The organism is Streptomyces sp. NPDC017890, from assembly GCF_044328675.1.
Taxonomy (GTDB): Bacteria; Actinomycetota; Actinomycetes; order Streptomycetales; family Streptomycetaceae; genus Streptomyces.
Genome location: NZ_JBIRHU010000015.1, coordinates 1 through 57,671, shown reverse-complemented (window position 1 = coordinate 57,671; position 57,671 = coordinate 1). Strand labels below are relative to the sequence as shown.

General features: G+C 71.6%; 43 protein-coding genes, 9 tRNA genes, 2 pseudogenes and 1 riboswitch (1 of these 55 running past the window's edge). Of the genes and pseudogenes, 28 read left to right on the top strand and 26 right to left on the bottom strand.

The features are described from left to right. The 3 genes from ACH4F2_RS20625 to ACH4F2_RS20615 all read left to right on the top strand — a co-directional run. On the top strand, positions 1–1,325 hold the 3' portion of the coding sequence (locus tag ACH4F2_RS20625) for a hypothetical protein (RefSeq protein WP_398134149.1). The gene continues 934 nt to the left of window position 1, outside the view; 1,325 of the gene's 2,259 nt are visible here — the last part of the coding sequence; its start codon lies beyond the left edge, outside the window; its stop codon occupies positions 1,323–1,325. Positions 1,326–1,597: 272 nt separating this feature from the next. After that, positions 1,598–3,100, top strand: a complete 1,503-nt coding sequence (locus ACH4F2_RS20620) for a N,N-dimethylformamidase beta subunit family domain-containing protein (protein WP_398134148.1) — start codon at positions 1,598–1,600, stop codon at positions 3,098–3,100. Positions 3,101–3,245: 145 nt separating this feature from the next. Beyond that, on the top strand, positions 3,246–4,154 hold the full coding sequence (locus ACH4F2_RS20615) for a phosphoribosylaminoimidazolesuccinocarboxamide synthase (RefSeq protein WP_398134147.1): 909 nt from the start codon (positions 3,246–3,248) through the stop codon (positions 4,152–4,154). A gap of 58 nt (positions 4,155–4,212) precedes the next feature. On the opposite strand, the gene ACH4F2_RS20610 is transcribed toward ACH4F2_RS20615, so the two are convergent. The 8 genes from ACH4F2_RS20610 to ACH4F2_RS20575 all read right to left on the bottom strand — a co-directional run bounded on the left by ACH4F2_RS20610 (position 4,213) and on the right by ACH4F2_RS20575 (position 9,032). After that, a tRNA-Gly gene (locus ACH4F2_RS20610) sits at positions 4,213–4,288 on the bottom strand. A gap of 58 nt (positions 4,289–4,346) precedes the next feature. Next, positions 4,347–4,961: a response regulator gene (locus tag ACH4F2_RS20605; RefSeq protein ID WP_398134146.1), complete on the bottom strand. Its 615-nt coding sequence runs from the start codon at positions 4,959–4,961 to the stop codon at positions 4,347–4,349. After that, the gene (locus ACH4F2_RS20600) at positions 4,958–6,244 is read right to left on the bottom strand and encodes a sensor histidine kinase (protein ID WP_398134145.1); all 1,287 of its coding nucleotides are present in this window, start codon (positions 6,242–6,244) and stop codon (positions 4,958–4,960) included. The genes ACH4F2_RS20605 and ACH4F2_RS20600 overlap by 4 nt, the downstream gene beginning before the upstream one ends. An 86-nt stretch (positions 6,245–6,330) precedes the next feature. Continuing rightward, entirely contained in the window at positions 6,331–7,146 is an 816-nt protein-coding gene (locus tag ACH4F2_RS20595) for an ABC transporter permease (RefSeq protein WP_398134144.1), read from the bottom strand. A 29-nt stretch (positions 7,147–7,175) separates the two neighbouring features. Beyond that, a complete protein-coding gene (locus tag ACH4F2_RS20590) occupies positions 7,176–8,147 on the bottom strand; it encodes an ABC transporter ATP-binding protein (RefSeq protein ID WP_398134143.1) in 972 nt (323 codons plus the stop codon). Between the two features lie 154 nt (positions 8,148–8,301). After that, positions 8,302–8,374 (bottom strand) — tRNA-Gly (locus tag ACH4F2_RS20585). Positions 8,375–8,454: 80 nt separating this feature from the next. Next, positions 8,455–8,526: transfer RNA gene (locus ACH4F2_RS20580), tRNA-Gly, on the bottom strand. Positions 8,527–8,714: 188 nt separating this feature from the next. Then, a complete protein-coding gene (locus ACH4F2_RS20575) occupies positions 8,715–9,032 on the bottom strand; it encodes an Lsr2 family protein (RefSeq protein ID WP_398134142.1) in 318 nt (105 codons plus the stop codon). 395 nt (positions 9,033–9,427) lie between these two features. Between ACH4F2_RS20575 and purS the strand changes: the two genes are divergently transcribed. Genes purS through purL form a run of 3 tightly spaced genes read left to right on the top strand, consistent with a single transcriptional unit; the run spans position 9,428 to position 12,632 of the window. Then, positions 9,428–9,700 (top strand): phosphoribosylformylglycinamidine synthase subunit PurS, encoded by a 273-nt coding sequence (purS, locus tag ACH4F2_RS20570; RefSeq protein WP_398134141.1) that lies wholly within the window; start codon positions 9,428–9,430, stop codon positions 9,698–9,700. Then, positions 9,697–10,377, top strand: coding sequence for a phosphoribosylformylglycinamidine synthase subunit PurQ (purQ, locus tag ACH4F2_RS20565; RefSeq protein WP_398134140.1), 681 nt, complete (start codon positions 9,697–9,699; stop codon positions 10,375–10,377). Before purS ends, purQ begins: the two co-directional genes overlap by 4 nt. Continuing rightward, positions 10,374–12,632, top strand: coding sequence for a phosphoribosylformylglycinamidine synthase subunit PurL (gene purL, locus ACH4F2_RS20560; RefSeq protein ID WP_398134139.1), 2,259 nt, complete (start codon positions 10,374–10,376; stop codon positions 12,630–12,632). The genes purQ and purL overlap by 4 nt, the downstream gene beginning before the upstream one ends. A 67-nt stretch (positions 12,633–12,699) precedes the next feature. On the opposite strand, the pseudogene ACH4F2_RS20555 reads toward purL, so the two are convergent. Beyond that, positions 12,700–13,295: pseudogene (locus ACH4F2_RS20555) on the bottom strand (Uma2 family endonuclease). A gap of 134 nt (positions 13,296–13,429) precedes the next feature. Here ACH4F2_RS20555 and ACH4F2_RS20550 point away from each other — a divergent pair. The 6 genes from ACH4F2_RS20550 to purM all read left to right on the top strand — a co-directional run bounded on the left by ACH4F2_RS20550 (position 13,430) and on the right by purM (position 19,202). Continuing rightward, positions 13,430–13,933 carry an ArsR/SmtB family transcription factor gene (locus tag ACH4F2_RS20550; protein ID WP_398134138.1) on the top strand — a complete coding sequence of 168 codons (504 nt, stop codon included), beginning with the start codon at positions 13,430–13,432 and terminating at the stop codon, positions 13,931–13,933. Between the two features lie 65 nt (positions 13,934–13,998). Continuing rightward, the gene (locus tag ACH4F2_RS20545) at positions 13,999–14,835 is read left to right on the top strand and encodes a M23 family metallopeptidase (protein ID WP_398134137.1); all 837 of its coding nucleotides are present in this window, start codon (positions 13,999–14,001) and stop codon (positions 14,833–14,835) included. 9 nt (positions 14,836–14,844) lie between these two features. Further along, complete coding sequence (locus ACH4F2_RS20540) at positions 14,845–15,642, top strand: sterol carrier family protein (RefSeq protein ID WP_398134136.1); 798 nt, start codon at positions 14,845–14,847, stop codon at positions 15,640–15,642. Positions 15,643–15,678: 36 nt separating this feature from the next. Further along, positions 15,679–16,494, top strand: a complete 816-nt coding sequence (locus ACH4F2_RS20535) for an META domain-containing protein (RefSeq protein ID WP_398134135.1) — start codon at positions 15,679–15,681, stop codon at positions 16,492–16,494. Positions 16,495–16,556: 62 nt separating this feature from the next. Beyond that, positions 16,557–18,083 carry an amidophosphoribosyltransferase gene (purF, locus tag ACH4F2_RS20530; protein WP_398134134.1) on the top strand — a complete coding sequence of 509 codons (1,527 nt, stop codon included), beginning with the start codon at positions 16,557–16,559 and terminating at the stop codon, positions 18,081–18,083. 51 nt (positions 18,084–18,134) lie between these two features. Further along, positions 18,135–19,202, top strand: coding sequence for a phosphoribosylformylglycinamidine cyclo-ligase (purM, locus tag ACH4F2_RS20525; protein ID WP_398134133.1), 1,068 nt, complete (start codon positions 18,135–18,137; stop codon positions 19,200–19,202). Positions 19,203–19,331: 129 nt separating this feature from the next. Here purM and ACH4F2_RS20520 read toward each other — a convergent pair whose 3' ends face one another. Together ACH4F2_RS20520 and ACH4F2_RS20515 are read right to left on the bottom strand one after the other, a co-directional pair. Further along, on the bottom strand, positions 19,332–19,583 hold the full coding sequence (locus tag ACH4F2_RS20520) for a DUF3073 domain-containing protein (RefSeq protein WP_398134132.1): 252 nt from the start codon (positions 19,581–19,583) through the stop codon (positions 19,332–19,334). Positions 19,584–19,983: 400 nt separating this feature from the next. Further along, on the bottom strand, positions 19,984–21,078 hold the full coding sequence (locus tag ACH4F2_RS20515; RefSeq protein ID WP_398134131.1) for a Leu/Phe/Val dehydrogenase: 1,095 nt from the start codon (positions 21,076–21,078) through the stop codon (positions 19,984–19,986). A 250-nt stretch (positions 21,079–21,328) separates the two neighbouring features. Between ACH4F2_RS20515 and ACH4F2_RS20510 the strand changes: the two genes are divergently transcribed. Together ACH4F2_RS20510 and bldC are read left to right on the top strand one after the other, a co-directional pair. After that, positions 21,329–22,180 (top strand): hypothetical protein, encoded by an 852-nt coding sequence (locus ACH4F2_RS20510; protein WP_398134130.1) that lies wholly within the window; start codon positions 21,329–21,331, stop codon positions 22,178–22,180. 532 nt (positions 22,181–22,712) lie between these two features. After that, positions 22,713–22,919: a developmental transcriptional regulator BldC gene (bldC, locus tag ACH4F2_RS20505; protein ID WP_003949541.1), complete on the top strand. Its 207-nt coding sequence runs from the start codon at positions 22,713–22,715 to the stop codon at positions 22,917–22,919. Positions 22,920–23,349: 430 nt separating this feature from the next. Here the strand turns inward: bldC and ACH4F2_RS20500 are convergent, their stop codons facing one another. From ACH4F2_RS20500 to ACH4F2_RS20470, 7 genes are all read right to left on the bottom strand, one after another. After that, positions 23,350–23,544, bottom strand: a complete 195-nt coding sequence (locus ACH4F2_RS20500; RefSeq protein ID WP_398134129.1) for a DUF6274 family protein — start codon at positions 23,542–23,544, stop codon at positions 23,350–23,352. A 326-nt stretch (positions 23,545–23,870) separates the two neighbouring features. Continuing rightward, positions 23,871–23,945, bottom strand: a tRNA-Asp gene (locus ACH4F2_RS20495). A 93-nt stretch (positions 23,946–24,038) separates the two neighbouring features. After that, positions 24,039–27,983: an ATP-dependent RNA helicase HrpA gene (gene hrpA, locus ACH4F2_RS20490; RefSeq protein ID WP_398134128.1), complete on the bottom strand. Its 3,945-nt coding sequence runs from the start codon at positions 27,981–27,983 to the stop codon at positions 24,039–24,041. 117 nt (positions 27,984–28,100) lie between these two features. Next, a tRNA-Phe gene (locus ACH4F2_RS20485) sits at positions 28,101–28,174 on the bottom strand. A 24-nt stretch (positions 28,175–28,198) separates the two neighbouring features. Then, positions 28,199–28,273: transfer RNA gene (locus ACH4F2_RS20480), tRNA-Asp, on the bottom strand. Positions 28,274–28,309: 36 nt separating this feature from the next. Next, positions 28,310–28,382: transfer RNA gene (locus ACH4F2_RS20475), tRNA-Glu, on the bottom strand. 81 nt (positions 28,383–28,463) lie between these two features. Continuing rightward, positions 28,464–30,098 carry a metallophosphoesterase gene (locus ACH4F2_RS20470; protein ID WP_398134127.1) on the bottom strand — a complete coding sequence of 545 codons (1,635 nt, stop codon included), beginning with the start codon at positions 30,096–30,098 and terminating at the stop codon, positions 28,464–28,466. 144 nt (positions 30,099–30,242) lie between these two features. Between ACH4F2_RS20470 and ACH4F2_RS20465 the strand changes: the two genes are divergently transcribed. From ACH4F2_RS20465 to ACH4F2_RS20445, 5 genes are all read left to right on the top strand, one after another. Continuing rightward, complete coding sequence (locus tag ACH4F2_RS20465; RefSeq protein WP_398134126.1) at positions 30,243–30,593, top strand: metallopeptidase family protein; 351 nt, start codon at positions 30,243–30,245, stop codon at positions 30,591–30,593. A gap of 97 nt (positions 30,594–30,690) precedes the next feature. Continuing rightward, positions 30,691–31,245, top strand: coding sequence for a hypothetical protein (locus ACH4F2_RS20460; RefSeq protein ID WP_398134125.1), 555 nt, complete (start codon positions 30,691–30,693; stop codon positions 31,243–31,245). A gap of 340 nt (positions 31,246–31,585) precedes the next feature. Continuing rightward, positions 31,586–33,829 (top strand): DEAD/DEAH box helicase, encoded by a 2,244-nt coding sequence (locus tag ACH4F2_RS20455; protein WP_398134124.1) that lies wholly within the window; start codon positions 31,586–31,588, stop codon positions 33,827–33,829. Between the two features lie 152 nt (positions 33,830–33,981). After that, the gene (locus tag ACH4F2_RS20450) at positions 33,982–35,517 is read left to right on the top strand and encodes an amino acid permease (RefSeq protein WP_398134123.1); all 1,536 of its coding nucleotides are present in this window, start codon (positions 33,982–33,984) and stop codon (positions 35,515–35,517) included. Positions 35,518–35,623: 106 nt separating this feature from the next. Further along, a tRNA-Lys gene (locus tag ACH4F2_RS20445) sits at positions 35,624–35,696 on the top strand. A 235-nt stretch (positions 35,697–35,931) separates the two neighbouring features. On the opposite strand, the gene ACH4F2_RS20440 is transcribed toward ACH4F2_RS20445, so the two are convergent. Both ACH4F2_RS20440 and ACH4F2_RS20435 read right to left on the bottom strand, forming a co-directional pair. After that, positions 35,932–37,194 (bottom strand): PP2C family protein-serine/threonine phosphatase, encoded by a 1,263-nt coding sequence (locus ACH4F2_RS20440; RefSeq protein WP_398134122.1) that lies wholly within the window; start codon positions 37,192–37,194, stop codon positions 35,932–35,934. After that, positions 37,194–38,006 carry an alpha/beta fold hydrolase gene (locus ACH4F2_RS20435; RefSeq protein ID WP_398134121.1) on the bottom strand — a complete coding sequence of 271 codons (813 nt, stop codon included), beginning with the start codon at positions 38,004–38,006 and terminating at the stop codon, positions 37,194–37,196. Before ACH4F2_RS20435 ends, ACH4F2_RS20440 begins: the two co-directional genes overlap by 1 nt. A 186-nt stretch (positions 38,007–38,192) precedes the next feature. Between ACH4F2_RS20435 and ACH4F2_RS20430 the strand changes: the two genes are divergently transcribed. The 5 genes and pseudogenes from ACH4F2_RS20430 (at position 38,193) to ACH4F2_RS20410 (ending at position 42,473) form a co-directional block, all read left to right on the top strand. Continuing rightward, entirely contained in the window at positions 38,193–38,327 is a 135-nt protein-coding gene (locus ACH4F2_RS20430) for a hypothetical protein (RefSeq protein WP_398134120.1), read from the top strand. A gap of 44 nt (positions 38,328–38,371) precedes the next feature. Continuing rightward, positions 38,372–39,499, top strand: a pseudogene (locus ACH4F2_RS20425) (dihydrofolate reductase family protein); the annotation flags it as partial. Between the two features lie 70 nt (positions 39,500–39,569). Further along, a tRNA-Met gene (locus ACH4F2_RS20420) sits at positions 39,570–39,643 on the top strand. Positions 39,644–39,838: 195 nt separating this feature from the next. Beyond that, the gene (locus tag ACH4F2_RS20415) at positions 39,839–41,029 is read left to right on the top strand and encodes a PP2C family protein-serine/threonine phosphatase (protein WP_398134119.1); all 1,191 of its coding nucleotides are present in this window, start codon (positions 39,839–39,841) and stop codon (positions 41,027–41,029) included. A 244-nt stretch (positions 41,030–41,273) separates the two neighbouring features. Beyond that, positions 41,274–41,430, top strand: a riboswitch (cyclic di-AMP (ydaO/yuaA leader). Between the two features lie 11 nt (positions 41,431–41,441). Next, a complete protein-coding gene (locus ACH4F2_RS20410; protein WP_398134118.1) occupies positions 41,442–42,473 on the top strand; it encodes a M23 family metallopeptidase in 1,032 nt (343 codons plus the stop codon). A gap of 132 nt (positions 42,474–42,605) precedes the next feature. Here the strand turns inward: ACH4F2_RS20410 and ACH4F2_RS20405 are convergent, their stop codons facing one another. From ACH4F2_RS20405 to ACH4F2_RS20390, 4 genes are all read right to left on the bottom strand, one after another. Continuing rightward, complete coding sequence (locus tag ACH4F2_RS20405; RefSeq protein ID WP_398134117.1) at positions 42,606–43,946, bottom strand: PrsW family intramembrane metalloprotease; 1,341 nt, start codon at positions 43,944–43,946, stop codon at positions 42,606–42,608. A gap of 10 nt (positions 43,947–43,956) precedes the next feature. Further along, positions 43,957–44,796: a tRNA (guanosine(46)-N7)-methyltransferase TrmB gene (trmB, locus tag ACH4F2_RS20400; RefSeq protein ID WP_398134116.1), complete on the bottom strand. Its 840-nt coding sequence runs from the start codon at positions 44,794–44,796 to the stop codon at positions 43,957–43,959. Between the two features lie 233 nt (positions 44,797–45,029). Further along, positions 45,030–46,286 (bottom strand): L-2-hydroxyglutarate oxidase, encoded by a 1,257-nt coding sequence (lhgO, locus tag ACH4F2_RS20395; protein WP_398134115.1) that lies wholly within the window; start codon positions 46,284–46,286, stop codon positions 45,030–45,032. Positions 46,287–46,361: 75 nt separating this feature from the next. Continuing rightward, entirely contained in the window at positions 46,362–47,792 is a 1,431-nt protein-coding gene (locus ACH4F2_RS20390; protein WP_398134114.1) for an MFS transporter, read from the bottom strand. Positions 47,793–48,484: 692 nt separating this feature from the next. Between ACH4F2_RS20390 and ACH4F2_RS20385 the strand changes: the two genes are divergently transcribed. Then, a complete protein-coding gene (locus ACH4F2_RS20385; RefSeq protein ID WP_398134113.1) occupies positions 48,485–50,608 on the top strand; it encodes an asparagine synthase-related protein in 2,124 nt (707 codons plus the stop codon). Positions 50,609–50,820: 212 nt separating this feature from the next. Here ACH4F2_RS20385 and ACH4F2_RS20380 read toward each other — a convergent pair whose 3' ends face one another. Next, positions 50,821–51,642 (bottom strand): TetR/AcrR family transcriptional regulator, encoded by an 822-nt coding sequence (locus ACH4F2_RS20380; RefSeq protein WP_398134112.1) that lies wholly within the window; start codon positions 51,640–51,642, stop codon positions 50,821–50,823. A gap of 374 nt (positions 51,643–52,016) precedes the next feature. Here ACH4F2_RS20380 and ACH4F2_RS20375 point away from each other — a divergent pair, with 374 nt between their 5' ends. Beyond that, positions 52,017–53,390 (top strand): NAD(P)/FAD-dependent oxidoreductase, encoded by a 1,374-nt coding sequence (locus tag ACH4F2_RS20375; RefSeq protein WP_398134111.1) that lies wholly within the window; start codon positions 52,017–52,019, stop codon positions 53,388–53,390. Between the two features lie 189 nt (positions 53,391–53,579). Then, positions 53,580–55,238, top strand: a complete 1,659-nt coding sequence (locus tag ACH4F2_RS20370) for a SpoIIE family protein phosphatase (RefSeq protein ID WP_398134110.1) — start codon at positions 53,580–53,582, stop codon at positions 55,236–55,238. A gap of 68 nt (positions 55,239–55,306) precedes the next feature. On the opposite strand, the gene ACH4F2_RS20365 is transcribed toward ACH4F2_RS20370, so the two are convergent. After that, positions 55,307–56,584, bottom strand: a complete 1,278-nt coding sequence (locus ACH4F2_RS20365) for an MFS transporter (RefSeq protein ID WP_398134275.1) — start codon at positions 56,582–56,584, stop codon at positions 55,307–55,309. Positions 56,585–56,720: 136 nt separating this feature from the next. On the opposite strand from ACH4F2_RS20365, the gene ACH4F2_RS20360 reads away from it, so the two are divergent. Continuing rightward, entirely contained in the window at positions 56,721–57,269 is a 549-nt protein-coding gene (locus ACH4F2_RS20360) for a MarR family winged helix-turn-helix transcriptional regulator (RefSeq protein ID WP_398134109.1), read from the top strand. Positions 57,270–57,671: the final 402 nt, after the last annotated feature.

Below are 57,671 nucleotides of genomic sequence, written 5' to 3'. Positions count from 1 at the left end.
TCGCCGCGCTCACGGAGCTGTCCCGCCGCGACCGCCTGGCCGAGGGCTTCGCCTCCCGCTTGGGTGAGCGTCCCGCCTGCGACCTTCTGGAGGAGCCCGGTGCGATCGACGAGGTGGTCTCCCTCCTCGCCGCGCGCCTCTTCCACGGAGGGCCCGCCGAGACCGGCCCGGACTGGGCGCCGGTGGGATGGGACGAGTATCCCGAGGAGGTCGTCGACCGGACCTGGCGCACGGACGCGGCCCGCCTCCACCGCGTCCTGGACGCCCTGGGCGTCCGTCGCGCCGCGGAAGGCGCGGTACCGGGCGCCGACGGCCCCACCCTGGCCCGCGTCCTGGACCACCTCACGACCTCGCCCGCCCCGGCCGCCGACGGCCCCCCGGACCCACGGGACACGGCAGCCGCGCTCGGCGTGGGGCTCCGGCCCGGACCGGAGACCGAGGCCCGGACGGGCCCGCCTGGCGCCGGTACCGGGCGCGGAACCGACAGCGAGGCCGAGGCCGGGCCCGCCGACGTCCGCACCGAGGCCGGGACCGGTACCGATGCCGGGACCCGCGCTGATGCCGGGACCGGTGCCGATGCCAAGACCGGCACCGGCGCCCGGACCACCGGCCCCCGCGCCGGGACCGACGCCGGGGCCGTGTACGTGCCGGACAGCGAGCGCGGCGCCCACACCGACCGCCTCGGCGCCCACACCGATGCAGAGGCCCCCCGCGTCCACACCGGCGCAGACGTTCCTCGTACCCACACCGCCGCAGAGGCCCCCCGCGTCCGCAGCGACGCAGACGTTCCTCGTACCCACACCGCCGCAGACGTCCCCCGCGTCCACGGCGACGCAGACTCCCCCAGCGGTGAGCACGTGGACCACCGCGCCACCGACGACGATGACGACCTCGCCGGCACCACCGCCCGCGGCGCCGCCCTGGCCGCCGGGCTCAGTGCCCAGCTGGCGCGCGAGGAGGGGGCGGCGCAGCCGGCCGGAGGCCGGGCGTCCGCCCCCGGGGCAGCCACGGGACCGGCCGGTCCCGACGCCGCCCTCTGGGACGACGGCGCGCTCCCCCTGCTGCCCCTGCAGCCCCCGCGCACCGGCCGCGAGATCCTCACCGCCCACATCACGGCGATGGTGTGCTGCGCGGCGATGGACACCGCCGGCGCTGTCCCCGGCCTCGACTGGCTCGACGGCCCGTCCCTCCTGGTCAACGGCGCACGGGCAGGAGATCTGGCCCCCCGCGTGCGCAGCCTCGTCGAGGCCGGCGACCCGGGGCCCCTGCGTGACTGGATGAGTGAGCTCGGCATACGCCCGGAGAAGCCCGTGCGCCTGGTCTGACCCCCGGCCCGGCCCCGCGCCCGCCCCACCCGCCGCCGTACACCGCCACCGCCGTACACCGCCACCGCCGCCACCACCGCCATGCACCGTCGTGCCGCCGAACAGATCCGTATCGGAGCGTTAAATCGGACCCACCAATTCCACTTTCGGCCACTTCGCAACGAACAGTGACAGTGCACGCGCGAAATGTGATGTGCTGGGACCGATCGCGCACATGGCAAAGGCGTTCGTCATACGCACGACCGCGGGGGCACGAGGGAGGGGACTGTCCCATGGGGCCCGAGCAGATCCGCCGCTGGGAGTCGGGAGCACTCGCGCACGCCGTGACGGACCCCTTCGGGCAGGGGCCCGTCCCCTGGCTGCGCGGCGGCGAGACGTACTTCGGCGACTCCGGCCAGGTCGTCGCCTGGTACGCGGACCAGGACGCCGTACCGGACCAGGACGGCAGGACCGGCACGGGGAGCCGAAGGCGGCGCACCGACGGCGGTGGCCCGCGCGCCGCCGACGACGTCCGCCGCCAGATCAAGGGCTTCACCGCGACCGGAGCGGCCGCCCCCGGCGAGGCCATCGACTTCCACATCACGGTCGACCCGCCGCAGGAGTTCAGCGTCGACGTCTACCGGATCGGCCATTACGGCGGTGACGGCGCCGCCAAGATCACCACCAGCCCCCGCCTGTCCGGCATCGTCCAGCCCGCGCCGCTGACCGCCGACCGCACGGTCTCCTGCCACCACTGGTGGCTGTCCTGGCGGCTGCAGATCCCCTCGTACTGGAACATCGGCGCGTACGTCGCCGTCCTGACCACCGCCGACGGCTACCGCTCCCACGTCCCCTTCACGGTACGCGACAGCCACCCGGCCGACCTGCTCCTCCTGCTGCCGGACATCACCTGGCAGGCGTACAACCTCTACCCGGAGGACGGCCGTACCGGCGCCAGCCTCTACCACGCCTGGGACGAGGAGGGCCGCCTGCTGGGCGAGGCGGACGCCGCGACGACGGTCTCCTTCGACCGCCCCTACGCGGGCGCCGGCCTCCCCCTGCACGTCGGCCACGCCTACGACTTCATCCGCTTCGCCGAGCGCTACGGCTACGACCTCGCCTACGCCGACGCCCGCGACCTGCACTCCGGCCGCGTCGACCCGACCCGCTACCGGGGCCTGGTCTTCCCCGGCCACGACGAGTACTGGTCACCCGCCATGCGCCGCACCACCGAACTCGCCCGCGAGCACGGCACCTCCCTGGTCTTCCTCTCCGCCAACAGCATGTACTGGCAGGTGGAGCTGGCCCCGTCCCCGTCCGGCGTCCCCGACCGCCTGCTGACCTGCCGCAAACGACGGGGCCCGGGCCGGCCGGCGCTGTGGCGGGAGATCGACCGCGCCGAACAGCAGCTGCTCGGCATCCAGTACGCCGGGCGCGTCCCCGAACCGCACCCGATGACCGTCCGCAACGCCGACCACTGGCTCTGGGAGGCCACCGGCGCCCAGGAGGGCGACGAGATCGAGGACCTGGTCGCGGGCGAGGCCGACCGCTACTTCCCGCGCACCGCGCTCCCCGAGCACGACGAACGGGTCCTGCTCGCGCACAGCCCGTACACCGACGCCGACGGCGCCCGCCGCCACCAGGAGACGTCGCTGTACCGGGCCCCGTCGGGCGCCTGGGTCTTCGCGTCAGGGACGTTCGCCTGGTCCCCGGCCCTGGACCGTCCCGGCCACGTGGACCCACGTGTCCAGCGGGCCACCGCCAACCTCCTGGACCGCATCTGCAAACGGGACTGACAGCGAAGAAGACCGGACCGCACCCGAACCGCACCCCGACCCGACCCGGACCACACGCGGACCGCACCCCGACCGACCCGCCGTCCCCGATCACCCGGCCGTACGGGACAATCGGAGCCATTGGACAGAACCACGGGGAGGAACCGTGTCCGGATTCGTTGAAAAGCCCGAGCCGATCCAGGTTCCGGGTCTGGTGCATCTGCACACCGGCAAGGTGCGCGAGCTGTACCGGAACGAGGCGGGCGACCTCGTGATGGTCGCCAGCGACCGCATCTCCGCCTACGACTGGGTACTGCCGACCGAGATCCCCGACAAGGGCCGCGTCCTCACCCAGCTCTCCCTGTGGTGGTTCGAGCAGCTCGCCGACCTGGCCCCCAACCACGTCCTGAGCACCGAACTGCCCCCCGGCGCCCCCGCCGACTGGGAGGGCCGCGCCCTGGTCTGCAAGTCCCTGCGGATGGTCCCCGTGGAGTGCGTGGCCCGCGGCTACCTCACCGGATCGGGGCTGGCCGAGTACGACGAGAGCCGTACCGTCTGCGGTCTCGCCCTCCCCGAAGGCCTCGTCGACGGCTCGGAGCTGCCCGCCCCGATCTTCACCCCGGCCACCAAGGCCGAGGTCGGCGAGCACGACGAGAACGTCTCGTACGAGGAGGTCGTCCGCCAGGTCGGCGCGGACACCGCGGCGGCCCTGCGCCAGGCGACGCTGGCTGTCTACTCCCGTGCGCGGGACATCGCCCGCGACCGCGGCGTCATCCTGGCGGACACGAAGTTCGAGTTCGGCTTCGAGGGCGAGCGCCCCGAGGACCTCGTCCTCGCCGACGAGGTCCTCACCCCGGACTCCTCCCGCTTCTGGCCGGCCGACCGGTGGCAGCCGGGCCGTGCGCAGCCGTCGTACGACAAGCAGTTCGTCCGGGACTGGCTGACCTCGGCCGAGTCCGGCTGGGACCGCCGGAGCGAGCAGCCCCCGCCGCCGCTGCCGCAGCAGGTCGTGGACGCGACCCGCGCCAAGTACGTGGAGGCCTACGAGCGCCTGACCGGTCTGAGCTGGTCGTAGGCACCGCCGAGGCGGACACGGGAAAGCCCCCCGGCCGGAGCCGGGGGGCTTTCTCTCCTGGAGCGAACGACGAGGTTCGAACTCGCGACCTCAACCTTGGCAAGGTTGCGCTCTACCAACTGAGCTACGTTCGCACTGCGCCGTGGACTCCGTCCTGACTTCGTCGTGGACTTCGCCGTGGCGCGACAGCCACTATACCCAACCCCGCTCCCGGGCGAGCCGCACCGCCGCGTGCCGGTTCTCCGCACCGAGCTTGTTCGCGGCCGACGACAGGTAGTTCCGTACGGTCCCCTCGGCGAGCGCGGCGCGCTCGGCGATCTCCGCGATGGGCGCTCCGTCGGCGGCGTGCTCCAGCACCTCGGCCTCGCGCGCGGTCAGCGGCGAGTCCCCGGCGGAGATCGCGTCGGCGGCCAACTCGGGGTCGACGTAGCGGTTTCCGGCGTGCACCGTGCGGATCAGCTCGGCGAGCCGCTGGGCGCTGACCGTCTTGGGCACGAACCCGCGCACACCCGCCGCCAGCGCCCGTTTCAGATGCCCGGGCCGCCCGTGACTGGTCACGATCAGCACCCTGCACGCGGGCAGCTCCGTCCGCAGGGATGTGGCGACCTTCACACCGTCCGCGCCGGGCATCTGGAGATCCAGTACGGCGACGTCCGGCACGTGTGCCCGTGCCATCGCCAGGGCCTCCGGACCGGTGGCCGCCTCGGCGACCACGATGAGGTCGTCCTCCAGGGACAGCAGGGCCGCCAGCGCCCCGCGGATGAGGTGCTCGTCGTCGGCGAGCAGCACGCGTACGGGGGTTGTCACGACGCGGCCTCCAGCACGGCCCCGGCGGCGGCCGACGGCAGCGGTACCTCCGCCGTGAGCCGGAACACGCCCTTGCCGGCGCTCCCGGCCTCCAGCGTGCCGTCCACGGCGGACAGCCGTTCCCGCAGCCCCGCGAGCCCGGAGCCGCCCGAAGCGGCGGGGCGGTCCGACGCGGCGGTGCCGTCCGGGCCGACGGCGGGACTCGTCCCGGTCGCGTCCGCCACCCCGTCGTTCTCCACCGTCAGCACCACACGTCCCTCCGACATCCGCACCACCACGGCGACCTTCTCGGCGTCCCCGTGCCGCAGCACGTTCGTGGTCGCCTCCCGCACCACCCAGCCGAGCGCCGACTGCACCTCGGAGGGCAGCCCGGACGTCTCGCCGCTCACCTCGCAGTCGATCCCGGCCGCGGTGAGCACGCCCCGGGCGCCGGTGAGTTCGACCTCCAGGTCGGCCTCACGGTAGCCGCGGACGACGTCCCGGACCTCCCGCTGCGACTCCTGCGCGATGCGCTGCACCTCGATCATCTGCTCCACCGCTTCGGGCCGTCCGCGCCGGGACAGCTGGACGGCCAGCTCGCTCTTGAGCGCGATCACGGCCAGGTTCCGCCCCATCACGTCGTGCAGGTCCCGGCCGAACCGCAGCCGTTCCTCGGCGACCGCGAGCCGGGCGCGGGTCTCCTTGGCCTCGTCGAGCGTGTAGACCGCGTTGAGCAGCCAGACGGAGAAGATCGAGGTGAAGGCGAGGAACCCGCCGGCCACCAGCACGAGGCCCGCCACCGCGGCCGAGGCGATGCCCGGCATGCCCAACGGGAACGAGACGACACCGGCCCCCACCGCGAAGCCGCCGACGAGGGCGACCACGCGCCGCCGGTTGCGCACGCCGAGCGTGAGGGTGCCGGCGCCGAAGCACAGGACGCCTCCGAAGACGGATCCGGCCGCGGTGTCCACCCCGTCGCCGCCCGGTCCGCGCTCCGCGATCCCGACCGCGCCGATCGCGATCACCGCCGTGAGCACGGCGAGCGTCCACAGCAGCCGCAGGGGCTGCGCACGCCGGCCGCGCGTCCAGTCCAGAGCCCGGGAGGAGAAGAGCATGCAGACCGCGGCGTGCAGGACGACCAGCAGGGACAGCCCGGTCGCGAGCCGGGGCCCGACCTGGTCGAAGGCCGACACCCCGATGGTGAGGACCTCGATGAGCCCGAAGAAGTGGAAGGACCACCGGGTGTACGTCTCCACCTTCGCCGGCGTGCTCATCCGCCCCCACCAGCGCCTCGGCCTGCGCATGCCCTCGCTCGCCCCGCTCTCCCTGATCCCGGCCCTGGTCCCGGCCCCGGTCCCGGCCCTGATCCCGGTCCCGGTCTTCCCGTACGTCAGTGCCGTGGCTCCCAGCGGAACCACCGCCGTACAGCAAACACCGCGATGACGGTCCAGGCCACCGCCGTGGCCACGGAGCCCAGTGCCTCGTACGCCGACAGGTCACCGGTCCAGCCACCGCGCACCAGGGTGACGACGGGCGTCAGCGGCAGAAGCTCGCAGAGGGAGGCCAGCAGGTCGGGGAACAGCTCCAGCGGGACGAACATGCCGGAGCCGAGCATCGAGACCATCGTGAACGGCAGCGGTGTGACCTGCGCGCTCTCACCGGTCCGGGTGAAGCTCGCGGTGACGGCGGCGAGCGCGGCGCTCATCACGAGCCCGAGCAGCAGGCCGAGGACGGCCAGATGGGGCGCGGAGGGCGCGGACAGGTCCAGCAGGACGAAGCAGCCCGCGGCCAGCAGCAGGCTCTGCACGAACCCGCTGAGCACGGCCGGCATCGCGGAACCGCTCAGGATCTCGGCGTCGCGCAGTTCGCCGGTGCGCAGCCGCTTGAGGACGAGTTCCTCGCGCCGGACGACGAAGACGCCGACGAGGGCCGAGTAGACGGCGAACAGCAGGGAGAAGCCGATCGCGGCGGGCAGCACGAGCGTGCCGGTGGTCAGTCCGGCCTCGGCGAGGTCCATCTCCTTGGACGCGGACCAGACGCTGAACGGGAGCACCAGCGGGACGAAGAGGGCGGCGAAGACGGTGCCCTTGTTCCGTCCGAGCAGGATCATCTCGGCACGGGCGAGGGCGGTCATGCGCCCCGTCGGCGTGGTGAGCGGGGCGTTCGTGGCGCGCTCCGGGGAACGCTCCGTGGTCGTGGCGCTCATGCCGCGAGCTCCTTTGCCGGTCGTGGCGCTCATACCGCGTGCTCCTTCGCCGTCGTCCCGCGGGCCGTGCTCGCGGAGGCCTCCTTCGCGATCTCCAGGAAGGCCTCCTCCAGGGATGCGGACCGTACGTCCAGGCGGCGCAGCTCCACGCCGGCCTGCCCGGCCCAGGTCAGCAGCCCGGTGGCCGCGCGCTGCAGTTCGTGGGTGCGCAGCCTGACCGTCCGCCCCTCGGCCTCGTGGCCGCTGACGCCCAGTTCGGCGAGTGGCGGCAGGTCGCCCACGAAGTAGCCGTCGGGCAGCTCGAAGGAGATCCGGGAGGGCCGCTCGGCGGTCACCTCGGCCGGGGTCCCGGTGGTGGCGATCCGGCCCTCGTGCATGATCGCGAGCCGGTCGGCGAGATGCTCGGCCTCTTCCAGGTAGTGCGTGGTCAGCAGCACCGTCGTACCGCCGTCGCGCAGGGCGCTCACCAACTCCCAGGTGTCCCGGCGGCCTTCGGCGTCCAGTCCGGTGCTGGGCTCGTCGAGGAAGAGCACCTCGGGGTCGCCGAGGAGCGCGAGCGCCAGGTCCAGGCGGCGGCGCTGGCCGCCGGACAGCTGCTTCACGCGGATGCCGGCCTTGGACTCCAGCCCGACCACCCCCAGTACCTCCATCACGGGGCGGGCCCCGCTCACGCATCCCGCCCACATCCGGGCGGTCTCGACGACGGTCAGCTCGGACGGGAAGCCGCCCTCCTGGAGCATCACCCCGGTGCGGGGCCGTACGGCGGCCCGCTCGGTGTACGGGTCGTGCCCGAGGACGCGCACCCGCCCGCCGGCCGGAGCGGCGAGGCCCTCCAGCAGCTCGACCGTCGACGTCTTGCCGGCGCCGTTGGTGCCCAGCAGTGCGAACACCTCTCCGCGGCGCACGGAGAAGTCGATCCCGCGCACGGCTTCGAACCCGCCCCCGTACACACGCCGGAGGTCGGTGACCTCAATCACGTGTTCGTGTCCGTTTGATTGCATGGCTCAAGCATCCCGGTGGTTCGGACCGGACGACAGTGCGGCCCGTCATCGCCCGGTATGACAAATGTCAGACGGGCCGCCGCACCCCGGGGCGGCCCCGGCCGTGGGCACACGAAAAGACCCCGGTCCTTGGAGGACCGGGGTCTGATTCCCGAGCGGACGACGAGGTTCGAACTCGCGACCTCAACCTTGGCAAGGTTGCGCTCTACCAACTGAGCTACGTCCGCATTGCCCCCGACCGGCCTTCACCGATCGGTGCGAGCACCAGCCTACCTGATCGACTTGCGTGATCGGTACGGCGATGCAGAGCGGGTGACAGGAATTGCACACTGCGCCTTCCCCCTGGAAGGGGGATGTTCTACTACTGAACTACACCCGCATGTTCCGTGAGCTGGGCTTTTCGGCCTCGCCCCTCGGCGTGCTCCAGACTTTAGCTGATCACCCGGGGTGCTGCGCAAGTCGGTTGACGCGAGGGCCGGCCGAGCGGCGGCCGAGGGGTGGCCGCCCACCCCGGCCGCACGGAGCGGCTGACCGTGTTCCGTGCGTCGGGGTGGGCCCGAGGCGGCCTCACTGCGCCTCGGCGAACGCCTCGTACACCTTCTTCGGGATCCGGCCCCGCGCGGGCACGTCCATCTTGTTCGCCTGCGCCCAGGCCCGGACCGCCGCCGGGTCGGGGGCGACCTCCGTCTGCCGGTACGCCTTGCCGGAACGCGAGCGCTTGCGGCCGGCCGAGACGTACGGTTCGAGCGCCTTGCGCAGTTCCCGGGCATTGGTTTCGTTCAGGTCGATCTCGTACATCCGGCCGTCGACACCGAAGGCGATCGTCTCCGCCGCTTCCGAGCCGTCGATGTCGTCAAAGAGAGTGACTACGACACGCTGCGCCACGAATATCGGTCCCTTCGTGCGGCATCTCCGCCATGACGTGCCAAGACGCCGCGATGATGCCGACTGTTCGCCTGTAATTGGGCAAAGTATCGGCTAATGACATTTCATTTGTACAGTGCCCGGCATTGCAATGGGAAGCCCGACTAAATCTCTCCGCGTGTCCGGAATCAAGGTGGGAGCGCGGGCGACTTCGATTGAGGGTGGTGGTGGGAGACGGGTGGGCGCAATAGGCGTCCGGGATCGATCCGGGATCTTTCCCGAAGCTTTTCGTTGCGGCCTCCTCCCGATGCCGGACCGTGACAGGGCTCACGTAGTTTCCTCCAAGGCTACGCGCGTAGAAAATTTGTACGGGTAGTCTGAAGGGACCTGCTCAGCACCACACACCGGGAGTGCCAGTGGCACGCGTCGTAGTCGACGTCATGCTCAAGCCGGAGATCCTCGACCCCCAGGGCCAGGCGGTGCAGCGCGCACTGCCGCGGCTGGGTTTCGAGGGGATCTCGGACGTACGTCAGGGAAAGCGATTCGAACTGGAAGTGGAGGGGCCGGTCGACGACGCCGCCCTGGCCCGCATCCATGATCTTGCGGAATCCTTCCTCGCCAACACCGTGATCGAGGACTTCACCGTCAAGGTCGAGTCCGATGACGTAGTCGCGGGGGCCGTGAAGTGACCGCTCGTATTGGCGTCGTCACTTTCCCCGGCAGCCTCGACGACCGGGACACACAGCGCGCGATCCGCGTCTCCGGCGCCGAACCCGTCGCCCTCTGGCACAAGGACAAGGACCTCAAGCAGGTCGACGCCGTGGTGCTCTGCGGTGGTTTCTCGTACGGCGACTATCTGCGCGCCGGCGCCATCGCGCGCTTCTCGCCGGTGATGGACACCGTCATCGACCAGGCCAAGGCCGGACTGCCGGTCCTCGGCATCTGCAACGGCTTCCAGATCCTCACCGAGGCGCACCTGCTCCCCGGCGGCATGCTGGGCAACGACCACCTGCACTTCATCTGCCGCGACCAGAAGCTGCGGGTGGAGAACGCGGACACGTCCTGGACCAGCGACTACAGCGCCGGCCAGGAGATCAACATCCCGTTGAAGAACATGGACGGCCGTTACGTCGCCGACCAGCGCACGCTGGACGAGCTGGAGGCCGAGGGCCGCGTCGCCTTCCGCTACCTCGACGTCAACCCCAACGGCTCGCTCAACGACATCGCCGGCATCTCCAACGCCGCCGGAAACGTCGTCGGCCTCATGCCGCACCCCGAGCACGCCGTCGAGCCGCTGATCGGCACCGGCCGTACCGACGGCCTCCCGTTCTTCACCTCGATCCTCAAGAAGCTGGTCAACGCATGAGCCGGACGCCTCTGGACACGGTCGAGCACGCGGCCGCGACCCCCGACGTCGAGCTGCCCTGGGCCGAGCTGGGCCTGAAGAAGGACGAGTACGAGCGGGTGGTGGAGATCCTCGGCCGCCGCCCGACCGGCGCCGAGCTCGCCATGTACTCCGTCATGTGGTCCGAGCACTGCTCGTACAAGAGCAGCAAGGTCCACCTGCGCCAGTTCGGCGAGAAGGCCCCCGAGTCCGACGCGATGCTCGTCGGCATCGGCGAGAACGCCGGTGTCGTCGACGTCGGCCAGGGCTACGCGGTCACCTTCAAGGTCGAGTCGCACAACCACCCCTCCTACGTGGAGCCCTACCAGGGCGCGGCCACGGGTGTCGGCGGCATCGTCCGCGACATCATCGCGATGGGCGCCCGCCCGGTGGCCGTCGTGGACCCCCTGCGCTTCGGCGCCGCGGACCACCCCGACACCAAGCGCGTCCTGCCCGGCGTCGTCGCCGGGATCGGCGGCTACGGCAACTGCCTGGGCCTGCCCAACATCGGCGGCGAGGTCGTCTTCGACGCCTGCTACCAGGGCAACCCGCTGGTCAACGCCGGTGCCATCGGCGTCATGCGGCACGAGGACATCCATCTCGCCAAGGCGTCCGGCGCGGGCAACAAGGTCATCCTCTACGGCGCCCGCACGGGCGGCGACGGCATCGGCGGCGCCTCGATCCTGGCCTCGGAGACGTTCGACGACGCCAAGCCGTCGAAGCGCCCCGCCGTCCAGGTCGGCGACCCCTTCCAGGAGAAGCTCCTCATCGAGTGCACCCTGGAGGCGTTCCAGGAGAAGCTGGTCGTCGGCATCCAGGACCTCGGCGCGGCGGGCCTGTCCTGCGCCACGTCCGAGCTGGCGTCGAACGGCTCCGGCGGCATGCGCGTCACCCTGGACGACGTCCCGCTGCGCGACTCGACCCTGTCTCCCGAGGAAATCCTCATGAGCGAGTCGCAGGAGCGCATGTGCGCGGTCGTGGAGCCGGAGAAGGTCGACCGCTTCCTGGAGATCTGCGACAAGTGGGACGTCATCGCCACCGTCATCGGTGAGGTGACCGACGGTGACCGCCTGGAGATCTTCTGGCACGGTGGCAAGATCGTCGACGTCGACCCGCGCACCGTCGCCCACGACGGCCCGGTCTACGAGCGTCCCTACGCCCGCCCCGACTGGCAGGACGCCCTCCAGGCCGACGACGCGAACAAGCTGCCGCGGCCGGAGACGGGCGAGCAGCTCAAGGACCAGGTCCTGAAGCTGGTCGGGTCCCCGAACCAGGCGTCCAAGCAGTGGATCACCCAGCAGTACGACCACTTCGTGCAGGGCAACACGGTCCTCGCCCAGCCCGAGGACTCGGGCATGATCCGCGTGGACGAGGAGTCCGGCCTCGGCGTGGCCATCGCCACCGACGGCAACGGCCGGTACGCCAAGCTCGACCCGTACACGGGCGCGCAGCTGGCCCTCGCGGAGGCCTACCGCAACGTGGCGACGACCGGCGCGAAGCCCCTCGCGGTCTCCGACTGCCTGAACTTCGGCTCGCCGGAGGACCCGGCGGTCATGTGGCAGTTCGCGGAGGCCGTGCGCGGTCTGGCCGACGGCTGCCTGCAGCTCGGCACCCCGGTGACCGGCGGCAACGTCTCGCTCTACAACCAGACCGGCGAGGCGGCCATCCATCCCACGCCCGTGGTGGCCGTGCTGGGCGTCATCGACGACGTGGCCCGTCGCACGCCGGTCGCCTTCCAGGAGGACGGCCACCTGCTGTACCTCCTCGGTGACACCCGTGAGGAGTTCGGCGGCTCGGCCTGGTCCCAGGTGATCCACGACCACCTCGGCGGCCTGCCCCCGAAGGTCGACCTGGAGCGCGAGCGCCTCCTCGGCGAGATCCTGATCTCGGCCTCCCGCGACGGCATGATCGACTCCGCGCACGACCTGTCCGACGGCGGTCTGGTCCAGGCGGTCGTCGAGTCGGCGCTGCTCGGCGGCAAGGGCGCGCGTCTGGTCGTACCGGACGGCCTCGACGCCTTCACGTTCCTGTTCTCGGAGTCGGCGGGCCGCGCGGTCGTCGCCGTCCCGCGCTCGGAGGAGCTCCGCTTCACCGACATGTGCGGCGCCCGCGGCCTGCCCGCGACTCGCATCGGTGTCGTGGACGGAGACGCGGTGGAGGTCCAGGGCGAGTTCTCGCTGCCCCTGGCCGAACTGCGCACGGCGCACGAGGAGACGATCCCGGCGCTGCTCGCGTAGGCGGTCGCGCGAGGTCGTAACGAGGCCGAGGTCCCGTCCGGTTGGTTCCGGGCGGGACCTCGCCGCTTCAGCGCACGTAGTTCTTGAGGATCTCCGTGTCGAGTTCGATGCCGACCGGGGCGGGGAGGACCACCCGATCGCCGAACTTCGCGACGCGTACATCACGGTAGCCGCCAACACTCCGGTCCGGAGAGCTGTGCACTGTGACCGTGCAGGAATCCCGGTCGATCAAGAGGTACACGGGAATCCCGCCTCGCCGTAGGCGATCGGCTTCTCGCGACGGTCTCGTCGGTCCGTGTCCGAGTCGTAGTCCGAGTCGTAGGAGGTCACCTCGACGACCATGAGCGCTCCATCCGGGTCAGCCCACTCCCCGTGTCCGGCGAAGTGGGCCTCCGCTGTGAGGATGGCATCCGGTTTCGCCCTGCTTAGCCGGTACGCGTCGACGCGCAGGCCTTGGCCCTGCGCCAGGTCCAGTTCGGGCCGGCTCTGCATACAGCGCCGGGTCAGCCAAGACAAGATGGCGGTGTGGTCTCCGTCAGTCACTGCTTTGGTCCCGATCCGTCCGTCGACGAACTCCAGCGTGACGGTCTCGGGAGCGGCGGACGCGATCGCTTCGAACTCGTCCACCGACATCTGAGACGTGTGCTCGGCCATAACCGTCATGTTGCACCTCCCTCCAGGCGCGGACCAGTGTTTCGGGGCTGCGGGGCGGCGGGGCGGCAGTGCGGTCTTTCACGGCCGGACGTACGTACGAGTGAACACTTGCGTGAGATTACGGACTTACGTAATCTCGAAGAGTGGAGCAATTGGAACGACGCGTAGCCGACCTCGAACGGCGGCTCGCCGCGCTGGAAGCCGCAGAACGGCCCGCGCCCCGCCCCCAGGAAGGCGACTTCTGGGCCCTCGAGGGGCTGAAGGAGCAGCTCACCGCGCTGGGAGCGGCGGCCGGCGGGGTGCTGTTCACCGGCTCGGTACACCTGCCGACCGGTGAGCGGTACGAATGGCAGCACGGCGCCCTGACCGAGGGCCTGCTGGACGTCGACTGGGCCGACGCCGCCGAGGCGTTCGCCGCGCTCGGTCATCCCGTCCGGCTGCGGCTGCTGCGCGAGATCCTCGGCGGCCGGCGCACCGCGGCCGAGCTCGCCGAGCTGGACGAGGTGGGCACGACCGGCCAGATCTACCACCACCTCCGTCAGCTCACCGGCGCAGGCTGGCTGCACACCACCGGCCGGGGCCGCCACGAGGTGCCGCCGGGGCGGGTCGTACCGCTGCTGGTGGCGCTGTCGGCGGCCCGCGGCTGACCGGTAACGGCGCGATCCGAGCCGGGCAAGGTCAGGTCCGACCAAGGTCCGATCAAGGGGGAAGCATGTCCGCACGCAAGCTAGCCATGATCACCTTCAGGGCACTGCAACTGGGCTTCATCGCCCTGGTGACCGCCCACATCATCCTCGGTTTCGGGTATCCGTGGTGGTGGAACCTCCTGCTGCTGCCCCTGCCCTACGTCCTGATCACCGTGGTCAACCGGTGGGGCGGCGGTACCCCGGACGCCCCGCGCGTCGCCCGTGAACCCGTCGAGGTCGGCCCGCCCGTCACCGGCCGCTGGTCCGCGCTGAACAGCCCCGCCGACCGCACCCCGAGCCACGGCGTCCACGCCTACGGCCAGACCTTCGCCATCGACCTCGTGGCGGAGCCGGAGCCCGGCGCCCGTCCCGGCTTCCGCGTCCTGTGGCCGCTCGCCCGACGCAACCGCCACTTCCCGGCGTTCGGCGCTCCGCTGCTCGCGGTGGCCGACGGCACGGTCGTCCGGACCGACGGCACCCAGCGCGACCACCTGAGCCGCAACTCGCTGCCCGCGCTGCTGTACCTGATGCTCGTCGAGGGCTCGGTCCGAGAGATGGCCGGGGTCCGCCGGATCGTCGGCAACCATCTGGTGCTGGACCTCGGCGACGGCACGTACGCGATGTACGCCCACGTGCGGCGCGGTTCGTTCACCGTCCGCGAGGGCGACCGGGTGCGCGCCGGGCAGTTGCTCGCCCGGTGCGGCAACTCCGGCAACTCCACCGAGCCGCACGTCCACTTCCAGCTGATGGACGGCCCCGACCCGGACATCGCCCGGGGCGTCCCCTTCACCTGGCGCGGCATCGGCGTCCCGCGCAACGGCGAGATCTTCGAGGCGCCTTCGCCGACGACCGCACCCGCATAGGCTCCCCTCATGCCACCGGCCAGAAAACGCCCACGCGCCTACGACCCCGCCCGGACCCGCACCGCCGTACTCGCCCAGTTCGGGAACGTACGGGCGGCCGTCCGCGGCCTCGGCCCCGAGCAGTTCGCGCTGCCGACGCGGCTCGGCGACTGGACCGTGCGAGAGCTGGTCGCGCACATCGGGACGGCGCTGACCGTCGTGGACCGGCTGCTCGGGGAGCCGGAGCCCGCGCGGCAGGACGGGCACCTGCTCGACTGGCCGGCCGCGATCGCCGCCGACGCGGACACCATCGACGGCACCGCCCGCCGGCTGGCGGCGGACCACCACGACCTCGACGCCCACCTGGCCGAAGCCGAGCGGCGCTTCACCGAACGCCTCGACACCCACCCGGGCACCCGGCTGCTGCCCACCAGCGCGGGTGTGCTGCCGCTCGCCGACTACGTCGTCACCCGCACCGTCGAGCTGGTCGTCCACACCGACGACCTGAACGCCGCCGTGCCCGGCCTCGACGTGCCGTACGACCGGCAGGCCCTGGCCGCCGCCACCCGGCTGCTGGCCGACGCGCTCGCCGTGAAGGCGCCCGGCGGCTCGACGGAGGTGCGGATCCCCCCGTACGCCGTCGTGCAGTGCGTCGAGGGGCCCCGGCACACCCGCGGCACCCCGCCCAACGTCGTCGAGACCGACCCGCTGACCTGGATCAGGCTGGCCGCGGGACGGCTGACCTGGAAGGACGCCGTGGCCGGGGCGAAGGTGAGCGCGAGCGGCGAACGGGCCGACCTCGGGGAGCTGCTGCCACTGCTCAGCTGAGGGGAACCAGACCCTCCGCGTCTCCGTCGAATCGGCATGTACAGGCAGAAGCGGAAGCAGCAGCGCAGCAAGACCCTGACCGTGGCGGCCGTCGCCGCGCTCGTCCCCCTCGCGGCGGCCTGCGGCAGCGAGAAGGCCGGCGGCAGCGGCTCCGTCGGCGCGGACAAGCCCCTCACCGGCGTCCAGTGGAGCATCGACAGCGTCACCGTGGACGGCACCACCCACAGGGCGCCGGACGCGGCACGGGTCCGGATCGACGACAGCGGCGAGGCGGTGGGCAGCACCGGCTGCAACACCTTCAGCGCCCGCGCCGCCGTCGACGGCGAGCACGTCCGGCTCAGCGACGCCATGTTCACCGAGAAGGCCTGCGGCAAGACGCCCATCGACTTCGAGAAGTCCCTCGGCCGCACCCTCACCGCGGGTTCGCTCACCACCACGAGCGAGGGCGAGCGGCTGACCCTCACCACCTCCGACGGCGACACCGTCCGGCTCAGCAGGGCGAAGGACGCCTCCCTGTACGGCACGGAGTGGACCGTCACGGACCCGGACCCGGACACGAACCCGGCACCGGGCCGGAAGGGCCGCGCCCACCTCACCTTCGACCGGGACGCGAAGACCGTCGCCGGCCGCCTCCCCTGCAACCACGTCAACGCCGAGGCCACTGTCCGCGACGGACATATCACCCTCGGCACCCCGTCCACCACCCGAATGATGTGCGAAGGTTCACTCATGGACGCCGAGAAGCGGATGCTGCGCTTCTTCGGCGACCGGATCGACTACCGAATCGATCAGGGAATCCTCACGCTGACCAGCAAGGACGGCGACACCGTCCGGGCCGTCGCCGCGCAGTGACCCGCGCGTGAGCCCATGTCCCCAATTCGGACCAGTGGTCGACCTCGCCTACACTCGGAGACGTGCCACGTGGTGACGGTCGACTCAATCACGATCTGCTTCCCGGCGAGAAGGGCCCCCAGGACGCTTGCGGCGTCTTCGGTGTCTGGGCTCCGGGCGAAGAGGTCGCAAAGCTCACGTACTTCGGGCTCTACGCCCTCCAGCATCGGGGCCAGGAATCCGCGGGAATCGCGGTCAGCAACGGCTCCCAGATCCTCGTCTTCAAGGACATGGGCCTGGTTTCCCAGGTCTTCGACGAAACCTCTCTCGGTTCGCTCCAGGGTCACATCGCGGTCGGTCACGCCCGCTACTCGACCACCGGTGCCTCCGTGTGGGAGAACGCCCAGCCGACGTTCCGTGCCACCGCGCAGGGCTCCATCGCGCTCGGGCACAACGGCAACCTCGTCAACACCGCCCAGCTCGCCGAGATGGTCGCCGACCTGCCCAAGCAGGACGGCCGGTCCACGCGGGTCGCGGCGACCAACGACACCGACCTGCTGACCGCGCTCCTCGCGGCCCAGGTCGACGACGACGGCAAGCCGCTGACCATCGAGGAGGCCGCGCACGAGATCCTTCCCCAGGTCATGGGCGCCTTCTCGCTCGTCTTCATGGACGAGCACACCCTCTACGCCGCCCGTGACCCGCAGGGCATCCGTCCGCTGGTCCTCGGCCGGCTGGAGCGCGGCTGGGTCGTCGCCTCCGAGTCCGCCGCCCTCGACATCTGCGGCGCCTCCTACGTCCGCGAGATCGAGCCGGGCGAGTTCGTCGCCATCGACGAGAACGGCCTGCGCACTTCCCGATTCGCGGAAGCGAAGCCCAAGGGCTGTGTCTTCGAGTACGTGTACCTGGCCCGCCCGGACACGGACATCGCCGGCCGCAACGTCTACCTCTCGCGCGTCGAGATGGGCCGCAAGCTGGCGAAGGAGGCCCCCGCCGAGGCCGACCTGGTCATAGCGACCCCGGAGTCCGGCACCCCCGCCGCCATCGGGTACGCCGAGGCCTCCGGCATCCCCTTCGGCGCCGGTCTGGTGAAGAACGCCTACGTCGGCCGCACCTTCATCCAGCCCTCGCAGACCATCCGCCAGCTCGGCATCCGCCTGAAGCTGAACCCCCTGAAGGAAGTCATCAAGGGCAAGCGGCTGGTCGTCGTGGACGACTCCATCGTCCGCGGCAACACCCAGCGGGCCCTGGTCCGCATGCTCCGCGAGGCCGGCGCCGCCGAGGTCCACATCCGGATCTCGTCCCCGCCGGTGAAGTGGCCCTGTTTCTTCGGCATCGACTTCGCGACCCGCGCCGAGCTCATCGCCAACGGCATGAGCGTCGACGAGATCGGCACCTCCATGGGCGCCGACTCCCTGGCGTACATCTCCATCGACGGCATGATCGAGGCGACCACCATCGCCAAGCCGAACCTGTGCCGCGCCTGCTTCGACGGCGAGTACCCGATGGAGCTTCCCGACCCCGAGCTGCTCGGCAAGCAGCTCCTGGAGACCGAGCTGGCCGCCGGGCCCGCCGGTACGGCCGCCACCGACGCCATCCGTCGCCCGTAGCCGCCCGCCCCCTGGCCCTCCCTGCCGTACGACACGAAGGTTCACATCGTCATGCCTGACACAACTGGTGCCAGCTACGCAGCCGCGGGCGTCGACATCGAGGCGGGCGACCGCGCCGTCGAGCTCATGAAGGAGTGGGTGAAGAAGACGCAGCGCCCCGAGGTCCTCGGCGGCCTCGGCGGCTTCGCCGGCCTCTTCGACGCCTCCGCCCTCAAGCGCTACGAGCGCCCTCTGCTCGCCTCCGCCACCGACGGCGTCGGCACCAAGGTCGACATCGCCCGGCAGCTCGGCGTGTACGACACCATCGGCCACGACCTGGTCGCCATGGTCATGGACGACATCGTCGTGTGCGGAGCGGAGCCGCTCTTCATGACCGACTACATCTGCGTCGGCAAGGTGCATCCCGAGCGTGTCGCCGCCATCGTCAAGGGCATCGCCGAGGGCTGCGTACTGGCCGGCTGTGCCCTGGTGGGCGGCGAGACGGCCGAGCACCCCGGCCTGCTCGGCGAGGACGACTTCGACGTCGCCGGCGCCGGTACGGGCGTCGTGGAGGCCGACCGGCTGCTGGGCGCCGAGCGCATCCGTAAGGGTGACGCGGTCGTCGCCATGGCGGCCTCCGGGCTTCACTCGAACGGGTACTCACTCGTCCGCCACGTCCTGCTGAACGAGGGCGGCCTGTCCCTGGACGCGCACCTCGACGGCCTCGGCCGCACCCTCGGCGAGGAGCTGCTGGAGCCCACCAAGATCTACTCCCTGGACTGCCTGGCGCTCATGCGCACCGCCGACGTCCACGCCTTCAGCCACGTCACCGGCGGCGGACTCGCCGCCAACCTGGCCCGCGTGATCCCCGACGGCCTGCACGCGACCGTGGACCGGTCCACCTGGACCCCGGGCGCGATCTTCGACCTCGTCGGCACGACGGGCCGGGTGGAGCGCCTGGAGCTGGAGAAGACCCTCAACATGGGCGTGGGCATGATCGCCATCGTCCCCGAGGAGTCGACGGACGTGGCCCTGGCGACCCTGGCCGACCGCGGCGTGGACGCCTGGGTGGCCGGCGAGATCACCGACCGCGACGACCACGGGACGGGCGCCGCCCTCGTCGGCGACTACGCCGCCTGAGGCAACGGCCGTGCGGATGGCACAGCACCTGACGGCCGTGCGGATGGCACAGCATCCGACGGCCGTACGGGTAGCACAGAACCCGGTCGGTGACGTGAGTCACCGACCGGGTGAGTGTTAAGTGCAGGGTCAAGCGCCGCGTCGCTGTTGCGGGGACTGGCCGTCCTCGTCCTGGTCGTCGTCCTCATAGAGGTCGGCGTACCGTGCGTACACGTCATCGTCCTGCTCATCGTCCTCGAATTGCTCGCCGTTAGGCGGTTGCGGATTCGACGGCGATGCGCCCAGCTCCTCGGCCAGGCGGGAGAGATCAGTCCCACCGCTGTTGTACTTCAGCTGGCGGGCGACCTTCGTCTGCTTGGCCTTGGCCCGGCCGCGCCCCATGGCTCGACCCCCTCAACGACGGGGCTCGACGGCCCCAGAGTCTTGACACGCGTTCATGGTCCGGAACGGGCTCTCCGTGGAGAGACCGGTCCGTAGGGCTTCCACGGTACCTGAGCCCACGCCCATACGGTACGTCGCCCGTAGGACGTGGCCACGCCCAGAACCTGCGAGGTGCCCCGTCCTCGCTGGTCAACGGCGATTTTAACCACCTTTCGACGCTCGACCCGCCGGGATAAGTGAGAGTTCTCTCCAACTGCCCTCCGGCGGGTACCGCTCAAACATTCGATGACCCTTCCCCGAACAGGCGCGGGATCACCGCCTGATCGCCGTCGGATCGCCACCGGATCATCGTGGGACCGCGGCCGGGTCGCGGCCGGGTCGCCGTCCGACCGGCGTGCGCTCAGCGCCGGGTACGTGCCTCCGCCATCCGCTGCTCGGCGATCCGGTCGGCCGCGGCGGCCGGCGGAATACCGTCCTCCTTCGCACGTGCGAATATGGCCAGCGTGGTGTCGTAGATCTTCGCGGCCTTCGCCTTGCACCGGTCGAAGTCGAAGCCGTGCAGCTCGTCGGCGACCTGGATGACACCGCCGGCGTTCACCACGTAATCCGGCGCGTAGAGGATCCCGCGGTCGGCGAGGTCCTTCTCCACGCCCGGGTGGGCGAGCTGGTTGTTGGCCGCGCCGCACACCACCTTGGCGGTCAGCACCGGCACGGTGTCGTCGTTCAGCGCGCCGCCGAGCGCGCAGGGCGCGTAGACGTCCAGGTTCTCCACCCGGATCAGCGCGTCGGTGTCGGCGACGGCGACCACCGACGGGTGCCGTTCGGTGATGCCCCGCACGACGTCCTTGCGCACGTCCGTGATGACGACGTGGGCACCCTCGGCGAGCAGGTGCTCGACCAGGTGGTGGCCGACCTTGCCGACGCCGGCGATGCCGACGGTGCGGTCGCGCAGCGTCGGGTCGCCCCACAGGTGCTGGGCGGCGGCCCGCATGCCCTGGTAGACGCCGAAGGAGGTCAGCACGGAGGAGTCGCCCGCGCCGCCGTTCTCGGGGGAGCGACCGGTCGTCCAGCGGCACTCGCGCGCCACGACGTCCATGTCGGCGACGTACGTACCGACGTCGCAGGCCGTGACGTACCGGCCGCCGAGCGAGGCCACGCACCGGCCGTAGGCGAGGAGCAGCTCCTCGCTCTTGATCTGCTCCGGATCACCGATGATCACGGCCTTGCCGCCGCCGTGCTCGAGACCGGCCATGGCGTTCTTGTACGACATCCCGCGCGCGAGGTTCAACGCGTCGGCGACGGCCTCCGCCTCGCTCGCGTACGGGTAGAAGCGCGTACCGCCGAGCGCGGGGCCCAGGTCGGTGGAGTGGATGGCGATGACGGCCTTGAGACCGCTGGCACGGTCCTGGCAGAGCACGACTTGCTCATGACCCCCCTGGTCCGACTGGAACAGGGTGTGCAGTACATCAGCAGGTGCGCCGGTTACGTCGGTCACGGTGGTGACTCCTGTGTAGGTGCGGCGAGTGAGGACGGTCCCCGTCGGGGTCCCCCCGCGCTTGTGGCAGAGGGGGAGGGTGGCGGGAACTTTGGCATGAGATTAGAGCCTGGGGCTGCCCGCCCGCCGCACAGTGCTCAGGATCACCTCCGCACGGAGTACGCAGGTGCGACGATTGGCAGGGATTCCCGCGCGCCCGTGCTCGGTTCCCGCAGGTTTTCGCCGCGGTGTGCGGGGGAGGGAGCATGGCGTGCCCAAGGTGTCCTCGGTGATCGTCCCCTACGCGGCGTACCTGCGCGTGTACGAGCCGCTGGCCGCCTTCCCGGAGCCGGAGCGGGGCCACTGGACCCGCTACGCCCGCCGCCCCGACCTGCCCTCCTACCAGGACGAACTCCGCCGCTCCCTGACCGACCTGCTGCCCACCCCGCCCGTGGCGGTGCCGGTGCACGAGAGCGGGGACGCCTTCGTGACCGAGGTCGACGGCGTCGTCTGCGTCTGCCCCTGGCGGACCCGGCTGCGCGGCTGGCAGGCCCTGGGGGAACTGGCCGAGGACTTCCCGGAGCCGGTGCTGGACGCCCTGCTCCCGCCGGTCGTACGCCGCCAGTCCGCCCAGGACTACGAGCGCTGGCTGGAGCGCAACCCCGACGCCCGTCCCTGGATCCGCACCGCGACCTGGCAGGTGCCGATCAACTGGTTCGTGCTGGTCTCCGACGCGGAGCGGGAGTACGACAAGGGAAGCGACGGCGAGGGGGCGGCCGCACCGGTGCTGCGCTACCGGACGCCGATGGCGCAGGCCCGCAGGCGGGTGGCCCGGGGCCTGCGGGCCCTGAAGGAGGCCATGGACGAGGGGCCGCTCATCGACGGCCTGGTCGACGTCGGGCGCTGGCTGGAGGAGTTCCACCCGCGCTCGCTGGTGGAGCTCGACTACGGCGGGCTCGTGCACGCCGTGCCGGCCGGCGAGTTGGAGGACGACCACTCCGCGGCCGATGTGGCCGAGGGCATCGAGGCGCTGCGCCACGGCGACGGGGTCACGGCGGGGGCCGCGTACGGGCGGCTCGTGGAGCGCTGGCGGGCGGTGCGGGACCGGCGGTCGGCGAACTGACGTTTGACGTACCGCCCGATGTGAGGTTTGGTCTTCCGGTCCGACACCCGTCCGGTGTGGGCTGATGTCCTGTCAAGAAGGGACGTAGGTCCCGATCCGGGCGTATGTGTCAAGCGTGACGGACCGCACGTACAGCACTCTTGCGCCGCTTCCCCCTCCTCGTGCCAAAATAGGACAAGGAGCCCGGGGAGGGCTCCTTCCGTCCTGCCGTGGTGCACTGTGGGTGGAATCTCGGCATTGCACGCTTTGGGGGGTCTGATGACTGCTGATCGTCCTGTGACTGATCGTCACAGTGGCGTGACTGTCCGCTATGGCATGGTCCATCGGCTTCCGTCGCTGATGAACACCTGGGAGGGCAATTCCATCGGTTTGGCCGACGCGGCTGGACAGATGGTGTAGTTGTAGTGCCGAGGACAAGCCGTTCGTCCTATAACCGACTCGACTCGCGTCCGCCATTTCGGGCAACGCGGGTCAAGGTGCAGAATTTAGAGGAAAGAACCGAGAAGGTTCGGTTCTCCCGAGGAGGCCGCTCATGACCGCTCGCACCCCTGATGCCGAGCCGCTGCTGACCCCGGCTGAGGTCGCCACCATGTTCCGCGTCGACCCGAAGACGGTCACGCGCTGGGCGAAGGCCGGCAAGCTCACGTCGATCCGCACGCTCGGCGGGCATCGCCGCTACCGCGAAGCCGAGGTCCGCGCTCTGCTCGCGGGCATTCCGCAGCAGCGCAGCGAGGCCTGAACAACTGAATAACCGGGCAAAACGGTAGATCCCCCAATCTGCCGAGGTGCTCGGAACCACAGCTTCGAACGACGCCGTTCCTGCCCCAACAGGGGTGCGTCGTGGATCGCGCTGGACTCCGCCGGGTCCAGCGCGATCTTTTTGTGTCCGATCCTGTGCCGGCCGGTGAGCTGCCGGCGGCTCCTGTGAGCGGCCTTGTCGGAGTCTGGGGAGGGGTGTCGGATCGGCTGTGCGTGGACTGCGGAGGGCAGTGCAATTGCACATATTAAATTGACTAGTTGTAGGGGAGCCGTAAGTGCCACGGTTTCAAAAACTCATGCGGTGACACCCGTCACACGGCGTGGAGCTTGTTGGCTCCGACGCATGTGCGTTATGGGGAGGCGAGGGCTCCAGCAGGTCGGCGAGGCAAGGGTGTTGGGACCGGCGGACCTCACGCGGTGGATGCGCTCCCGTCTCCGGCGCCCTCTTGACGGCCCGTAGGAGACTGCGGGGCGGGTGAGTCCAGCGCCAGCCGCAGCAGCCGGTGGCAGATCGGACAGTGGCGCGTCAGATGGCCGTACGACGACGCGGCCGAGAGATGCGCGCGGAGCAGGGCCCGCGTCTCGTGCCTGACCGATGCCGCCATACGCCGCCTCCAGGGGCCACACGGGGAACGTGCCCTGTCTTTGGAGTACCGAGCGAATGTGACGCCGTCAAGGCCGCCAGAAGGCCGCTGAGCGCTTTTGGGGGAGGAGGGGAGGGATGTGCGGAGGGAGTGCGGGAACGAGGCCCGCGCCGAGCCTGCGGGAGGCGTACGGGGGAGAGCCGTGCAGCGGCCGAAGCGGGAGGCGTGCGGGAGGAGCCCCGCACGGGCCGGGAGCGGGAGGCGTTCAGGAGAAGCCCCGCAGAGGCCGGGACGGGAGGGGCACGAAAAAGAGACCCGCACCGGTGACGGTGCGGGTCTCTTCTCTGCGGTCCTGACGGGATTTGAACCCGCGGCCTCCACCTTGACAGGGTGGCGAGCACTCCAAACTGCTCCACAGGACCAGGTTTTGCCGCGCTTTCTTGCGTTGCGCTGCGAGAAGAGACTCTACAGGAGGGCGAGCCCCCGGGTCGAACTCACCCTCCGTGCGGGCCCCGTCACGGCGCGAGCGCGTCGATGGCCTTCACGATCCGCTTGTCGGAGACGGGGTACGCCGTGCCCAGCGCGTGCGCGAAATAGCTGACCCGGAGTTCCTCGATCATCCAGCGGACGTCCAGGACCTGCCGCGGGACCGGCCGGCCCTGCGGCATCTGCTCCAGCAGCCACGCGTACTCGTCCCGCATCTCGTGGACCTTCTCCATCCGGGACGTGTCCCGCTGGACGCCGGTCGGCATCTGCTGGAGCCGCCGGTCGGCGGCGACCAGATAGCGCATCAGGTCCGGCAGCCGCCCGATCCCCGCCTCCGTGACGAATCCCGGCTTCACCAGCGCGTCCAACTGCCCGCGCACGTCCTGGAGGTTCGCCAGCAGCGCGGGGCTCCGCACGGCCTTCAGGCGGCGCTCACAGGCCTGCCAGGCGGCCAGTACCTGCTGCACCTGGCCCACCGTGCGGACGGTCGTGTCGACGATCTCCGCGCGGACCTTGTCGTAGAGCTTCCGGTACGACTCCTCGTCCCACGCCGGCCCGCCGAAGTCCGCGATCAGCCGGTCCGCCGCCGCCGTCGCGCAGTCGTCGAACAGGGCCTGGACGGACCCGTGCGGATTCGCCGACAGGCCCAGCTTCTGCTGGTTCGTCAGCTTTTCGGACGCGAACTTCGCGGGGTTGACCGGGATGTTGCGCAGGATCAGCCGGCGCGTGCCCTTCCACATCGCCTGCGCCTGCTCGGCCTCGGTGTCGAAGAGGCGTACGGAGACCGTGTCGCCGTCGTCGACCAGCGCCGGATAGGCCTTCACCGGCTGGCCGGCCCGGCGCGTCTCGAAGACACGGGACAGCGTGCCGATCGTCCAGTCCGTCAGCCCGGCACGTTCCAGGGACTCGCCGCCACTGCGCTCGGCGGTGGCCGCCGCGGCCTGGGAAAGGGCCTTGCGCGCCTTCGGCCTCAGCCGGAGCTTCAGGACTTCCAGGTCCTTGTCCTCGGCCAGCTTGCGGCGCCGCTCGTCGACGATCCGGAAAGTGATCTTGAGGTGGTCGGGGACCTTGGCCCAGTCGAAGTCCTCGGCGTCGAACGGCACTCCCACCATGCGCTTCAGCTCCCGCGCCATGGTCACCGTCAACGGCTCCTGAAGAGGCACGGCCCGTTCCAGGAACGCCTGCGCGTAGTTCGGCGCCGGTACGTAGTTGCGGCGGATCGGCTTGGGCAGGGAACGGATCAGCTCCGTGACGACCTGCTCCCGCAGCCCCGGGATCTGCCAGTCGAAGCCCTCGTCCGTGACCTGGTTGAGTACCTGGAGCGGCACGTGGACGGTCACGCCGTCGGCGTCCGCGCCCGGCTCGAACTGGTAGGTCACGCGGAACTTCAGCGGCCCCTGACGCCAGGAGTCCGGATAGTCGTCCTTGGTGACCGCCCCCGCCTTCTCGTTGATGAGCATCTCGCGCTCGAAGTCGAGGAAGTCGGGCTGCTCGTGCCGCTTGTGCTTCCACCACGAGTCGAAGTGCGCACCCGAGACGACGTGTTCGGGCACCCGCTGGTCGTAGAAGTCGAACAGCGTCTCGTCGTCGACCAGGATGTCCCGGCGCCGCGCGCGGTGCTCCAGCTCCTCGACCTCGGTCAGCAGCCGGCGGTTGTCCGCGAAGAACTTGTGGTGCGTACGCCAGTCACCCTCGACCAGGGCGTTGCGGATGAACAGCTCGCGGCTGACCTCCGGGTCGATCCGCCCGTAGTTCACCTTGCGCTGGGCCACGATCGGCACGCCGTACAGCGTGACCTTCTCGTACGCCATCACGGCCGCCTGGTCCTTCTCCCAGTGCGGTTCGCTGTACGTCCGCTTGAGGAGGTGCCCGGCGAGCGGCTCCACCCACTCCGGTTCGATCTTCGCGTTGACGCGGGCCCAGAGGCGGGAGGTCTCCACCAGCTCGGCGGACATCACGAAGCGCGGGGGTTTCTTGAAGAGCGCCGAACCGGGGAAGATCGCGAACTTGGCGCTGCGCGCGCCCAGGTACTCGTTCTTCGCGCCCTCCTTCACGTCCTTCATGCCGACGTGGGACAGGAGCCCGGCCAGCAGCGAGACGTGCACGCGGTCGTCCGGAGCGTCCTCATCGTTGAGATGGATGCCCATCTGCCTGGCGACCGTGCGCAGCTGCGTGTAGATGTCCTGCCACTCACGGATGCGCAGGAAGTTCAGGTACTCCTGTTTGCACATCCGGCGGAAGGACGAAGAGCCCCGCTCCTTCTGCTGCTCGCGCACGTACCGCCAGAGGTTGAGGAACGCGAGGAAGTCGCTGGTCTCGTCCTTGAAGCGGGCGTGCTGCTGGTCCGCCTGGGCCTGCTTGTCCGCCGGGCGCTCCCGCGGGTCCTGGATGGACAGCGCCGCCGCTATGACCATGACCTCGCGGACGCAGCCGTTCTTGTCGGCCTCCAGGACCATCCGCGCCAGCCGCGGGTCGACGGGCAGCTGGGCCAGTTTGCGCCCGGTGTCGGTGAGCCGCTTGCGTGCGTCCTTCTGCGCCGGGTCCAGCGCGCCCAGTTCCTGCAGGAGCTGCACACCGTCGCGGATGTTGCGGTGGTCCGGCGGGTCGATGAAGGGGAACTTCTCGATGTCGCCGAGGCCGGCCGCGGTCATCTGCAGGATGACGGAGGCGAGGTTCGTACGGAGGATCTCGGCGTCCGTGAACTCCGGCCGCGCGGTGAAGTCGTCCTCGGAGTACAGCCGGATGCAGATACCGTCGCTGGTCCGCCCGCAGCGGCCCTTGCGCTGGTTGGCGCTGGCCTGCGAGATCGGCTCGATCGGCAGCCGCTGCACCTTGGTGCGGTGGCTGTAGCGCGAGATCCGGGCGAAGCCGGGGTCGATGACGTACTTGATGCCCGGGACGGTGAGGGAGGTCTCGGCGACGTTGGTCGCCAGCACGATCCTCCGTCCGGTGTGCTGCTGGAAGACGCGGTGCTGCTCGGCGTGCGAGAGCCGGGCGTACAGCGGCAGCACCTCGGTGAACCTGTACTTCTTCTTCTCCAGCGCGTCCGCGGTGTCCCGGATCTCCCGTTCACCGGAGAGGAAGACGAGGATGTCGCCCTTGCCCTCCCCCATCAGCTCCTCGACGGCGTCGGTGATCGCGGTGATCTGGTCCCGGTCGGCGTCGTCCCCGTCCTCTTCGAGGAGCGGCCGGTAGCGCACCTCCACGGGATACGTCCGCCCGCTGACCTCGATGATCGGGGCGTCGCCGAAGTGCCGGGAGAAGCGCTCGGGATCGATGGTCGCCGACGTGATGACGACCTTGAGGTCCGGCCGCTTCGGCAGCAGCTGGGCGAGGTAGCCCAGCAGAAAGTCGATGTTGAGGGACCGCTCGTGGGCCTCGTCGATGATGATCGTGTCGTAGGCGCGCAGCTCGCGGTCGGTCTGGATCTCGGCGAGCAGGATGCCGTCCGTCATCAGCTTGATGAAGGTGGCGTCCGGGTTCACCTGGTCGGTGAACCGCACCTTCCAGCCGACGGCCTCACCGAGCGGGGTGTCCAGCTCGTCCGCCACCCGCTCGGCGACGGTACGCGCGGCGATCCGGCGGGGCTGGGTGTGCCCGATCATGCCGCGGACACCACGGCCCAGCTCGACACAGATCTTCGGGATCTGGGTGGTCTTCCCGGATCCCGTCTCACCGGCGACGATGACGACCTGGTGATCACGGATGGCCTCCGCGATCACGTCCTTCTTCTGGCTGACGGGCAGCTGCTCGGGGTAGCTGACGGCGGGCACACGAGCCCGGCGCTCACCGATGCGCTGCTCGGCCTTGGCCACCTCCGCCTCGATCTCGGCGAGGACGGCGGCACGGGCCTCCGGCTTACGGATCTTCCGCGCACCCTCGAGCCTCCGACCGAGCCGGTGCGAGTCGCGCAGGGACAGCTCGGTCAGCCGGGGTGCGAGGGCGCCGAGGGCGGGGGCGGGGTGCGTAGACATACGGACTCCAGGATCTCATCCCCGCGAATTTCGTGGCGAACGATTTCCGTCCGGTCGCATCGACCGTCTCCAGCGCAACACAAAACCCCCGTCGATGATCTCGACGGGGGTTGAATGTGGCTGGGGCCGGGGTCGAACCGGCGACCTTCCGATTTTCAGTCGGACGCTCGTACCAACTGAGCTACCCAGCCGCGAGGTTTCACGTGAAACCTCAGCGGTCCTGACGGGATTTGAACCCGCGGCCTCCACCTTGACAGGGTGGCGAGCACTCCAAACTGCTCCACAGGACCAAGCTTGTGTACGACAGTGTCGCACACTGTACTGCGTGCCCCCAACGGGATTCGAACCCGTGCTACCGCCTTGAAAGGGCGGCGTCCTAGGCCGCTAGACGATGAGGGCTATCGGCCCGCCTGGGCGCTTCTCAGCGCGTCGGGGACGTGAGAAGCATATGGGATGGCGGTGGGTATCGCCAAAACGGTTTTACGGAGGGCTGGGGGACGGGCCGGCCGGTGTGGTGCCCGTGGGGTCCGCACCGGTGGGGGAGGGGCTGGTGCCCGTCGGGGACGGGGTCGCGCCCGGCTGGTTCTCCCTGGGCAGGTGGCGGCTGACCTCCGCCGTCGTCAGGCCCAGGCCGCCCAGCTTGATCTCGTCCCAGGCCTGGAGGCGACGGCTGTCCCGGTCGAAGTAGAGGATCGACGCCTGGATCGGGTCGGGGTACTCGCCCTCGACCGCGCGCAGGCCGCTGCCGCCGGTGGAGCCCTCGATGCGCAGGCGGGTGCCGTACTTCATGACCTCCATGTCCTCGTGATGGACGTGACCCGCGAGCACCAGCGGCACCGCGCCGTCCACCTCGCGGGCCGCCGACGGCTCGTGGGCGATGGCGACGTCCACGGGGGTACCGGCCGCGCTCTGGTCGCGCAGGGCGGAGGCCAGCCGGGCGCCGGCCAGTTCCTGGGAGGCCTCGGCACCGTCCGGCTCGGAGCGGTCGGGCGTGAACTGTGGGTCCCCGATGCCGGCGAAGCGCAGGCCCGCGACGGTCCGGGCCCGGCCGTCGTCCAGGACGTGCACGTTCTTCAGGCCCTCCAGGTAATCCTGGGTGACGCGGGAGTCGTGGTTGCCGCGGACCCAGACGTACGGGGCGCCGAGGTCCTCGATGGGGTCGAGGAAGCCGTTCTCCGCCGCGGTGCCGTGGTCCATCGTGTCGCCGGAGTCGACGATCACGTTCACCTTGTACTGCTCCACCAGCGAGGCGATGATCTTCCAGCTCGCCGGGTTCAGATGGATGTCCGACACGTGCAGGACGCGGAGCGTGGTCGGGTCGGGCTGGTAGGCGGGGAGCGTCGAGGTGACGTCGTAGAGCTTGGTCACGTTCGTGACCAGGCGTGCCAGCTCCTTCTGGTAGACGTCGAACTCGGTCACGATGCTGCGTGCGTTGCCGACGAGGGAGGGCGCGGAGGAGAGCAGGCCGGAGAACTTCGGTTCCAGGACGGAGTCGGGGTTCCAGGTCGCGTATGCGGTGCCGCCGGACGCGACCAGGAGGGTGAGGGCGAGGCCGCCGGCCGCGAGGGCCCGCCGGGGGCGGCGGTAGACGGCGAGGCCGAGGGCGGTGGCGCCGGTGACGACGGCGACGCAGGAGCGGACGGCCAGGTCGAGGGTGCCGTGTTCGACGTCCTGCGCGACCTCGTCCTGGAGGCCGGAGAGGCGTTCGGGGTGGTCGACGAGGGCCTGGGCGCGGGCGGGGTCGAGCTGGTCCACGTTGACGTCGAGGCGGACCGGGGCGACGTGGCTGTCGAGCTGGAGGGCGCCGAGCGGTGAGACGTTGATCTTCGTGCCGCCGGCGACGGACGGGCGCAGGGTCATCGTCGTGTTCATGGGGCCGACCGGGACGCGGACGTCGCCCACGACGAGCAGGCCCAGCCAGGCGCCGAGCAGGACGACGGTGACGAGACCGGCGGCGCGGGTCCAGGGGCGTGACCGGGGGGCGAGTTCGACCGCCGTGGAGGTCCGGCGGGCGCGGTGGCGGTGGGTGAGGGCGCGTGAGGCGTTGCGAAGGGGGCGGATGGGGTTCATCACCTCGGCCAGGACGTGCAGGGCTGCGGCGGGGACGCGGGCCATTGGTCCCGTATGCCCAGGGCCCGGGGCGGGTATGCGGGCGGCGGCCTCCGGCTGCCGGACGGTGGTGGTGACGCAGTGCGGGACGCGGCGGGCGCGTGCGGGACGGCTGTGTCGTACTCCACGGTCGTACCCGACAATGGGCCTGTGCTGGAGATGACGCGCGAGGAGTTCGAGGAACTGGTCGCCGAGGCCCTGGACCGTATCCCGCCGGAGCTGACGCGGCTGATGGACAACGTCGCGGTGTTCGTCGAGGACGAACCCCCGTCGGACGATCCCGAGCTGCTCGGGCTGTACGAGGGGACGCCGCTCACCGAGCGCGGCGAGTGGTACGCGGGCGTGCTGCCGGACCGGATCACCATCTACCGGGGGCCGACGCTGCGGTTCTGCGAGACGCGCGAGGACGTCGTCGCGGAGACCGAGGTGACGGTGGTCCACGAGATCGCACACCACTTCGGGATCGACGACGCGCGGCTGCACGCCCTCGGGTACGGGTGAGGGTCCCGCGTCAAGGTCCGCGTCGCGCGGCGCGTGTCCTCTTGTGGGTGACGGGAGTTGGGCACGGTGACTCCTTGACCCCCGGAGGTGGCCGCCCGTGCGCCCCTTGTACGTACCCGTCCGTCTGGCCGTCACGGCCGTGGCCGTCGCCGCCGTCGCCGGCTGCATGAGCGTCGGCGACGACGTGTCCGACGGGAGCGTCAAGCCGTCGCACTCCGCCGGTGAGCGGGGCGGCGAGGTGTCCGGGGGCGGCCCCGCGGTGTCGGGCAGCGCCGGGTACGGCGCGGCGGCGGCCGACGAGGGGCGGGGGCGGGAGAAGGGGAAGAAGGGCAAGGGCGACGACGGCAGGGGCAAGGGCCGGAGCAAGGGCGAGGCCGGGAAGGGCGAGGACACCTCCCTCTCGGCGCCGCCGCCCGCCCGCCCGGACGGGACCCCGCCGGGGACGGGCGGGGACGACGCGCCGGCGCCCACCCGGACGCCGCCCGCGGAGCCCACCCGGACGGTCGAGCCGCAGCCGACCCCGACCGACGAGCCGCCCGCCACCCCGACGCCGGAGCCGACGGTGGCGGAGCCCTCCTCGTCGGCGCACGAGCCTCCGGGGACGCAGCTGGCGCACCGGGAGCCGGCCCCTGAGGCGGGGGTGCCGGTGTAGGGCGGAGGGGCGGGGCGCGCCGGTGCACACGGAGGGGTGGGGCGGGACGCGCCGGTGTGCAGCGGAGGGGTGGCGCGGGGGCGTCCGCGTCGGCCGGCGCATGGGCCGACAGCCCGGCTGAGCTGGGCATGTGCTATCCGGTTTGCCTTAGGGGGTGGGGGGTGCGTATGGTGGTAGATCGTTTGATCCCATTTGCCCGGCGCCACCGCAGAGCGCGCCGTGTGGCGCGTACTCTCCTTTGCCGTGGTGGACCGCATCGAGGCGGTCGTATTGCGAATCGCGATTCACGGAGTTGACGGGCGCGTGCCGACTGAGAGACTCCGGAAGGTTTCGCATTCGCATGTCCATCATCAGTACTGATCACGTCGTCGTGTCCGAGAACGACGACACCCCCGACATCACCGAGACGGTCGAGGAGACCGGGACGGAGGCCGTCGAGGCCGCCCCCGAGGTCACCTTCGCCTCGCTCGGTCTGCCCGAGGGCGTCGTGCGCAAGCTCGCGCAGAACGGCGTGACCACCCCCTTCCCGATCCAGGCCGCGACCATCCCGGACGCCCTGGCCGGCAAGGACATCCTCGGCCGGGGCCGCACCGGCTCCGGCAAGACCCTCTCCTTCGGTCTGCCGACCCTGGCCACGCTGGCCGGCGGCCGCACCGAGAAGCACAAGCCGCGCGCCGTCATCCTGACGCCGACCCGTGAGCTGGCCATGCAGGTGGCCGACGCGCTGCAGCCGTACGGGGACGTCCTCGGGCTGAAGATGAAGGTCGTGTGCGGCGGCACCTCCATGGGCAACCAGATCTACGCACTGGAGCGCGGCGTCGACGTCCTCGTCGCCACCCCGGGCCGTCTGCGCGACATCATCAAGCGTGGCGCCTGCTCCCTGGAGAACGTCGAGATCGCCGTCCTCGACGAGGCCGACCAGATGTCCGACCTGGGCTTCATGCCCGAGGTCACCGAGCTCCTCGACCAGGTGCCCGCGGGCGGTCAGCGGATGCTGTTCTCCGCGACCATGGAGAACGAGATCAAGACCCTCGTCGACCGGTACCTGAAGGATCCGGTCAGCCACGAGGTCGACGCCGCCCAGGGCGCCGTGACGACCATGTCGCACCACATCCTGGTCGTGAAGCCCAAGGACAAGGCGCCGGTCACCGCGGCCATCGCCTCCCGCAAGGGCCGCACCATCATCTTCGTCCGCACCCAGCTGGGCGCCGACCGCGTCGCCGAGCAGCTGCGCGACGCCGGAGCGAAGGCCGACGCGCTGCACGGCGGCATGACCCAGGGCGCGCGTACGCGCACGCTGGCCGACTTCAAGGACGGGTACGTCAACGTCCTGGTCGCCACCGACGTCGCCGCCCGCGGTATCCACGTCGACGGCATCGACCTGGTCCTGAACGTGGACCCGGCCGGCGACCACAAGGACTACCTGCACCGCGCCGGCCGTACGGCGCGCGCCGGCCGTACCGGCACGGTCGTCTCCCTGTCCCTGCCGCACCAGCGGCGTCAGATCTTCCGGCTGATGGAGGACGCGGGCGTCGACGCCACGCGCCACATCATCCAGGGCGGCGCGGCCTTCGAGCCGGAGGTCGCCGAGATCACCGGCGCCCGGTCGATGACCGAGGTCCAGGCCGAGTCCGCGGGCAACGCGGCGCAGCAGGCCGAGCGCGAGGTCGCCCAGCTCAACAAGGAGCTGGAGCGGGCCCAGCGCCGTGCCACCGAGCTGCGCGAGGAGGCCGACCGCCTGGTCGCCAGGGTCGCGCGGGAGCGCGGCGAGGACCCGGAGGCGGTGCTGGCCGAGGTGGCCGCCGCCGCGTCCGAGGCGGACGCCGAGGTCTCACTGCCCGAGCAGCCGGGCGCGCGGGACGTGGAGAAGACCGAGCGGAGCGAGCGCAGCGGCGGCAACGGCCGGGACCGTTTCGCCGACCGGGACCGTTCCTTCGAGCGTCGTGACGACCGGGGCGGCGACCGTGGTGGTCGTTCGTTCGAGCGTCGTGACGACCGTGGCGGGCGTTCGTTCGAGCGTCGTGACGACCGGGGTGGTGACCGTGGTGGTCGTTCGTTCGAGCGTCGTGACGACCGCGGTGGCCGTTCCTTCGAGCGTCGTGACGACCGCGGCGGCGACCGTGGCGGCTTCCGCCGGGACGACCGTGGCGGGCGTTCGTTCGAGCGTCGTGACGACCGGGGTGGTGACCGTGGTGGTCGTTCGTTCGAGCGTCGTGACGACCGCGGCGGCGACCGTGGCGGCTTCCGCCGGGACGACCGTGGTGGGCGACCCTTCGAGCGCCGGGACGACCGCCGTGACGACCGTCGGGACGACCGCGGCGGCGACCGTGGCGGCTTCCGCCGGGACGACCGCGGCGACCGTGGCGGCGACCGCGGTGGACACCGTGGCAGCGACCGTCCGTTCAACCGTGACCGTCAGGGCGACCGCCCCGGCAGCGACCGTCCGTTCAACCGCGACCGCCAGGGCGACCGCCCCGGCTTCCGCTCCGGCGGCCACGACCGCCCGTACGGCCGTCGGGACGACCACCGCGGTTCCTCCTTCGGCCGCCGTGACGACAAGCCGCGCTGGAAGCGCAACGGCTGACGGCTGAACAGCTGAACAGCTGAACGTCTGACGCGCCGTGGCCTCCGCCCCACCGGGTGGAGGCCACGGCGTTTTGTTTCCCGGACCCCCGAACTGCTTCCCGGCCGTGAAGTGACGCATGTCACGTCTCCCGCAGGGGAATTGCTGGGGGCATGACAGATGACGCCAAGGTGAGTGGGCTGTCGGACGAGGAACGGCTGGCCCAGCTCGGCTACACCCAGGTTCTGGCCCGCCGCATGTCGGCGTTCTCCAACTACGCGGTCTCCTTCACGATCATCTCGGTCCTGTCCGGCTGCATGACCCTCTACCTGTTCGGCATGGACACGGGCGGCCCCGCCGTCATCACGTGGGGCTGGGTCGCCGTCGGTCTGATGACCCTCTTCGTCGGCCTGGCGATGGCCGAGATCTGCTCGGCGTACCCGACGTCGGCGGGCCTGTACTTCTGGGCGCACCGCCTCGCGCCGCCCCGTACGGCGGCCGCCTGGGCGTGGTTCACGGGCTGGTTCAACGTGCTGGGCCAGGTCGCGGTGACCGCCGGCATCGATTTCGGCGCCGCATCCTTCCTGGGCGCCTACCTGAACCTCCAGTTCGGCTTCGAGGTGACCCCCGGCCGCACGATCCTCCTCTTCGCGGCCATCCTCGTCCTCCACGGCCTGCTCAACACGTTCGGTGTCCGCATCGTCGGCCTCCTGAACAGCGTCAGCGTCTGGTGGCACGTCATCGGCGTCGCGCTCATCGTCGGCGCGCTGACCTTCGCGCCCGACCGGCACCAGTCGGCGTCCTTCGTCTTCGGCGAGTTCGTCAACAACACCGGCTGGGGCAGCGGCGTCTACGTCGTCCTCATCGGTCTCCTCATGGCCCAGTACACCTTCACCGGCTACGACGCCTCCGCCCACATGACCGAGGAGACGCAGGACGCGTCGACGGCCGGCCCGAAGGGCATCGTCCGCTCGATCTGGACCTCCTGGATCGCCGGCTTCGTCCTCCTCCTCGGCTTCACCTTCGCCATCCAGTCCTACGAGGGCGCCCTCACGTCCCCCACCGGCGCGCCGCCCGCACAGATCCTGCTCGACGCGCTGGGCGCGACCGCGGGCAAGCTGCTCCTCCTCGTCGTCATCGGGGCGCAGCTGTTCTGCGGGATGGCGTCGGTCACGGCCAACAGCCGCATGATCTACGCCTTCTCCCGCGACGGCGCGCTGCCCTGCTCGCACGTCTGGCACACGGTGAACCCGCGCACCCGCACGCCGGTCGCGGCGGTCTGGCTGGCGGCGCTTTCCGCGCTGGTCCTCGGCCTGCCGTACCTGATCAACGAAACGGCGTACGCGGCCGTCACCTCCATCGCGGTCATCGGCCTCTACATCGCGTACGTCATCCCGACCCTGCTGCGCGTCCGCAAGGGCGCCGCCTTCGAACGCGGGCCGTGGCACCTGGGCCGCTGGTCGCAGGTGGTGGGTGTGGTGGCGGTGACATGGGTCGGCGTCATCACCGTCCTGTTCATGCTGCCGCAGGTCTCCCCGGTCACCCGGGAGACCTTCAACTACGCACCGGTCGCCGTCCTGGTCGTCCTCGGCTCCGCCGCGACCTGGTGGTTCGCCTCGGCCCGCCACTGGTTCCTCAACCCCGACCACGAACGCACCCGGGCCCGCGTCGCCGCCCGAGCGAGCGCCCCCGAGCCGGTGGATCCGTAACCGCCGCCTCCCCGCCCCCGCCGACGCGGCCGTGACCCCGATACCCGATCGGCCTCCCGGCCGCGTCGGGCTATGCTCGGTGTGGCAACATCACGCAACAACCCCTGGGCCCTTAGCTCAATTGGCAGAGCAGTGGACTTTTAATCCATTGGTTGTGGGTTCGAGTCCCACAGGGCCTACCGGTGGCGGGCAGAGGCAAACGGCCTCTGACCTGCTCCGCAGCGCCTCGACCGGCCTCCGCCGGGCGGGGCGCTGCGGCGTTCGGGCGCTGCTGCGCGCGTTGCGCGAGCGGATGGGCCGCGCCTGCGGCCGTGGCGTCGGAGGCGGCGTACCCGGCGGCTCGCCGACGAGACCGGGCCCGGCAGCTCGCCGAAGGGCCCGCCGGCGGTGGTGCGGATGCCCAGGGTCAGCGGGTCACCGCTGCTCCTCACCGGGGGGCCGGGGAACGTTGATGGCCAGGACGGCGGTGTCGTCGTCCACGCCGCTGCCGAGACTGTCGAGCAGGGCGCTCAGGGCCTGGACCACGCCCGAGGCGGTGGTGGGGGCCAGTGACCGCGTGAAGTCGAGGAGCGCTTCGTCGCCGTAACGGACGCCGGCCTGGGCGGTGTGGGCTTCGGTGAGGCCGTCGGTGTAGAGCAGCAGTGTGTCGCCGGCGGTCAGGCGGATCGTGGTGGTGGCGATCTCGGCTTCCGGCAGGACGCCGATGAGCTGGCCGCCGGGCGTGGGCAGGTAGTCGGCGGTGCCGTCGGCACGCAGGAGGACGGCCGGCGGATGGCCGCCGCTGGCCAGGGTGAGGTGGAAGGCGCCCTCGTCGCCGGCGGGGGCGAGCAGCCCGAAGATCACGGTGCAGAAGCGTGGGTCGTCGCCGGTGTACTCGTGGTTCAGGACGGTGTTGAGGTTGCCGAGCACGGCGGCGGGACTGGGGTCGTAGACGGCGGCGGCGCGCAGGGTGTAGCGGGCCAGGGAGGTGATCGCGGCGGCGGCGGCCCCCTTGCCGCACACATCACCGAGGAACAGGCCCCAGGAGCCGTGGGCCAGGGGGAACAGGTCGTAGAAGTCGCCGCCGACCTCGTCGACGGAGGCGACGTGGTAGTGGGCGGCGACGTCCAGACCGGGCACGTCGTCCAGGGCCGGGGGCAGCAGTGTCCGTTGCAGCGTGGTCGCCAGGGTCCTGAGGCGGTCGCGTTCGCGGTCCGCTTCCTGCCGGGCGCGCAGCAGCTCGGCCTCGTAGGCACGCCGGTCGCGGGCGTCCACGACGGTGGTGCGGATCAGCAGCGGCTGCCCGTCGCCGCCGGTCTTCACGGCGGAGGTCACCAGGACCGGCAGACGGGAGCCGTCGGCGGCCTTCAGCTCGAGTGCGATGCCGCTGACCTCGCCCTGCATGGACAGCAGCGGCGCGAAGTGGGTCTCGTGGTAGAGCTTGCCGCCCACGGTGAGCAGGTCGGAGAAGCGCATGCGCCCGACCAGGTCGCCGCGTCGGTAACCGAGCCAGTCCAGCAGGGTCCTGTTGACCTTGGCGATCCGTCCGTCCAGCGCCGTGGACAGATATCCGCAGGGCGCGTTCTCGTACAGGTCCTCTGCGCTGTCCTCCAGCAGCGCGGAGAACGACGCCTGCGCGCCGTCCGCGTCGGCGCCCGCGCCCCCCTCGTGATGACGTCCGTCGTCGGCCCCGCACATCACCGGGTGGTTCCGGCGGCGAACGAGGCGATGGCCGCGGCGGTCGCCTCGGGAGCGCTCAGCTGCGGACAGTGCCCCGTGGCGGGCAGGGTGACCAGCTCGCTTCCCCCGATCCGGGCGTGCACGAAGGCACCGACCTCCGGCGGGGCGATCGCGTCGCTGGAGCACTGCGCGACCAGGGTGGGGACCGTGACCGCGTCGAGGTCGCCGCGGTTGTCGGACAGGAACGTGGTCCGGGCGAAGACACGGGCCATCCCCGGGTCGGTGCGGCAGAAGCTGTTGGTGAGCTCCTGTCCCAGCTCCGGGCGCTCGGGGTTGCCCATGATCACGGGGGCCATCGCCGCCGACCACCCCAGGTAGTTCGCCTCCAGCGACTCCAGGAGCTCGTCGATGTCCCCGGGGCTGAAGCCGCCCCGGTATCCGGCGGCCGGGTCGTCGATGTAGCACGGCGAGGGGGTCAGCAGGACCAGGCCGGCGAAGCGCTCCGGCTCCCGTGCGGCGGCCAGCACGCCCATCATCGCGCTCACCGAGTGCCCCACGAAGACCACCGGGCCCAGAGCCAGCTCACGGCAGATCTGCAGCACGTCCTCCGCGTAGCCGTCGAGTTCGGCGTAGCGCCGCTCGTCCCAGGCCGCCGGATCCGAGCGGCCCGCCCCCACGTGGTCGAAGAGGACCACCCGGAAGTCGCGCTCCAGTGTGGGCACCACCAGGCGCCACATGTTCTGGTCGCATCCGAACCCGTGCGCGAGCATCACCACCGGTCCGTCCGCCCGGCCCGTCACTGTCACGTGGTTCCTGGCTCGTACGTCCATACGGCCCAGTCTTGCACCAGCGGCCTCCGGCCGCTCCGCTCCGAGCTGCCGGTCCGGCCGTTCGACGGACCGGATCCGTCTTCGCCGGCCCCGTCAGTCGGCGGCCCCGTCCTCGTTCTCGGGGCCCGGCAGCTCGCCGCAGGACTGGACGTACTCCGCTCCGCCCGCCGGCTGCTGGACGACCCCGTGTCCCCGAACGCCGAGGTCCGCTGCTCGGCGATCCGGCTGAGCGAGTGCCTCGCCGACGCGCTGCGGGTCGCGGAGTCCCGCGGGCGGCGCCGGCAAGGGGCGGATGCCGAGGCCGATGACGGCTCGCCGTAGCGGTGGCATTGGAGGTTTTGCCGCGGGGGTGGTGGAGTACGACCATGCCCCTCCCCTACGTCCTCCTCTCCGCCGCCGTCTCCCTCGACGGCTACCTGGACGACACCGGCCCCGACCGGCTGCTGCTCTCCTCCCCGGCCGACTTCGACCGGGTCGACGAGGTGCGGGCGTCCGTCGACGCGGTGCTGGTCGGGGCAGGCACGATCCGGGCCGACGACCCGCGGCTGCTGGTGAACTCCGCCGAGCGGCGGGCGGCCCGGACCGCTGCCGGTAAGGCGGAGTACCCGCTCAAGGTCACGGTCAGTGCCACCGGCGAGCTGGACCCGGCGGCGCGGCTGTGGCACACCGGCGGGGAGAAGGTGCTCCTGACCACGGACGACGGCGCCCGGCGGGCCCGCGCGCTGGGGATCGCCGCCGACATCGTGCCGCTCGGCGGCACCCTCGACTGGCGCGCCGCGCTGGAGTACCTGCACGACCGGCGCGGTGTGCGGCGGCTCATGGTGGAGGGCGGCGGGAGAGTCCACACCCAACTGCTGCAACAGGAACTCGCCGACGAGCTGCAACTCGTCCTCGCCCCGCTGTTCGTGGGGGACCCGGACGCGCCCCGGCTGTTCGGTCCGGGCGCCTACCAGGGCGGGCGGCTGCGGCTGGTGGAGTCGCGGCGCATCGAGGACGTGGTGCTGACGCGGTACCTGCCCACCGCGCCCGGCACCGGCGACCGCGTCGCCGCCGCCGACCGGCACTGGCTGGCGCTCGCCTGCGAGCTGGCGGAGCTGTGCCCACCGTCCGGGACGGCGTTCAGCGTGGGGGCGGTCGTGGTCGCCGCCGACGGGACCGAGCTGGCGCGCGGGCACTCGCGGGAGGGGGAGGACCCCGTCGTGCACGCCGAGGAGGCCGCGCTCGCGAAGACCGGCCCCGGCGATCCGCGGCTCGCGACCGCCACCGTGTACAGCAGCCTGGAGCCCTGCGCCCGCCGCGCCTCCCGGCCCGCGCCGTGCGCCCGGCTGATCCTCGACGCCGGGGTGCGCCGTGTGGTCACGGCCTGGCGGGAGCCGGACACCTTCGTGCCGGGGGCCGACGGCAGCGGGGTGCTCGCGGCCGGGGGCGCCACCGTCGTCGTACTGCCGGAGTACGAGGGGCGCGCGAAGGCACCGAACCGCCATCTGGAGGGGCAGCGGGAGAGGCGGGGAGATACGGATGTGCATTCCACCCCCGGGATGAAGTACAGTAAAGACACAACGACGCGGGGTGGAGCAGCTCGGTAGCTCGCTGGGCTCATAACCCAGAGGTCGCAGGTTCAAATCCTGTCCCCGCTACTGAAGACCGAAGGCCGGAATCCATGAGGATTCCGGCCTTCGGTGCGTTCGCGTTCGCGACACATGCACCCGCTCCGTCACCCGTCCGGCCCCCACGGCTCGCCCCCCGCCCCCGCTCCGGGAAATCTGGAGGACGGGACGGCAAGCGGCGCAGACGTGCGGGGTGGCGGGAGACGAGTGGTGCGGCCAGGTGACGTGGACGACGAGGGGGCGTACGCCAGGGCCGGCGGCCGGCTCCCCGGCGACCCCGTGCCGGACCCGGGGCTCGGCGGCGGTGCGGAACTCGTGCCGTCGGCCGAGGGGCCACCGCGGCGGTGGCGGACCTCGTACGGGCGGACCTTCGTACGCCTGCTCCCCGTGCTGCTGATCGTCGTCGCCATCCTGTACGACCTCTTCACCCCGAGGTACTTCACCGCAGGCCCCCTCTACACGGCCGCGCCCCTGGTGGCCGCCCCGATCTACTCACGGCGCGGCACGGCGCTCACCGGTGTCGCCGTGGTCGCCGCCGTCGTCGGGCTGCAACTGAGCAAGGGCGTCATCCACTACGTCGACTCCCTCACCGAGCTGATCACCATCGCGACGGTCGCCGTGCTCGCCGTCCTCGTGAACGGCTTCGTCCGCCGCACCGGCGAGCGCCTCGTCTCCGTGCGCGAGATCGCCGAGGCCGCCCAGCGCGCCGTACTGCCCGAGCCCGCCGAACGGATCGGCGGCTTCGAGATCGCCGCCTGCTACGAGGCCGCACAGGCCGACGCCTTCATCGGCGGCGACCTCTACGCCGTACAGGACAGCGCGCGCGGTATCCGGCTCATCGTCGGGGACGTGCGCGGCAAGGGCATGGGCGCGGTGGGCGCCGTCGCCGTCGTGATCGGCGCCTTCCGGGAGGCCGCCGAGCAGGAGGCGACGCTGGAGGCGGTGGCGCAGCGGCTGGAGCGGGCGTTGGCCCGCGAGGGGTCCCGCCGGGACGGACTGGACGCCTTCGAGGGATTCACCACCGCCGTACTCGCCGAACTCCCGCACGGTGACGGGGTCGTCCGCATCGTCAACCGCGGCCATCCGCCGCCCCTGCTGCTGTACGCCGACGGCACCCTGCGCCCGCTGTCCGCCCGGGAGTCGGCGCTGCCGCTCGGCATGGGCGAACTCGGCGTGTGGCCCGACCGCGCGGAGGAGGCCGAATTCCCCGGCGGGGCCACGCTGCTGCTGTACACCGACGGAGTGTCCGAAGCCCGTGACACCCAGGGCGAGTTCTACGACCCGTACACGCGGCTGGCCGGCTGCGTCTTCCGGCATCCGGCGGAACTGCTCGGCACCCTCGCCGACGACGTGCGCCGGCACTCCGGGGGCGGCATGGCCGACGACATGGCACTGCTCGCCGTACGACGACCCTAGACCGAAGTCACCGGGCGTGACGGATCGACCGCCCTCCGCATAACAACTGACACACCATCAGAAAGTTGTGGCCAGAGGGGGAATACTGAGACGGGGTCAACTCGCCCCGCTTTGGCCTTCTGTGAGGCGTACATCCCGGCCGGATTCGTTAATGATCAAGAGGAACCGCTTGGTATCCGAGCCTCGCGTCTATTAACGTTCGATAACGCAGCGCGGTCGTCCCAGCCGTCACAGAAGGCGGCTCCGTGCGCACGCGCCGAATCCCGCAAGGGAACCGGGGAACCACCACATTGGGGTGAATCGGGCGTATGACGCCGTGGAGACACGGCGGATATACGCGCGTAGGAGACCTTCCTGCTCCGAACCCGTCAGCTAACCCGGTAGGCGAAAGGAAGGAAAGGAGTACGCCCACGTGGCGTCCAACCGGCCTGCCCCCGAGGCCCCGTTCGTGCCGAACCAGCACGACACCGACACCTTCGGCTACGACGGCCACCGCGCCGAAGAGGGCCCCTGGGAGGAGTGGAATCCCACCGCGGAATCCATCCGTCCCGTACGCGGCCGGCACCGCGTCGCCAAGCAGCGCGGCGGACTCGCCCGCAGCTCCACCGTCCTCGGCGTCGGTGTCATAGCCGCAGTCGGCGCCGGCGGCATGGCCACCGCGCAGACCGGCAAGCCGCCGGTGTCGATCTCCATGCCGGACATGCCGAACGTCGGCTCGCTCATCTCCGACGACGAGGAGCCGGAACCCGAGGGTTCCGCCACCCCGCTCAGCGGCATCGCCACGGTCTCCGCCGACACCTCCGAGGACACCGGCGACGCCGGTGAGACGCTGCGGGCCCGGATCATGGCGCAGGCCGAGCAGCAGCAGGCCCAGGTGGAGAGCAAGGCCGCCGCCGAAGCCGCCGCCGCGGCCGAGAAGAAGGCCGCGGAAGCCGCCGCCGAGGCGGAGAAGGAGGCCCAGGCCAAGGCCGCCGCCGCCAAGAAGAAGGCGGAGGAGGAGGCCGCGAAGAAGGCCGAGGCCGAGCGGCTCGCGAAGCTGGCCAGGCAGTACACCCTGCCGACCTCCTCCTACACGATCTCCTCCAGCTTCGGCCAGGCCGGCGCCTACTGGTCCTCCGGCTACCACACCGGACTGGACTTCGCCGCCCCCACGGGCACGCTGCTCAAGGCGGTCCACAGCGGCACCATCACGTCGGCCGGCTACGACGGGTCGTACGGCTACAAGACCGTGCTCACCCTCGACGACGGCACCGAGATCTGGTACGCCCACCAGTCCTCCATCAGCGTCAGCGTCGGCCAGAAGGTCGCCACCGGTGACGTCATCGGTCGCGTCGGCGCCACGGGCAACGTCACCGGCGCCCACCTCCACATGGAGGTCCACACGGCCGACGGCGGCGGCATCGACCCGATGGCGTGGCTGCAGAGCAAGGGCCTCACTCCCTGAGTCCGAGCCTCGCCTCTCGCGTGAGTCCGGGCGTCGCCTCCCGCGCCGCCCGTCCCACCCGTCCCCTCTGATCCGCGCTGATACCCGCTGATCCTGCTGGTCCCCGGCGGTCCTGACGGCAACCCCCCGACGTCAGGGCTGCCGGTTCGCCGGTTCGTACGGGCTGTACGAGGCGTACGCGGCCGGTGCGGGGTACGGCGCCGGGGCCGTCGCGGGGTGGCCGGGCCCGTACGGACCGTGCGAGTACGCCCAGGGCTGTACGGCCACCGGCACGGGCGGTGCCGTGGCCCGGGCCGAGTGGTCCAGGGCCGGACGCGCCACGCCGCGCCGGTGCCACAGGGCGTCGAGCAGTTCCCGCTCCCGTACGGCGAAGTCGGCGCCCGCCCTGCCCCGGCGAGCCCGCTGCCGCAGGAACGCCAGCGAGGTCGCGTACGCCTCGTACCGCGCCACCTCCCGCGCCGCCTCCTTCCCGGCGTGCCGGTGTGCGTGCCGCCGGGCGATGCGGCGGGCGCGCATCGAGCCGAGCGCGTACGGTTCGGCCGGCCCCAGCCATCCGGCCATCACGTACACGGGCAGTTCGGCCCGTACGGTGCCCAGTTCACGCTGCCGGGTCCAGATCACCAGCCAGGTCAGCAGGCCGAAGGAGGGTGCCATGAACCCCCCGTACACGGCGAGGAAGCCGTACTCGCCGAACGAGGCCGAGCCGTTCCACAGCGCGTGCATGCCCATCGCGAGCAGCAGACCGGCCAGGGGGAGCAGGGCCCGGCGCAGGCGGTGACGGTCCGCCCGGAGCGCGGCGAGGCCGAAACCGATGCCGGTGAGCACGGTGAAGAGCGGGTGGGCGAACGGCGACATCACGATGCGGACGAAGAAGGTCGCCGCGGTGACGGAGGCGATGCCGCTGTCGCCGGTGATCTGGTCGGTGCCGAAGGCGTTGCCCAGGTAGAGGATGTTCTCGGTGAAGGCGAAGCCGGTGGCGGTGACCCCGGAGACGACCACGCCGTCGACGATGCCGGTGAAGTGACGCCTGCGGAAGAGGAAGACCAGGAGGACTGCGGCGGCCTTGGCGGACTCCTCGACGACCGGGGCTATGACCGTGGCGCCCAGGGTGTCCGCGCCGGCCGGGTCGGCGGTGGCCGTCGCTATCCACCGCGTCGCGAAGCTGTTCGCGACGATCGCTATCAGCGCCGCCGCGCAGGCACCCCAGGCGAAGCAGAACAGCAGGTTCCGCCAGGGCCCGGGTTCGACCCGGTCCAGCCAGCGGAACGCGGCCACGAGCAGTGGCACGGGCAGCACCGCGAGACCGAGCCCCACCAGGAACCCCTGCGTACCGGTCTGTTCGCGCACCAGGGCCAGGATCACCAGGCCGGCCAGCGCGAGCAGCGTCACCAGTGCGCCGTAACGGACCCAGGTGCGCTGCCACCAGTGCGGAGACGTATGCGGACGCGTCGGATACGGAGGACTGGTGGCCACGGCATGGACCCTAACCGGTGGGGGGCTGCTCCTTGTGCTGTACGCGGTGGAAGAGCAAGTCGTTCACCACATGACCCTTGTCCAGTCCCTGGCCCTCGAAACGGGTCAGTGGCCGGTGGGCGGGACGCGGCGCGAAACCGCCGTCCGGCACGGTGTTCTCGAAGTCGGGGTGCGCGGTGAGGACCTCGAGCATCTGCTCCGCGTACGGCTCCCAGTCGGTGGCGCAGTGCACGAAGGCCCCGGGGGCGAGCCGGGTCGCGGCCAGGGTCAGGAACTCCGGCTGGATCAGGCGGCGCTTGTGGTGCCGCTTCTTGGGCCAGGGGTCGGGGAAGTAGACGCGCAGCCCGGCGAGCGAGTCGGGGGCGAGCATCTCGCGCAGGAGGATGATCGCGTCGCCGTTGGCCACCCGGATGTTGGGCAGCTCGTCCCGTTCCGCGAGACCGAGCAGGTTGCCCTGGCCGGGGGTGTGGACGTCCACGGCGAGGATGTTGGTGTCCTGGTCGGCGGCGGCCATCTGGGCGGTGGCCTCGCCCATGCCGAAGCCGATCTCCAGGACGACGGGGCGGGTGTTGCCGAACAGCTCACCGAGGTCGATGACCCGCTGCCCGTCGATGTCCAGACCCCACACGGGCCACAGCCGCTGCAGGGCGTCCGCCTGCCCGGCGGTCACCCGGCTCCGCCGGGGCTGGAAACTCCGGATCCGCCGCTCGAAGTGCGAACCGGCGGGATCGGCCATCGGCCCGTCGGGGAACCGGGGCTCACCCTTGGCGCGGGTGTGCCGGACGGAGGCGCCGGCGTGCGGTGCGGCGGGCTGGGGGGCGGCTTCGGGGGCGCGGTGGAAGTCAGACACAGTGCCTCAATTTTACGGCCACCGATCCGCGTGGCCGCGGGCAGTCGTGGCGCCCTGGTGCTTCCCCAGCCCTCACCAGTGCCTTCGCCCAGCGTCTCCCCTCCCCGTGCTGGACGGCCTGGAAGGCGTCCCGTCGGCGTCCCGGCGTCGGCGGCGCGTCCCCTCCCGCCCGCACTCATGCCGGGCGACCGGACGACTCCGTACGAGCTCACACCGTCGCACCGCCCGCCCGGTCACGCCCCCTCCAGCATCGCCAGCGCCCGCCGCCCCACCTCCCGCCCGATCGGCAGCGACGCCGTCGCCGCGGGCGAGGGCGCGTTCAGGACGTGCACGGCGTGGGCGCCCTCGCGGATCAGGAAGTCGTCCACCAGCGTCCCGTCCGCCAGCACCGCCTGCGCCCGCACCCCCGCGGGCGCCGCCACCAGGTCCCCCTCCGTCACCCCGGGCAGCAGGCTGCGTACGGCGCTGGTGAACGCCCCCTTGGACAGTGACCGCCGCAGCTCGCCCGCCCCGTACCTCCAGTGCCGCCGGGCTATCCGCCAGGATCCCGGCCAGGTCAGCGTCCCGCCCAGCTCGCGGGGCCGGACCACGCCCCACCCGTACCCCTCCCGGGCCAGCGCCGGCACCGCGTTGGGGCCGACGTGGACGCTCCCGTCGATGCCGCGGGTCAGATGCACGCCGAGGAACGGGAACGCCGGGTCCGGCACCGGATACACCAGTCCCCGCACCAGCTCCGGCCGCGCCAGCTCGTAGTACTCGCCCCGGAAGGGGACGATCCGCATGCCGGGCTCGTCCCCCGTCATGCGGGCGATCCCGTCGCAGTGCAGCCCGGCGCAGTTGACCAGGACCCGGGCGCGGAGCACGTACCCGGAGCGGGTGCGGACGGCGACCCCGAGGCCCGGGCGGCGGTCGATGTGCCGCACCTCGGCGCCGTAGCGGATCTCCGCGCCCGAGGCGCGGGCCAGCTGCCGGGCGACGGCGTTGTAGTCGCAGATGCCGGTCGTGCCGACGTGTATGGCGGCGAGGCCGCGCACCTCGGGCTCGTACTCCGGGATCTGGGCGGCGCCCAGCTCGCGGACCGGTATGCCGTTCTCCCGGCCGCGCTGCACGAGGGCGTGCAGGCGGGGCAGCTCGGCGCGGTCGGTGGCGACGATCAGCTTGCCGGTGACGGCGTGAGGGATGCCGTACTCGGCGCAGAACTTGACCATCTCCGCCGCGCCGCGCACCGCGTAGCGGGCCTTGAGGGAGCCCGGGCGGTAGTAGACGCCGCTGTGGATGACGCCGCTGTTGCGGCCCGTCTGGTGCCGGGCCGGCCCCGGCTCCTTCTCCAGCACCGTCACCCGGGTGCCCGGCGCGGCCCGCGTGATCGCGTACGCCGTCGACAGGCCGACGATCCCGCCGCCGATCACCAGCACGTCGCAGTCGTACGCGACGCCGTGCGCGATCCCGCGCGTGATGCTGTGCGCGGCCCCGGTCCGCACTCTGTCCATCTCCGGCCCACCTCCCGGTTTCGATAGTGCACTGCGCCACTGACAATGCCTTCAAACCCGGGAGGCGGCGGTGGATCAGGCTGTGGCCGTGGTCATCAGCAGCGGCCGGGCGCGCTCGCGCAACTCGACCACGCGTGGTTCGTCACCGTACGGCTCGAGGCGGTGGAGGAGGTCCTTGACGTACTCGGTGGTGCGGGCCGAGGAGATGCGGCCGGCCACCTCGACCGCCCGCACGCCCTGCTCGCAGGCCGCGTCCAGGTTGCCCGACTCCAGCTCGGCCACGGCCGAGACGACGAGCCTGAGGCCGTGCGAGCGTACGAACTCCTCCGTCGGCTTCGACAGGGCCTGCTCGGTGAAGCGGCGGACCTGGCGTGGTGCCTTCAGGTCGCGGTAGCACTCGGCCGCGTCGGCGGCGAACCGGTCGTAGGAGTAGAAACCCAGCCACGTCGGGTCGTTGTCGCCGGGGCGGGCGCGTTCCAGCCAGCTCTCGGCGGCCTTCAGGGCCGCGCCGGCCGCCGGCGCGTCGTTCGCGCGCGCGTGGGCGCGGGCCTCGACCAGGCGGAAGAAGCTCATGGTGCGGGCCGTGGCCAAACCCCGGTTGCGTTCCAGCGCGGCCTGGGCGAGGTCCACGCCCTCGTCGCCGAAGCCGCGGTAGGTGGCCTGGAGGGACATGGAGGCGAGCACGTAGCCGCCCAGGGGGACGTCGGCCGCCGCGCGGGCCAGGCGCAGGGCCTGGATGTAGTACCGCTGGGCCGCCTCCTGCTGGCCGGTGTCGAAGGCCATCCAGCCGGCCAGGCGGGTCAGTTCGGCCGAGGCACCGAACAGGGCGCGGCCGACCTCGTCGGAGTAGGAGCCGAGGAGCAGGGGGGCCGCCTCGACGCGTAAGCACTCGGGGACCATCGACGAACGCCAGTCGCCGCCACCGTACTTGGAGTCCCAGCGCCGGGCGTCCTCGGCGGCCTCCCGCAACTTCTGCACATCGCTGTGGCCGACTTTGAGCGGTGCGCCGGAGCCCTCGGCCGGGCTCGCGTCACGTGCCACCGAGCTGTCGGCCGGGGTTATCAGCCATCGCGAGGCGGGCGTTGCGTATGCGCTCACTGCGAACGAGCCGGCCAGCGACTGCCAGATGCCACCGGCGCCGGACCGGCGGCCGGCGAGGTCGAGACGGTACAGCTCGGTGGCGGACCTGACCGCCTGGCCGACGTCCCGGGGGAAGGCGAGGCCCACCTCGGGGGCGGGATCCGCGTCCGCCAGGCCGATCTCGTGGAGCGGCACCGGGCGGCCGAGCTTCTGGCCGATGGCGGCGGCGATGAGGTGCGGCGCCGCACCCTGCGGCACCATGCCCTTCGACACCCAGCGTGCCACCGACGTCTTGTCGTAGCGAAGAGTCAACCCGCGTTGGGCGCCGAGGTCGTTGACGCGCCGGGCGAGTCCTGCGTTGCTGATTCCCGCGAGGGCGAGAACGGTGCCGAGCTTTTCGTTCGGCCCGCGTAGCTCCCTGGACATGCGCCACCCCTCGACACAGACGGCTGCCGCGCTGGCATAACCATGCGGCATTCGTAAACCCAGCGTAGTTCGCCGGATCCCATGCGTTAAGAGGCATTGTTCCGGATGGCGGGATTGTGGTCCGTACTGAAGTGCGGTGCCTGCACGGTGTGTTGCCGCGTGCTCCCGGTGTGTGGCCGTGCGCCCGGCCGTGCGCTCTTCTCCGGCCACACCGGGAGCGGTTCCATGGGCGATGCGTGGGTCGGCCCGCTGTACTGGGTCCAGTGGGCTGGGGGACGCCGCCGCCTACATCCCCGCGGGCGGCGGACGGGTCCGGGGGGCGTACCTCGTCCCCCGGACCGCGCACCGCCGGCCGGGGCGCACAGCCTGTACGGAGCGTGTTCGACCGTGTTCGCGTGACGCCGATTTGGCTGAAAATCGACCCGGGTGTTTCCGGGGTGCCACCGCCCTCACCACGGGAGTTGAGGGCGCGTTGGGTAGCCAAAGAGCGCGTTGCTGGGGCGCATTCGCGTCGTCTTCGCGCCCTCCGGCAGGAACCGGCAGGGGAGTCGGCGTCCTCGCGTGAGTTCCCGCGGGGGCGCATTTCCGGGAGCACTTGCGGCTCCGCCGATGCTCTGAGGCATGCCCTTCATGGCAGCATGGGGAACCAGTTCGTACGGTGCACTGGTTGTCCCCAGCCTGTGGAGGCGTCGATGCGGTGGTTGGTGGGGTGGAGCAGCACCGCCGTGGGCGCCGTGGGCATGGCCGGGGCGGGCGGCTCCGCGGGGGCCACCGGGTACGACGGTGAGACCGTGCAGCCCGTGGGCTCCCAGCTGTTGTGGGGCGATCCCGACCCTCTGTGGGCGGTCGGCGACTGGCGCCCCGACGAGGTGCGCGTCGTCTCGGCCGACCCGCAGACGAGGATCGCCGTCCTCGGCATCTGCGGCGCGAGCGACGAGCAGCTGCGCGTCGGACTGTTCGCCGCGCGGGGCGGCGCCCTGCGCCACCTGACCGCGTGGCCCGGCAGCTACACGGCCGTCGTCCAGGTGGGACGGCGGATCACCGTCTGCGGTGACCTCGCGGGCGCGCGGCCGGTCTTCCACACCCCCTGGGCGGGCGGCACGGCCTACGCGACGGCCGCGCTGCCCCTGGCCGACCTCATCGAGGCCAACCTCGACTTCGGACATCTCGCCGCGCTGCTCGCCGCGCCCGACGTGCCGGCCGCGCTGGACGAATCCACCCCGTACGACGGAGTGAAGCGCATTCCGCCGGGGCATGCGCTGATCCTGCGCGCCGGGGCGCGCGAGATCGCCGGGTACGAGCCGGTGGCCTCACTCGCCGTCGCGGCGCCGCCGGCCGACCCCGACCGCGCGGTGGACGGCGTGCGGGACGCCCTGGTGGAGGCGGTGCGCACGCGTCTCGCCGCGCCCCGGCACGTCCCCGGGGACGGCATCGACCCCGGCCCGGTCCCGGGCATGGGACCCGCGGAACGACGCGCCGCGCGCGGGATGCCGGTCCCCGGCATCGGCGCCGACCTGTCCGGCGGCCCGGCCTCGGGAACGCTGGCCCTGCTGGCCGCCGGGCTGCCGGGAACGCCGGGGACCGTGCTCGGGCACGGCTCCGGGGCGGGGGAGCGGCTGCTGGCCGTCACCTTCAACGACCTCGCCGTCGGCGGGCAGGAGGCCGAGCTGGAGCGGGCGGGGGCCCTCGCGGCCAACCCACGGCTGCACCACGTGGTGGTCACCGGCGGCGAGGAGATGCTCCCGTACGCCGCGCTGGACGGGCCGCTGACGGACGAACCGGGCTCGTTCCTGGTCGCGTCGGCACGGCACCGGGCGCGGCTGGCCGCGGGCAGCGCGGACCACTTCGCCGGCTACGGGGCGCGGCAGGTGCTGGACGCCCATCCGGCGCGGCTGGCCGACCTGCTGATGGACCGCAAGCGCCGCCACCTCGTGCGGCCGGTCGCCGCGCTGGCCAAGGCCGACGGGTCGGTGCTGGTCCCCGCGCGCGTGTACGCGGCGGCCCGGCGCCTGGCGCGTACGCCGTACCGCACCGGGCTCGAGGTGCTGTCCGAACGGCTGCTGCGCCGGCGCTTCGACACGCCGGGCGACGGTGCCATGGAGGCATCGCTCGCCGTACTGTCCTGGGCCGGGCCGGGGCCGGCGGCGCGGTGGCTGACCGGAGAGGCACTGGCCGAAGTATCGGTTCGTCTGCAGACGTCCTCCCAGCGGTCCGGGGTCGGACCGGGGCAGCGTCCCGGTGACTTCCGCGCGCGTGCGGCACTGGCCCGCCGGGCGGCGGACGTGCGGGTGCTGGAGCAGGCCGCCGAGATCCGCTTCCAGCGGCTGCACACACCCTTCCTCGACAACCAGGTCGTCCGCGCCTGCCGCGCGCTGCCGGAGGCGCTGCGGGTGCAGCCGGGGGCGCGGGCGTCGATCCTGCGGACGGTGCTGGAGGGCTCGGGGGTGAGCGACCTGCCGAGCGGCTGGGGGGCGCCCACCCAGGGGCTGGCGGCTTCCGCCGCGCGGACGGGGCTGCGGGTCGCCGCGGACTCCCTGCTGGGCCTCTTCGACACGCCGCTGCTCGCTCAGGCGGGGCTCGTGGAGGCGCGGGTCGTGCGCAAGGCGGTGCGCGCGGCGGCCGCGGGCGAGGCGCTGCCCCTGGACGGGCTGGCCGACCTCGTCTCCCTCGAACTGTGGCTCCGACGCCTCCTCGCCCGCCGAGGCACCTGCTGGACCGGCACCCCGGCCCGCCAGCGCGCGGTACCCGCGGGCATCACGCCGCAGCGGGGCGCGCTGGGCGGTGCGGGAGCGGGGGCGGTCGTGCGGCGGGTCTGACCCGCCGCCTCTCCTCCCCGAACACCGGGTTGGCGTGCCGTGCCGTGCCGTGCAGTGCCGTGCAGTGCCGTGCCGTACCGGCTTTCGGCCGAGCCACCTCGGCGGCGCCCAGCACCCATCCGCGACAGCAGCCTCCCGCCCGGCGGGCGCGAGCCGGACGCGGGGAGTGGCGGAGGTCCGGCACGCCCCGCCCACCCGACGGCGCCACGCTCCTACGCCGGGCGCGACCGCAGGCCCTCCAGCAGGATGTCCAGCAGCCGGGCCGAGGCAGCCGCCTGCTGTGCCGCGTCCGGCAGTGCGGGCGCGGCCGTGGCTATCACCAGCAGCACGTCCGCCACCGACACGTCCGGCCGCAGCTCACCCGCCGACCGTGCCCGCTCCACGAGCCGGCCCACGACGTCCAGCAGCTCCGCCGCCCCGTCGTCGCCCTCCACGGGAACCACCCCGCCGATCGGCCCGCCGAGCGACGAACCCGCCCGCGCGGACCCCTCGGACACCAGCCGCAGCTCGCCGGAGCCCGGCTGTATCCGCTGCTGCGGCACCCGCGGCTCACCGGCCACGGCGCCGCCGGCACCACTGGCGCCGCCGTCACCGTCGTCGGACACCCCGACCCGCAGCACCTGCGGAGGCAGCAGCCGCCCGGCGCCCGAGGCCACCGACGTCCGCAGGAAGCGCGACAGGGCCGACCACGGCTCGTCCTCCTGCCCGAGGGCCGTCCGCGCCTGGTCGGTCAGCCGGGCCGTCTCCTCCTCGGCTATCCGCCGGACCAGTACGTCCTTGCTCGGAAAGCGCCGGTACACCGTGCCGACACCGACCCGCGCGCGCCGCGCCACGTCCTCCATCGGCGCGCCGTACCCCAGCTCCCCGAACACCTCGCGTGCCGCGCGCAGCACGTGCTCCAGATTGCGCTGGGCGTCCACGCGCAAAGGCGCGGTCCGCGCTCCGTCCCCGCGTGCGCCGCCCGCCGCCGCACTCATCGCGCCACCGGGCGCGACAGTGGACGCGGACGACCAATGAGAGTCCTGAACATGCATAGACAATCCCCCGGTAATGACGTCTCCCCCCGGAGACACTCCCCGTCATCGAAAGCCGGAGTGCGAGGAACAGGCCCGGTTCTGCGGCCCGCCCGTCGCGGACCCGATGAGCACATCCCCTTACACCCCGTCGGAAAGAACATAGTTGAGCGAGGGTCAATTCAGAAGGGGCAGGTTCCGCACGGAGCAACCCCCGATCGGACCACGGATCATCCGTGCCCCGAATGCGCCGTCTTCCGCCTCCGCCTCCACCCCCGCTGACCTGCGCGACCGCACCGGATCACGGCCGTACGGACCACCCCGCGCCCCCGCGATCTCCGGTCACACAAATCGACGGGCCTGTGGACAAACGCAAGCGTCGGGTGCGTCATGGGATGGTGAAGGAACGTGCGCGCATTCTCGTTGTCGGCGGCGGCTACGTCGGGATGTACACGGCCCTGCGGCTGCAACGGAACCTCAAGGGCGAACTCCGGCGCGGCGAGGCCGAGATCATCGTCGTCACTCCCGACCCCTACATGACGTACCAGCCGTTCCTGCCCGAGGCGGCGGCCGGTTCCATCTCCCCGCGCCACGTCGTCGTACCGCTGCGCCGCGTCCTCGGCCAGTGCGACGTCGTCGTCGGTGAGGCGCGGTCCATCGACCACACGACGCGCACCGCCACCATCACCACCCTCGCCACCGACGAGGAGGGGACGGGCGCCCGCCGGCTGTCGTACGACGAACTCGTCCTCGCGCCCGGCTCGGTCTCCCGCACCCTGCCCGTCCCGGGCCTCGCCGACCACGGCGTCGGCTTCAAGACCGTCGAGGAGGCCATCGGCCTGCGCAACCACGTCCTCGAACAGATGGACATCGCCTCCTCCACACGCGATCCCGCCCTCCGCGACGCCGCCCTCACCTTCGTCTTCGTCGGCGGCGGCTACGCCGGCGTGGAGGCCCTCGGCGAGCTCGAGGACATGGCCCGCTACGCCACGCGGTACTACCACAACGTCACACCGGACGACATGAAGTGGATCCTCGTCGAGGCATCGGGCCGCGTCCTGCCCGAGGTCGGCGAGGACCTGGGCCGCTACACGGTCACCGAACTGCGCCGCCGCAACATCGACGTACGCCTGGGCACCCGCCTGGAGTCCTGCGAGGACCGCGTCGCCGCCCTGAGCGACGGCGCCCGCTTCCCCACCCGTACGGTCGTCTGGACCGCCGGTGTCAAACCCCACCCGATCCTCGCCGCCACCGGCCTCCCCCTCGACGACCGCGGCCGGCTCACCTGCACCCCCCACCTGTCCGTCGACGGCGCCGCGCACGCGTGGGCCGCGGGAGACGCCGCCGCCGTCCCCGACGTCACCGCCTCGGAACCCGGCCGGCAATGCGCCCCCAACGCCCAGCACGCCGTCCGACAGGCCAGGGTCCTCGGCGACAACATCGCGCACGCCCTGCGCGACGAGCCCCTCGACACGTACGCGCACGAACACGCCGGATCCGTCGCATCCCTCGGCTTCCACAAGGGCGTCGCACACGTGTACGGGCGCAAGCTGAAGGGCTACCCCGCGTGGTTCATGCACCGCGCCTACCACCTCAGCCGTGTGCCCACCGTCAACCGCAAAGCGCGCGTGCTGGCCGAATGGGCCCTGGCCGGGCTCTTCAAACGGGAGATCGTCTCCCTGGGTTCACTCGAACATCCGCGAGCGGAGTTCGAACTCGCGGCCGGTGGAAAGCCTTCTCAGGAACCACCGCGCAACCCGAAGGGGTAGTCCTGACCGGAGCCAGGAACTCCCCCGGCCGGTCCGGCGTCTGACGGATGTCGGCCCGGTCGGCACCCTGCCAGACTGGTCCACCACCGCGGGCGCGCCGCCGCTCGCTCCCGCGCGGCCCCCGGGGCCCCGGCCGTACCCGGCCCGTCCCGGCCCTGGGCCGCCGACAACTACACGAGGCAAAGATTCGTGAACTTCACGCGCTGGAGCGCCCGACTCCCCGGAACGCAGCGCCGCGCCGCAGCGCGGACCGACACGACCCTCTCCCCGGACCGGCGAGGAGACGGCTCCGTACCCGCCGCCCGCGCCGAACAGCTGACCGACGAAGCTCCGCCCGTCCCCGCCGTCGACGACCTCCCCGTGCGCGACGTCCTCGACCGCGTCCCGGCGCTCGTCGCCCTCGTCCACGGCCCCGACCACCGCCTCGCCTACGTCAACGACGCCTACGTCGCGGCATTCGGCATGCCCGACCTGGGCGAACGGGCCGGCGAGGCCCTCCCCGAGCTCGACGAACTCGGTCTCTTCCCGCTCCTCGACCAGGTCCAGCGCAGCGGCAGGCCCCGCACCCTCAAGTCCCGCAAGGCCCCCGACGGCCGCTCCTACACCTTCACCTGCACCCCGGTCACCGAGGGCGACAGCGGCGGCGGCCGGGGCGACCGCGGTGTCCTCGTGTTCGCGACCGACGTCACCGACCACGCCGAGGCCGCGGCCCGCCTGCGCGCGAGCGAGGGCCGCCAGCGCGAGACCGCCGTCACCCTCCAGCGCTCCCTGCTCCCGCAGGAACTGGAGGAACCCGACGACCTGCGCGTCGCCGCCACCTACCACCCCGGCGGCACCGAGGCCGCCGTCGGCGGCGACTGGTACGACGTGATCACCCTCGGCGGCGGCCGCACCGCCCTGGTCATCGGCGACGTCATGGGCCGAGGCGTCCGCGCGGCAGCGGTCATGGGCCAGCTCCGCACGGCGGTACGGGCCTACGCCCGCCTCGACCTCCCCCCGCACGAGGTGCTCCAGCTCCTCGACGGCCTCGCCACCGAGATCGACGCCAACCAGATCGCCACCTGCGTCTACGCCATCCACGACCCGAACGAGGGCCGGCTGGTGTACGCCTCCGCCGGGCACCTGCCCATCCTCGTCCGCGACGAGAACGGCACCGTCCAGCGAGCCGACGAACCCACCGGCCCCCCGCTCGGCACCGGCGGCTGGATGCACGCGTCCGGCTCGATCGCCCTGACCCCCGGCTCCACCGCCGTCCTCTACACCGACGGCCTGGTGGAACGCCGCAACGAGGACCTGGACGAGGGCATCGCCGCCCTGGAACGCGCCCTGTCCGGTGCCACCGGCAGCCCCCAGGTGATCTGCGACCGCCTGGTCCGCTCGGCGGGCGTCACCCCGGAGCACGACGACGACGTCGCCGTCCTGGTCCTCCAGCACCCCGCCCGCAAGGGCCCGCAGGCCGAGCTCTTCCGCAACGCCGCTCTGGAACTGCTCGGCGGCGTGGAAGCGGCCCCCCGCGCGCGTGCCTTCGCCTCCGGCGTCCTGACCAGCTGGCGTTTCCCCACCGACCTGCACGACCTGGGCGTCCTGGCCACCAGCGAACTGGTCGCCAACTCCCTTCAGCACGGCACACCCCCCATGCGCCTGCGCCTGCGCCGCACCGACCGCCGCCTGATCGTCGAGGTCACCGACGGCGACGACCACCTGCCCAGACGCCGCCGCGCGGAACCGGTGGACGAGTCCGGCCGGGGCATCGCCATCGTCGCGACGATCGCCTCCAACTGGGGGTCCAGACGCACCCCCGGGGGCGGCAAGGCGGTCTGGTGCGAGTTCCTCCTGCCGAAGCCGTGAGCCACGGGCGAGGGGTGCCGTGACGGGCGAACCCGTCACGGCACCCCTCATGCCTCATGCCTCAGGCCTCACGCTTCCGCGGCCGCCACCGCGTCGGCCGGCGCCCCGCCCTGCGTCACCACCCGGCTCCGGGCGAGCGACGGCTGGTTCTGTACGTCCGTGAGCTGCCGCCCCAGCCGCACCGCCAGCACCGTGATGCCCAGCGAGAACAACAGGAACGCCACGATGTACGGCGCGTGCAGCGAGGCCCCGAGCGGCCCGCCCACCGCCGGCCCGATCGCCAGCGCGAGCTGCTTCACCAGGGCGAAGGCCGAGTTGTACTGCCCGGCCAGCCCGGTCGGTGCCAGATCGGCCACCAACGGCGCCAGCGTCGGCGACAGCAGCGCCTCACCCAGCCCGAACAGCGCGTACGTCGAGATGAACGCGGCCGTCGCCATCGTCTGGCTGCCGTGTCCGAGCCCGGCGTACCCGGCCACCGCCCACGCGACGGCCCAGATCAGCCCCACGGCGGCGATCACACGCGACCGCCTCCGGCGCTCCACGAACTTCAGCACCGCGAACTGCGCGATCACGATCATCAGCGTGTTCGCCGCCAGCGCGGTCCCCAGCGCGGACGTGGAGATCCCGGCCGCCTCGACGCCGTACGCGCTCAGCCCCGACTCGAACTGTCCGTAGCAGGCGAAGAACAGCACGAAGCCCAGCACGCACAGCTGCACCATGGCCCGGTTGCCCAGCAGCTGCTTCCAGCTGTTGCCGGCGGCCTGCCCGGGCACCGCCGCCACGTGGGGCGCGTGAGGCGTGCGCACCGTCGCCATCACCACGACCAGCACCAGGAACATCGCCGCCTCGATCGCGAACAGCAGTGTGAAGGAGGAGGCGCTCGTGGTGTCGACCAGGTGACCGCCGATGAGCCCGCCGACGCCGAGCCCCAGGTTCTGCAGGAAGAACTGCGTCGCGAACGCCCGCGACCGCGTCTCCGTCGTCGAGCAGTCCACGATCATCGTCGCGAGCGCCGGCTGCATGACGGCCTGCCCCGCTCCCAGCGCGGCGGCGGACAGCAGCACGGTGGCGGCCGAGGCCGACAGCCCCAGGCTCAGCGCGCCGAGCGCGGCGGTGACCAGGGCGACGAGCAGCACCGGCAGCGGGCCCCGCCGGACGATGGCCCGACCGGCGAACGGCAGCACGATCAGCGCGGCCACGGCGAAGACGGCGAGCACGAGACCCGCCGTGACAGAACCGAGTCCCCGTACCTGCGCCACGTAGACGTACAGGTAGGGGACGGTGAAGCCGAGCCCGAACGCGCTGAGTCCGTTGCCCACATGGATCCGGCGCATCGCTGCGCCCATTGCCCTGGTCACGTTCACCCTCTCTGGGTCGATCGCTCCAGCCGTCGGAGCTGGAGACTTAGAAGCTAAAGTTCGAAGCTAAAGAGTACATAGCGAAGGACTTCAAGGCAAAGGAGTCTCGTGCCATACTGCGGCCATGGGCGACACCTCCGGCGCCGGCGAGCCGACACTCGAAGAACAGATCGCCGCCTACCAGCGCGAGTTCCAGGACCTCGACCCCCAGGTCGAGAAGATCGTCTCGGCGCTCTCCCGCCTCAACCGTCGTATGAACGTCGCGTACGGCCGGCAGACCGCCGAGCTCGGCATCAGCAACACCGACTGGGAGGTACTGAAGGCGCTCGTCCTCTCCGGCGCCCCGTACCGGCTGGGTCCGGGGGACCTCGCCAAGCGCCTCGGCCTGACCCCGGCCGCGATGACCCACCGCATCGACCGCATGGTGGGGGAGGGGCTCGTCACCCGGGACCGCGACGAGACCAACCGTGTCCGAGTCATCGTCGAGCTGACGGCGGAGGGACGGGAGAAGTGGCTGGAGGCCATGCGCCTCGCCACGGTCTTCGAGGAGGACCTGCTCCAGGACCTCTCCGCCGACGACCGGACCGCGCTGGGTGACGTCCTCACCCGCCTCCTGCGCAGGGTGGAGCACGCGCAGCCGGACGCCGGCGGCAGGCTCAGCGACCTCGATTAAAGATCTTGACAGGAGCGGTTGACAGCCCCCGGCTGGATCCGTAAGGTTCTTCGGGTTGCCACGGGGCCGTAACGGTTCTGCGGTAGCACCTCCCGCCGCAACAGCGGCACCAAACCACCAGCACGACCCCCTCAATGGGAACGGCTTCGGCGTGTCCGAATTCAATTCCGATTGAGGCTCGACGGCCCGGTCCACTCCGATTGGGAATCGCCGAGAAAGTCCGCTAAGGTTTGAGACGTCGGAACGGCCCAACAGCCGCGAAGACAACCCCCTCTGACGGGGAATCAGGGCCGAAAGGATCTGATAGAGTCGGAACCGCCGGAAAGGGAAACGCGAAAGCGAGAACCTGGAAAGCGCCGAGGAAATCGGATCGGAAAAGGATCTGATAGAGTCGGAAACGCA

What these genes read in the sequence shown, in the direction of transcription:
- ACH4F2_RS20620 (WP_398134148.1), top strand. Translation starts at nt 1,598, where the DNA reads ATGGGGCCCGAGCAGATCCGCCGCTGGGAGTCGGGAGCACTCGCGCAC.
- ACH4F2_RS20600 (WP_398134145.1), bottom strand. Translation starts at nt 6,244, where the DNA reads ATGCGCAGGCCGAGGCGCTGGTGGGGGCGGATGAGCACGCCGGCGAAG.
- ACH4F2_RS20595 (WP_398134144.1), bottom strand. Translation starts at nt 7,146, where the DNA reads ATGAGCGCCACGACCACGGAGCGTTCCCCGGAGCGCGCCACGAACGCC.
- ACH4F2_RS20590 (WP_398134143.1), bottom strand. Translation starts at nt 8,147, where the DNA reads ATGCAATCAAACGGACACGAACACGTGATTGAGGTCACCGACCTCCGG.
- purL (WP_398134139.1), top strand. Translation starts at nt 10,374, where the DNA reads ATGAGCCGGACGCCTCTGGACACGGTCGAGCACGCGGCCGCGACCCCC.
- ACH4F2_RS20545 (WP_398134137.1), top strand. Translation starts at nt 13,999, where the DNA reads ATGTCCGCACGCAAGCTAGCCATGATCACCTTCAGGGCACTGCAACTG.
- ACH4F2_RS20540 (WP_398134136.1), top strand. Translation starts at nt 14,845, where the DNA reads ATGCCACCGGCCAGAAAACGCCCACGCGCCTACGACCCCGCCCGGACC.
- ACH4F2_RS20535 (WP_398134135.1), top strand. Translation starts at nt 15,679, where the DNA reads ATGTACAGGCAGAAGCGGAAGCAGCAGCGCAGCAAGACCCTGACCGTG.
- purM (WP_398134133.1), top strand. Translation starts at nt 18,135, where the DNA reads ATGCCTGACACAACTGGTGCCAGCTACGCAGCCGCGGGCGTCGACATC.
- ACH4F2_RS20520 (WP_398134132.1), bottom strand. Translation starts at nt 19,583, where the DNA reads ATGGGGCGCGGCCGGGCCAAGGCCAAGCAGACGAAGGTCGCCCGCCAG.
- bldC (WP_003949541.1), top strand. Translation starts at nt 22,713, where the DNA reads ATGACCGCTCGCACCCCTGATGCCGAGCCGCTGCTGACCCCGGCTGAG.
- ACH4F2_RS20500 (WP_398134129.1), bottom strand. Translation starts at nt 23,544, where the DNA reads ATGGCGGCATCGGTCAGGCACGAGACGCGGGCCCTGCTCCGCGCGCAT.
- hrpA (WP_398134128.1), bottom strand. Translation starts at nt 27,983, where the DNA reads ATGTCTACGCACCCCGCCCCCGCCCTCGGCGCCCTCGCACCCCGGCTG.
- ACH4F2_RS20470 (WP_398134127.1), bottom strand. Translation starts at nt 30,098, where the DNA reads ATGGCCCGCGTCCCCGCCGCAGCCCTGCACGTCCTGGCCGAGGTGATG.
- ACH4F2_RS20455 (WP_398134124.1), top strand. Translation starts at nt 31,586, where the DNA reads ATGTCCATCATCAGTACTGATCACGTCGTCGTGTCCGAGAACGACGAC.
- ACH4F2_RS20450 (WP_398134123.1), top strand. Translation starts at nt 33,982, where the DNA reads ATGACAGATGACGCCAAGGTGAGTGGGCTGTCGGACGAGGAACGGCTG.
- ACH4F2_RS20440 (WP_398134122.1), bottom strand. Translation starts at nt 37,194, where the DNA reads ATGTGCGGGGCCGACGACGGACGTCATCACGAGGGGGGCGCGGGCGCC.
- ACH4F2_RS20435 (WP_398134121.1), bottom strand. Translation starts at nt 38,006, where the DNA reads ATGGACGTACGAGCCAGGAACCACGTGACAGTGACGGGCCGGGCGGAC.
- lhgO (WP_398134115.1), bottom strand. Translation starts at nt 46,286, where the DNA reads ATGGACAGAGTGCGGACCGGGGCCGCGCACAGCATCACGCGCGGGATC.
- ACH4F2_RS20390 (WP_398134114.1), bottom strand. Translation starts at nt 47,792, where the DNA reads ATGTCCAGGGAGCTACGCGGGCCGAACGAAAAGCTCGGCACCGTTCTC.
- ACH4F2_RS20385 (WP_398134113.1), top strand. Translation starts at nt 48,485, where the DNA reads ATGCGGTGGTTGGTGGGGTGGAGCAGCACCGCCGTGGGCGCCGTGGGC.
- ACH4F2_RS20380 (WP_398134112.1), bottom strand. Translation starts at nt 51,642, where the DNA reads ATGCATGTTCAGGACTCTCATTGGTCGTCCGCGTCCACTGTCGCGCCC.
- ACH4F2_RS20375 (WP_398134111.1), top strand. Translation starts at nt 52,017, where the DNA reads ATGGTGAAGGAACGTGCGCGCATTCTCGTTGTCGGCGGCGGCTACGTC.
- ACH4F2_RS20365 (WP_398134275.1), bottom strand. Translation starts at nt 56,584, where the DNA reads ATGGGCGCAGCGATGCGCCGGATCCATGTGGGCAACGGACTCAGCGCG.
- ACH4F2_RS20360 (WP_398134109.1), top strand. Translation starts at nt 56,721, where the DNA reads ATGGGCGACACCTCCGGCGCCGGCGAGCCGACACTCGAAGAACAGATC.